This is a genomic window from Pantoea sp. USHLN256, from assembly GCF_037149875.1.
Taxonomy (GTDB): Bacteria; Pseudomonadota; Gammaproteobacteria; order Enterobacterales; family Enterobacteriaceae; genus Pantoea; species Pantoea nemavictus.
Map to the genome: position 1 here is coordinate 1 of NZ_JBBCQO010000009.1, position 57671 is coordinate 57671.

Below are 57671 nucleotides of genomic sequence, written 5' to 3' on the forward strand. Positions count from 1 at the left end.
GCTTTAGCGCGGTGGTCCCACCTGACCCCATGCCGAACTCAGAAGTGAAACGCCGTAGCGCCGATGGTAGTGTGGGGTCTCCCCATGCGAGAGTAGGGAACTGCCAGGCATCAAACACAGAAGCCCTGAACGAAAGTTCAGGGCTTTTTTGTATGCGTAAACCCTTAAGCTGCCATCCAAAAGAAGCCCTTTGCGCGTTTCAAATTAAAGATATAAAAAAGCCTCTGCGGTAAAGCAGAGGCCATTTTCAACATAACTGACTGAATATTAGTGAATAACTTGCGAAAGGAAGGCTCGCGTACGTTCTGATCTCGGATTAGCGAAGAACTCCTGCGGCGGCGCCTCTTCGACTATTTCACCGCGGTCCATAAAGATCACGCGATCCGCCACGGTGCGCGCAAAACCCATTTCATGGGTTACGCACAGCATGGTCATGCCATCTTCTGCCAGGCCAATCATCGTATCGAGCACTTCCTTTACCATCTCTGGGTCGAGCGCTGATGTCGGCTCATCAAACAGCATAATTTTCGGCTTCATACAGAGTGAACGGGCGATTGCCACGCGCTGCTGCTGGCCACCAGAAAGTTGGCCAGGAAACTTATGCGCATGTTCAGCAATCCGCACTCGCTGCAAGTAATGCATAGCTAACTCTTCCGCTTCTTTCTTCGGCATTTTACGCACCCAAATCGGCGCCAGCGTACAGTTTTGCAGTACGGTAAGATGCGGGAAAAGATTGAAATGCTGGAATACCATGCCTACTTCAGTACGAACACGCTCAATATTGCGCACATCGTGATTAAGATGAATGCCATCAACCACGATGCGCCCTTGCTGATGCTCTTCCAGATGGTTGATGCAGCGAATAGTAGTGGATTTACCGGAACCCGATGGGCCGCACAGTACGATACGCTCGCGTGGTTTCACCTTTAAATTGATGTCTTTCAGTACGTGGAATTGGCCATACCATTTATTCACGTTTTCGAGTGTAATCATCATGGCATCAGCCGCATTAGTCATAGTTTGTGTCATGTTAAACCTCAGTGCGATGCACGCCCGGTGTGAAAACGCTTCTCCAGATACTGGCTATAGCGCGACATGCTAAAACAGAAAATCCAGTAAACCATGGCAGCAAAAACATAGCCTTCTGTCGACATACCCAACCATGTTGGGTCAACGGTGGCTTGCTGCACGCTACTGAAGAGATCGAATAAGCCGATGATGATCACCAGGCTGGTATCTTTAAACAGCGCAATAATGGTGTTCACCAGGCCGGGAATGGTGAGCTTGAGCGCCTGCGGTAAAATCACTAGCGCCTGTGTTTTCCAATATCCCAATGACAGCGACTCGGCTGCTTCGTATTGACCTTTCGGCAGTGCCTGCAAACCGCCGCGCACCACTTCCGCGACATAAGCCGACTGGAATAGGATTACGCCGACCAGCGCCCGTACCAACTTGTCGATGGTGGTACCTTCTGCCATAAACAGCGGCAGCATGACTGACGACATAAACAGCACGGTAATCAGCGGCACGCCGCGCCAGAACTCAATGAAGATGACCGATAGCGTACGCACCACCGGCATCTCTGAACGGCGTCCTAACGCCAGCAGAATGCCCAGCGGCAGTGCGCCGGCAATCCCCACTGAAGCGATAATCAGCGTTAACGTCAGACCGCCCCATTGGCGAGTTTCAACACGCTCTAAACCGAAGTATCCGCCGTACATCAGGAACCAAACTACGATCGGATATACCACAGCCCAGCAGGCGATATAACGGCCGCGGCGTGGCATCGCTTTGATAAACATCGGGATAATGGAGAGTAAACCGATGATTAGCGAAAGATTGATGCGCCAGCGCAACTCATGCGGATAGAGCCCATACATAAACTGGCCAAAGCGCGCATGGATGAACACCCAACAAGCGCCTTCTTTAGTGCAGTCTGCGCGCGTGTCGCCAATCCAGTTGGCTTGAAAAACCAGCCAGTTCAATGCCGGTGGGATCACGTTCCAAATCAGCCAGATGCTGAACAACGTCAGGAGTGTGTTCAGCCAGCTGGAGAACAGATTTTTCCGTGCCCATAGCCAAGCCTTACTGAGTGGATTGGTTGGGATCGGCGGTGTTTCGTGTGTGGTAACAGACATAATGATCCCGTTCTCTTAACGCTCAACCAGCGCAATTTTGCGATTGTAGAGGTTCATCAGCAGTGAAATGATCAGACTGATAATCAGGTAGACCGCCATGGTGATCGCGATGGTTTCTATCGCCTGGCCGGTTTGATTCAGCACGGTGCCGGCAAACAGCGAGACCATGTCTGGATAACCGATAGCTGCCGCCAGGGAGGAGTTTTTCACGATATTGAGATACTGACTGGTGAGTGGTGGAATAATCACACGCATCGCCTGCGGAATAATCACCTGACGCATCGTCACTGGATTAGGTAAACCGAGCGAACGTGCAGCCTCACTTTGACCATGCGGTACTGATTGAATACCCGAGCGAATCACTTCAGCGATAAACGATGAGGTATAGACCGACAGCGCAAGCGTTAAGGCAGCGAGCTCAGGAATCATCACGAAACCACCGCGGAAGTTAAATCCACGCAGCTCCGGCACATCCCAGTGCATAGCAACACCAAACAAGGTATGGGCAATCAGCGGCAGCAAAATTACCAGCCCTACCGCAGCGGGCCAGGTGCGGCGCAGCTGGCCAGTTTTTAGCTGATGCTTGCGGTTATAACGAAATAACGCCACGCAACCGAGCACCGCAATAGCCAGTGCAATCACAAAGGGCCAGGTACCCGGCGCATATTCCGGCCAAGGGATATATAAGCCACGATTACTGACAAACGCCAGATCAAAGGCGTTCAGCGCCTGACGCGGCCCGGGCAGGTTACGCAGCACCGCAAAGTACCAAAAGAAGATTTGCAGCAGCGGCGGGATATTACGGAAGGTCTCAATATAAATAGTTGAGAGCTTACGCAGCAGCCAGTTTTCTGACAAACGCGCCAGACCGATAGCAAAGCCAAGAATTGAGGCAAACACAATACAGAGCGCAGAAACCAGCAAGGTGTTGGTTAACCCCACCATAAACACGCGCGCGTAGGTGTCTCCTTCGGTGTAATCGATCAGGTGCTGGACAATGCCGAAGCCGGCACTGCGATCAAGAAACCCGAATCCGGACGTGATGCCACGATTGGCCAGGTTGATTACGGTGTTATGGATTAAATATCCCACCACAGCAAGCACGGCAACAATCGCGACGATCTGGTAAAGCCAGGCGCGAACCGTAGGATTACCGAACGAAAAATCCCTCTTTACGGTTGGGCGTTGCGACATGTTAAAACCTCAGTGAAGATTACGCGTGGGCACCGCAGGATGCGGTGCCCGACTGGCAGGACGAAATTAACGCACTGGTGGAGCGTACTGGATGCCGCCCTGATTCCAGAGCGCATTCTGGCCGCGTTTGATTTTCAGCGCGCTATCTTTACCGACGTTACGGTCGAATACTTCCTGATAGTTACCCACTTGTTTGATGATGCTGTAAGCCCACTTGTTATCGAGCTTCAGGTCTTTACCGAAGTCACCTTCCGCGCCCAACAGATGTGCCATATCCGGTGTAGTTGGCTTCGCCACCATGTCATCGACATTTTTAGAGCTGATACCCATCTCTTCCGCGTTCAGCATGGCGTACAGTGACCATTTGACGATGGTGAACCAATCATCATCACCGCGGCGTACTACCGGGCCCAGCGGCTCTTTAGAGATCACTTCCGGCAGCACGATGAACTCATCTGGTTTGCCGAGCTTAATGCGCAGCGCATACAGCTGTGATTGGTCGGAAGCGAGGGTGTCACAACGACCGCTGTCGAGTGCCTTGGCGGATTCGTCAGAACGGTCAAAGGTCACTGGCGTGTACTGCATTTTATGGGTCTTAAAGTAGTCAGCCACGTTCAGCTCAGTATCGGTACCGGCCTGAATACACACGGTGGCGCCATCCAGCTCTTTAGCGCTTTTTAAACCGGCTTTCTGGTGAGTCAGGAAGCCGATGCCGTCGTAATAGTTCACGCCAGCAAACAGGAAGCCCATGCCGCCATCGCGCGACGACGTCCAGGTGGTGTTGCGTGACAGGATGTCCACTTCGCCCGACTGCAACGCGGTGAAGCGCTCTTTAGCGGTGAGCGGGGTGTATTTCACTTTGGTTGCGTCGCCAAATACAGCAGCAGCGGCAGCGCGGCACACATCCACGTCGATACCCGTGAATTTGCCGTTGGAGTCAGCATAAGAGAAGCCTGGCAGGCCATCGCTGATGCCGCACTGTACAAAACCTTTCTTCTTAATGGCATCCAATGTGGTGCCGGCGTGCGCTTGTTGAGCAACAGCTAACAGCGAGGCTGCAGCGACCAGAGTGGAAAGCATCATCTTTTTCATAAAGCATCCTGTGTGGCGATATCGTGTGTTGTTATGTTTGCGCGCACTTTAATGTGCACTTTTTTATGTCTGTGGTGGTTAGCCATCCACAACTCTGCAAACCTGATGCCAGGTTTGCAGAATCCTGAATTCTCTGGAAAGATCTTTTAATAAACTGAAGCACTCAGAAGATTCTGGCTAATATGGCGCACCAAAAGGCAGCATGACGAGACGACACGATCACAAATAGTGCAAAAAGTTTCACTATATGGAAGCAGTGTGAGCTAACGCTCATGAGTGGATGTATGACTTTACACGCTTACGGCTGAAGCGGTTGATGATCACAGAGATAGCGGCTTGAGGTCGGGTGGATGGATTAATATCTGAGTAACTGAAGAAAGAGAATAAGGTGCTAAGTAGGGCTAAATATCACTGATGCAATTGCAACTATCGTTACCATTATCGCGACAATTGTTTCATGCGTTGCTACCGCTACGGAACTAAAAGCATAAAAACAAAAACGCCAGCCGCAGGGCTGGCGTTATCGCAGCAACGAACGAATTAGTTCATGCCGTATTTTTTCAGCTTCTTACGCAGGGTACCGCGGTTGATACCCATCATCAGAGCTGCACGGGTCTGGTTGCCACGGGTGTACTGCATCACCATGTCCAACAGAGGCTGCTCGACTTCTGCCAATACCAGCTCATACAGGTCACTAACGTCCTGACCGTTCAGTTGAGCAAAATAGTTCTTCAGTGACTGTTTAACCGAATCACGCAGTGGCTTTTGAGTCACCTGATCCTGAGAGTTAACGGTAGAAACGGTGAGTACGTCAGAATTTACGCGTTGTTCGAACATAGTTCTTTCAGCTCTTTATTTCGTTTACGCAAGATTTTCGAAGTATGCCTCCAACGCCTCCAGCTGTTCGCTGGCATCCTCTATGGCGTTGAATGTGCGCCGAAACTGGTCATCAGGAGCACTTTCCTGCAAATACCAGGAAACGTGTTTTCGGGCAATACGGTATCCTTTGCGCTGACCGTAAAAGTCGTGCAGCTCCCGTATATGTCCAATCAGCATTTGCTTCACTTCAGCCAGCGGCTTCGGTGCCAGCAGCTCCCCTGTGTCCAGATAATGCTGGATTTCCCGGAAGATCCACGGTCTTCCCTGAGCGGCACGGCCAACCATAAGAGCATCGGCTCCGGTATAGTCGAGCACCGCTCTGGCTTTATGCGGGTCAGTAATGTCGCCATTCGCGATAATCGGAATGGAAACACTCTGCTTAACTGTCCGAATGCTATCGTATTCAGCAAACCCCTCAAACAAACAGGCGCGCGTGCGGCCATGAATGGTGAGAGCCTGAATGCCACAGCGTTCAGCCAATTGGGCAATCTCTACACAATTACGATTTTCTTTGTCCCAGCCGGTGCGAATCTTCAGCGTAACCGGTACATCAACTGCGTTAACGACCGCGGTGAGAATCGACTCCACCAGTTGCGGATGTTGCAGCAGCGCAGAACCTGCCATCTTGCGATTCACTTTTTTGGCCGGGCAGCCCATGTTGATATCGATAACCTGCGCGCCAGACGCCACATTAATGCGCGCGGCAGCAGCCATCTCATCAGGATCGCAACCGGCAATTTGCACGGCACGAATACCAGGCTCGTCACTATGCACCATACGCAAACGGGATTTGTCACTGGCCCAAACTTCCGGGTTAGATGACAGCATCTCGGAGACAGTCATACCGGCGCCGTTCTCATAACACAGGGTGCGAAATGGCTTATCGGATACTCCGGCCATAGGCGCAGCAATGAGTCGATTACGTAGCTGATGATGTCCAATGCGCATGAAAAAGAAGTGACCCTAACTGTTCGCAAGGCGGCGTATATTACGCATTTTTTAAAGAAGATGAAAGGCCAAACTTTGAACAATTCGCCGTTAAACAACACGGGAAATGGCTCAAAGGTGTGGGTGATGGATAATATTCTATATAATTCAGTTGGTTAAAAAAATATGATGAAATTGTGTACAAAAATTTTTCTCAAAACATGAGCTAAATCACAACATAAAAACCGCCACATCTGGTAATTAGCCAGAGAAATGACGGCAATATGATTATTAAATGTACTAATTGAGCTTAAACTAAAAGTCCTGATTAACTTTATCAAGCAATAATCGCGAACGAAAATTATGCCTTTTGGTTATTACCTGAAAGCGCCGAACCGGCCAACCACCGCTGGCCGGTCGGTGAGTTAGCGACGCACGCCTGTGATACGGCACCACTCTTCTTTCTCAGCTACCGGATCTAAGTCGAAACGATCTACGTAGGCTTCACACACACCTTCCGCCTGGCTCGCTAACACGCCCGATAGCCCAAGATGGCCACCGGCTTTAGGCAGCACGCTAATCAGTGGCGCCAGTTCGCGCAGCGGACCTGCAAGAATGTTGGCGACCACCACATCTGCCTGCAGGTTTTCCGGCTGCTGGTGCGGCAGATACAGCGCTAAGCGCTCGGACACGCCATTACGTTCGGCGTTATCACGGCTAGCCTGAATCGCCTGGGGATCGATATCAATACCGATGGCTTGTGCGGCACCCAATTTCAGCGCGGCGATGGCGAGAATGCCGGATCCACAGCCAAAGTCGATCACCGTTTTACCCTGCAGATCCAGCCCGTCGAGCCAGGTTAAGCACAGCGATGTGGTGGGATGGGTGCCCGTACCGAACGCGAGGCCTGGATCCAGCATCACGTTAACGGCGTGTGGATCGGGCACGTCGCGCCAGCTTGGACAGATCCATAGACGCTCGCCGAAACGCATCGGATGGAAGTTATCCATCCATTCGCGCTCCCAATCTTTATCCTCGATCTGTTCGATCTTATGGCGAAAAGCCGATCCCAGCAGAGGATGCTGGCTGAGCTCTGCTACCACGTCGCGCATCTCGGTTTCGGCGTCAAACAGGCCAATCACGTCGGTATCGCCCCATAAAAGCGTTTCACCGGGCAGCGGCTCATAAACCGGATTGTCGTGGGTATCCTGGAAAGTCACCGACACGGCACCCACATCCATCATCGCATCGCTTAGGGTCTCGGCATTGGCGCCGGTGCTATTAATTTTGATTTGAATCCAAGGCATCGCGTTTCTCTTTATTCCAGTGTCGCAGCCTGCGTTGCAGGCGTGCGACCAAACAGATTGCCTACCAGGAAGGCCAGCAGGCTTAAGGTCAATGACGGAACGATCGGGTGGAATCCCCACCATTCAATATTCAGGCTGGCCAGCAGCGTATAGCATCCGGCGCCGACCAACATGCCGCTGATTGCGCCGGTAGAATTGGCACGTTCCCAGTATAAACCCAGCACCAGCGGCCACAGGAATACGGCTTCCAGGCCACCAAAGGCCAGCAGGTTTAACCAGATAATCATGTCGGGTGGATTCCACGCGGCTAGCAGCAGCAACACGCCGAGCACGAAGGTGATGGTGCCCGACAACATGCGCAGGCGCGCCTCATTTTCACTGTGCTGCGGCGCGATACGCAGATAGAGATCTTTGATCAGCGTAGCGGAGGATTGCAGCAGCTGCGCGTTAATGGTCGACATAATGGCCGCCATGGGTGCCGCAAGAAATACGCCCGCCGCCATCGGCGGTAATACCGTGATCATCAACGTGGGAATCACACGATCGGGAATGGTCAGATCCGGCAGGATGACCCGACCCAGCGCGCCGGCCAGATGCATGCCGAACATCAGAATCACCACGACGATAGTGCCGAGCACGATACCGCGATGCATGGCTTTGCTGTCTTTATACGAAATACAGCGCACGGCGGTATGCGGCAGGCCAATCACGCCAAAACACACCAGCACCGCAAAGGAGCTCAGGAAGGTGGGGTTGATGACATTACCCACACCTTCCGGTGACGTCAGCTGCGGATCGATAGTGTGCAATTTGGTTACCGCAGACGCCAATCCGCCGGCATGGTGGATCACCGCGAACAGCAGTAAGAAAGTGCCGATCAGCATCACCAGCCCTTGCATGGCGTCGTTTAACACGCTGGCGCGGAAGCCGCCGAAAGCGGTGTAGAGCGCGATGGTGCCGCCGAAAATCAGCAGGCCGGTATCGTAAGGAATGCCCGCCGCCGTCTCAAGCAGGCGCGCGCCGCCGATGAACTGCACGGTCATGGCACCGATAAAGGCAACTAACAGACTAATGCTGGAGAGCCAGATCAGCAGCGTGCTGCCATAGCGTCCATACAACATATCGTTAAGCGTGACGGCATTGTAGCGGCGCGCCAGAATCGCGAATTTCTTCCCTAACACGCCCAGGGAGAGCCAGACGGCCGGTACCTGAATCATCGCCAGCAGCACCCATCCAAGGCCATATTTATAGGCCGCACCAGGGCCGCCAATAAACGAGCTGGCGCTGATATAGGTAGTGGTGATGGTCATGGCCAGCACAAAGCCGCCCATCGAACGGCTCCCAAGGAAGTATTCACTGAGGAAGTTGCCCTGACGCTGTTTGCGCATGGCAAACACCGACAGCGCGGCAATCAGCACCAGGTAGGCTAATAGCGGAAGTATGATTTCAGAGTCCATCGTTATCCTCCAGCGACATGTCGCGGAATAGCACGCGCACCATCAGCCAGCACAACACAATGAACAGCAGCGGCGCGAACACACACGAAAGCTCAAACCAGCGTGGTAAGCCAAACAAGCCGATCTCATTGCCGCCCAGCCAGGCAGAAAGTCCCCATACGGCGAGGTAGGCCAGCGTCAGATAAAATGACCAACGCGCCTCTTTGTTCGCTTGCAAAAAACGCCAATCCATTATGTAACCTCAAAGGCAACAAAAATGAAAAAGGCCGGAGTTAACCGGCCTCTGTTTTGCTCTGCGCTGCAATTACTTCTCTTGCAGGCCGAGTTTCTTCTCCAGATAGTGGATGTTAGTCCCACCTTGCTGGAAGTTTTCGTCGGACATGATTTTCATCTGCAGCTCAATGTTGGTCTTGATGCCATCGATGATCAGTTCCGCCAGCGCATTCTTCATGCGCGAGATTGCCACGTCACGATTTTCACCATAGGTAATCAGCTTACCAATCATGGAATCGTAGTACGGTGGCACGCTGTAACCGGCATAGATATGCGATTCCCAACGCACGCCAAAACCGCCTGGCGCGTGGAAACGGGTGATCTTGCCCGGGCTTGGCAGGAAGGTGTTAGGATCTTCGGCGTTGATACGGCATTCCACCGCATGGCCGCGAATAATCACGTCTTCCTGTTTAATTGACAGCGGCTGACCAGCAGCGATGCGCAACTGCTCTTTGATCAGATCCACGCCGGTGATCATCTCGGTTACCGGATGCTCAACCTGAATACGGGTGTTCATCTCGATGAAGTAGAACTCACCGTTTTCGTACAGGAACTCGAAGGTACCCGCACCGCGATAGCCAATGTCGATACAGGCTTTGGAGCAGCGCTCGCCGATGTAGCGACGCAGTTCCGGCGTGATGCCTGGCGCTGGTGCTTCTTCGACAACTTTCTGGTGACGTCGCTGCATAGAGCAGTCACGTTCGGCCAGATAGATGGCATTACCCTGGCCATCGGCCAGTACCTGAATCTCGATGTGGCGTGGGTTCTCGAGGTATTTCTCCATGTACACCATGTCGTTGTTGAAAGCCGCTTTGGCTTCCGCTTTCGTCATGTTGATGGATTGCTCAAGATCCTTGTCGCTGCGCACGACGCGCATACCGCGACCGCCGCCGCCGCCGGAGGCTTTAATGATCACCGGATAACCGATGCGCTTGGCGAAGGCACGGTTTTTTTCCATGTCGTCGGTCAGCGAGCCGTCAGAGCCTGGTACGGTTGGCACGCCGGCTTTCTTCATGGCGGTGATAGCTGACACTTTGTCGCCCATCAGGCGAATGGTGTCGGCTTTCGGGCCGATGAAGATAAAGCCTGAGCGCTCAACCTGCTCGGCGAAATCGGCGTTCTCAGAGAGGAAGCCGTAACCCGGGTGGATGGCAACCGCGCCGGTAATTTCGGCGGCGGAAATCAGTGCCGGGATGTTCAGATAGCTTTTGACCGAAGGTGGCGGGCCGATGCAGACAGTTTCGTCCGCCAGCAGCACGTGCTTCAGGTCACGGTCCGCGGTGGAGTGCACAGCAACAGTCTTGATACCCAGCTCTTTACAGGCACGCAGAATGCGCAGCGCGATCTCACCACGGTTAGCAATGACAATTTTATCCAGCATGCTTCGCCTCGTTATTCGATGATGACCAGCGGCTCGTCAAATTCAACCGGTTGGCCGCTTTCGACCAGGATTGCCTTCACAACGCCGGATTTGTCGGCTTCGATCTGGTTCATCATTTTCATCGCTTCAACGATGCACAGCGTGTCGCCGGCGTTCACTTTCTGGCCGACTTCAATGAAGGCTTTCGCGTCCGGGCTTGGGGTGCGATAGAAGGTGCCAACCATCGGTGAACGCACGATGTGGCCACTGATTTCTGGTTTAGCGGCTTCTGCTGCAACCGGTGCCGCAGGAGCAACGGCGGTCGCCAGCGCAGGCTGCTGCATCATTGGTGCAGCGTACGCCTGCTGCATCATCGGGTAGCCGGCATTTGCAGGTGAACGGCTGATACGAACGGACTCTTCGCCCTCGGAGATTTCCAGCTCGGAGATGCCAGACTCTTCAACCAGTTCGATCAGTTTCTTAATTTTACGAATATCCATGAGTGTGGTTCCGTACTCTGTTTAATTGGAATGTGACAGGCGTTTTACTGCCGTTTGTAAAGCCCAAGAGTATCCATCAGCGCCAAGTCCACAGATGACGCCGGCAGATACATCGGAAAGATAGGAGTGATGTCGGAACGGCTCGCGTGCATGCACATTTGAGAGATGCACCTCTATAAAAGGAATGCTAACCGCCAACAGGGCATCACGCAGTGCAACGCTGGTATGCGTGAACGCAGCAGGATTGATGATGATGTAATCCACATTGCCGCGGGCTTCGTGAATACGGTCGATCAATTGAAACTCTGCGTTCGATTGCAAATGACTCAATTTCACATGGTGCTGATCGGCCTGTTGCGTCAGATCGCCGACAATTTGTGCCAGCGTGGTGTGACCATATTTATCAGGCTCGCGCGTTCCCAGTAAATTCAGATTGGGACCGTTCAAAAGCAGTATGTGAAATTTGTGCGCCATCTTGCTGCTATCTCCTGCAATCAGTAAGGCATCGCGTAAAATACCGCGACGTCTTGCATTTGTCACCCTTGCGGATGAAAAAGAAGACGTGGCTTGCAATAAAGCCGGGCATTATATCCGTTTCGTCGCCATTCGCAGCAAAATACTGGTCTTATCTGCGAAGTTGATCGGATGTGGCCCGAAGGCCACACGTTTTAACAGATCTCGCGGGAGGAACACAACCTTGCGGGGATTATCTCTGCAGAAGTTTACGCAACTTATTGTAACGGCACGCTAACAGCCCAATCGCCAGTACTGCGTAGATCACGGGCTGCGGTGACAGCACTTTCACTGACCATAAATAGTGAATTGGCGCGAGGATCGCCACAAGATAGATGCCATTGTGCAGCGTTTGCCAGCGACGGCCCAGTTTGCGCTGCATACGCTGGAATGAGGTGATGGCGAGGGCGCAAAGAGTGATCCAGCTGATCATTCCCAGTAACAGATAAGGACGCGAAATGATCTCACTGCCCAGTAAACCGAGATGATCGTAACCTAGCTCCAGCAGATAATAGCTGGTGAGATGCAAGCTCGCCCAGGCGAAACACCACACGCCGAGCAGGCGGCGGGTACGAATCAGCAGCGGCTGTTTAAGATAGCGGGTCAGCGGAGTGACCAGCAGCGTGGCTAATAGCAACTTTAGCGCCATTCTGCCGGTAAAATGCTGGATATCTTTCGCCGGATCGGCGCTGAGCCAACCCTGGCTCGCCGCCATAAAGAGATAGACGAACGGCAGGAAAGCCGCCAGATGCAGCACGACTTTTAGGCCGGTGATGTGGCGTAAAGAGAGGCGCACTCAATAGTTCTCCCGTAAATCCAGGCCACGATACAGTGAAGCCACTTCTTTGGCGTAGCCGTTAAACAGCAGCGTAGGTTGGCGATCCACCTTAAGAATGCCGCCCGCACCGATGAAACGTTCGGTGGCTTGCGACCAACGCGGATGATTCACATGTGGGTTCACGTTGGCGTAGAAGCCGTACTCATTGGCGGCGATCTGGCTCCAGGTGGTTGGCGGGCGATCGTGCGTTAGGGTGATCTTCACAATCGATTTAATGCCTTTAAAGCCGTATTTCCACGGCACCGTCAGGCGAATGGGTGCGCCATTTTGGGGTGGCAGCGCTTTGCCATACACGCCGGTACTCAGCAGCGTCAGCGGATGCATCGCTTCATCAAGGCGCAAACCTTCAACGTAGGGATAATCCAGCCCACCGCCGATAAAGCGATCTTTCTGACCCGGCATTTGGTCTGGCGCGTACAGCGTTTCGAATGCGACATAGCGCGCATTGCTGGTGGGTTCCACCAGCTTCAGTAGCTTGTTCAGTTCAAAACCAACCCATGGAATGACCATCGACCAGGCTTCGACGCAGCGCATGCGATAAATGCGCTGTTCCATCGCAAAACGCTTGAAGATGTCATCCATATCCAGCGTCATTGGTTTGGCGACTTCACCCTCAATGCGCAACTGCCATGGATCGGTTTTCAGTGTTCCGGCGTTGGCAGCAGGATCGGCTTTATCCAGACCAAATTCATAGAAGTTGTTGTAGCCGGAAACCTTATCAAAGGGCGTAAGCGGCAAATCCGCCTGCCATTCGGCCGGTTTAGTAAAATCTAACTCTCTACCTGCAGGCGCGGGCGGGCGGTTATTGCCTTTAAACCAGCTCAGTACATCGGCCTGCGCCGTTCCCGGCAAGCTGGCTGCGGCTGCGCCTAATCCTAACGCTTTCAACACCTGGCGGCGGCGCATATTAAAGACGCTTTCTGGCGTGACGTCGGCTTCTGTCAGCAAGTGCTTCAGGTTCATGACGTGCTCCTGTAAATAGTAAATTAGCGTTAGCATGCGCAACTTCAGCTTCGGGCGCGAACCTGGCGGAAAAAATGTGAAATTTCCTGGCCAAATCCTCCTTTTGAGAATAGGACGAAAAAGCCCACGTCAAAGTCGGGCGATCATCGTTTGACGCTATACTCGCGCCGTAGCGCTTATTAAGTTTTGCAGGGTGCGATTTTGATGTCAGTCTGGCGCTGAATCACACCATGATATGTGCTATTTTGCTCAGGTTTGCGCCAATGCTAAAACTGGCGTCGACGGATTAACACCGTTCATAACCGCAGTGATGCAGGCACAGGGATGCGATTAACAACTAAATTTTCTGCGTTTATTACCTTTTTAAGCTTACTGGCAATGTTATTAATGCTGGTTGGCTGCGTTTTTAGTTTTATCTGGCTGTCGCAGCAGCGGGTGGAAACACGGATGCAAACGCTGGCAACCGAAGTGGATAAAGCGCTTGCTACACAATCGCCGCAGGAGATGACGCAGTGGCTGACGCGCATGATGCCCGTGGTCAACGCCGAACAAATGCAATTGATCAATGGCGATACGGTAGTGTTCAGTTTAGCCCGCCACGAAAATCCAATGTTAGAAGATGAGCCCAATCGCTTTGTTCAGTTCGATTTGCCGCTGACGCACTCGCCAGGGCTTGAGCTGCGCGTAGTGGTGCTCGATCCCGCTAAAACCTGGTTTCGTTCCTTTACGGGGGCTTATACGCTGATCGTGCTGCTCACCGTCGTGGCCATCATGTCTGCGCTGCTGGTGATGACCCATCGCTGGCTTAATCGCCGCTGGCAGAATATGGAACTGCTAGAAGCGCGTGCCGATCGTATTTTGGCGGGTGAACGCGTTCCGCGCAGCGACAATGCCGCTGAGTGGCCGCCAAAAGCCAGCCGCGCAATCGATACGCTGCTGGGAGATTTACGCGAAGCGGGTGAGCAGCGTTTACGCATCGATACCTTAATTCGTACCTTTGCCGCACAGGATTCACGCACCGGTCTGAATAATCGCTTGTTCTTCGATAACCAGCTCGCGACGTTGCTGGAGGATCAGGAGGATGTCGGTACGCACGGCGTAGTCATGATGGTGCGTCTACCCGATCTCGACACGCTGCACGAAACGCTCGGTCCGACGCTGGTGGAAGAGTATCTGTTTGACCTGATTAATATGTTATCGACCTTTGTGCTGCGCTATCCGGGTGCTTTGCTGGCGCGTTATTTCCGCAGTGATTTCGCTGTACTGCTACCGCACCGCACCTTAAAAGAAGCCAACAGCATAGCCGATCAGTTGATTAATGCCGTCGATTCGCTACCGCCAATGCGCATGGTTGATCGCGATGACCTGATTCACATCGGCATCAGCGCGTGGCGCAGCGGACAAAGCGTGTCGCAGGTGATGGAAAATGTCGAGATGGCAACGCGCCGCGCGGCTTTGCAGGGCGGCAATAGCTGGTCGGTTGGCGAAGGTAATACGCTCGATATGGGACGTGGCAGCGTGCGCTGGCGTACATTGCTCGAGAATACCCTGAACCGCGGTGGCCCGCGTTTGTACCAAAAACCGGCGGTGCTGCTGGATGGGAAAGTCCATCATCGTGAAATGCTGGCGCGGGTGTTCGATGGCGATAAAGAAGTGGTTTCGGCGGAATTCATGCCCTTAGTGTTACAGCTTGGCATGACGGATAACTGGGATCGCCAGCTTGTTACACGTATCGCCGCGCTGTCTGAAGTGTGGCCGGATGAAACGCTGGCACTACCGGTGAATATTGATTCCCTGCTGCAGCGGCCCTTCCAGCGTTGGCTGCAGAAACTGCTGCTGCAGTGCAGCAAATCGCAAAGAAAACGTTTTTTATTTGAACTTGCTGAGGCTGACGTTTGTCAACACCTCAACCGTTTAGAGCCGGTTTTCCATATGTTAACCACATTTGGCTGCCGCATTGCGGTGGATCAGGCGGGTTTGACGGTGGTGAGCAGCGCTTACATCAAGCAATTCCCGATTGAGGTGATCAAGCTTGCGCCGGGTTTAGTGCGAAATATTGAACGACGTACTGAAAATCAGCTGTTTGTGCAGAGTTTGCTGGAAGTATGTAAATCTTCCTCGACGCAGGTTTTTGCCGCGGGCGTGCGCACACGCGCAGAGTGGCAAACGCTGTCGGGATTGGGTGTTTCGGGCGGGCAGGGCGATTTCTTTGCGCCATCGTTGCCGGTCAATAGTAATGTGAAGAAACACTCACAACGTTATCGAATTTAAACCTTCAGCTCGAGAAAAGCAGGCTGAGGTCTGTTTTTAACTTATTTGTGCCGGAGCGCGCGATCCTGGCGGCTGGAAATGTTAGATTTTATGTCGAAATTGCCCCGTTAACGCCGGGTAAATTTAGGTTAAAACGGCGTGTTAACGCCATTTAACAGCGGCGTAAGGCGAGACTATCAGGCCAAAAAATTATTCAGCGTATTTTTTCACCGAAGCAGAACGTTTTTGCGCCTTGTAGCGGCTTCGCGTGGTTGGTAAAGTAGGCGGATTTTATTTTCCGCCCCCAGCTTGCAGGATTATCCCTTAGTATGTTTAAAAAATTTCGTGGCATGTTTTCCAATGACTTGTCCATTGACCTGGGTACCGCGAATACCCTGATTTACGTAAAAGGACAAGGCATCGTGTTGAACGAGCCTTCTGTGGTTGCCATTCGTCAGGATCGTGCCGGCTCCCCAAAGAGCGTAGCGGCTGTCGGTCATGACGCTAAGCAGATGCTTGGCCGTACGCCGGGCAACATCGCTGCTATCCGTCCTATGAAAGATGGCGTTATCGCTGACTTCTTCGTTACTGAAAAAATGCTTCAGCACTTTATCAAACAAGTGCACAGCAACAGCTTTATGCGTCCAAGCCCACGCGTGCTGGTCTGCGTACCGGTGGGTGCGACCCAGGTTGAGCGTCGTGCCATCCGTGAATCTGCGCAGGGCGCAGGCGCACGTGAAGTCTTCCTGATCGAAGAACCTATGGCCGCAGCGATTGGTGCTGGCTTGCCGGTTTCAGAAGCGACCGGTTCAATGGTGGTTGATATCGGTGGTGGTACCACTGAAGTGGCGGTGATCTCGCTGAACGGCGTGGTTTACTCCTCTTCTGTACGTATTGGTGGTGACCGCTTCGATGAAGCTATCATTAATTATGTGCGCCGCAACTACGGTTCACTGATCGGTGAAGCAACGGCTGAACGTATCAAGCATGGCATTGGCTCTGCCTACCCGGGTGACGAAGTGCACGAGATTGAAGTGCGCGGTCGTAATCTGGCTGAGGGTGTTCCGCGTGGCTTTACGCTGAACTCCAATGAGATTCTTGAAGCGCTGCAGGAACCGCTGACCGGCATCGTGAGTGCGGTGATGGTTGCGCTGGAACAGTGCCCGCCGGAACTGGCTTCTGACATCTCCGAGCGCGGTATGGTACTGACCGGTGGTGGCGCCTTGCTGCGTAACCTCGATCGTCTGCTGATGGAAGAGACCGGAATTCCGGTGGTTGTCGCAGAAGATCCGCTGACTTGCGTAGCGCGCGGTGGTGGTAAAGCGTTGGAAATGATCGACATGCATGGCGGCGATTTGTTCAGCGAGGAGTAACTCCTCACCGGCTGAGGCCCTGGTCAAATTGCGCAGGGAATAGCGCCTATACCCAAAGTCATTCAAACGCATCTGAAGTTTGAAGGACGAGGGATATATGCTGACGCTGCTGCTCCTGCGCACCACGGCGAGATGCGTCCAGCCCTGGAGGCGTTGGCGATTTAGGCTAACGCTTCTTCCCTGATGTCGAGGAACACGCAGAATTTATGAAGCCGATTTTTAGCAGGGGACCTTCCCTGCAGTTGCGCCTCTTTCTGGCAGTCATCGTAGCTATCGCGATTATTATCGCTGATAGCCGCGTGAGCTCCTTTTCCCAGATCCGCAACTACCTGGACACGTCGGTCAGTCCATTTTACTTTTTGGCCAACGGCCCAAGACAGCTGCTTGATGGCGTTTCCGAAACGCTGGCATCACGTCAGCAGCTGGAGCTGGAAAATAAAGCACTGCGCCGTGAGCTCTTCCTGAAGAACAGCGACTTGCTGATGCTGGGGCAATATAAGCAGGAAAACGCGCGTCTGCGTGAACTGCTCGGCTCGCCGCTGCGCCAGGATGAGCACAAGATGGTGACTCAGGTTATTTCAACCGGAACCGATCCTTATACCGACCAGGTGGTTATCGATAAAGGCAGCGTAAACGGTGTTTACGAAGGTCAGCCGGTGATTAGCGATAAAGGTGTGGTAGGGCAGGTCGTTGCGGTCGGTCAGGTGACCAGCCGCGTCTTGTTGATTTGCGATGCCTCGCATGCGTTGCCGATTCAGGTTCTGCGTAATGATATTCGTGTGATTGCGGCTGGCAACGGTTGTAGCGAAGATCTGCAGCTTGAGCATCTGCCGGGCAACACGGATATTCGTGTGGGCGATGTGCTGGTGACTTCCGGCCTTGGCGGACGTTTCCCGGAAGGTTATCCGGTCGGCGTGGTCTCCTCGGTTAAAGTCGATACACAGCGTGCTTACACGGTGATTCAGGCGCGTCCGGCTGCAGGTCTGCAGCGTCTGCGCTATTTGCTGTTGTTGTGGGGCGCGGATCGCAATGGCGAAACGCCGATGGCGCCAGATGAAGTACATCGCGTTGCCAATGAACGTCTGATGCAGATGATGCCGCAGGTTCTGCCGCCAGCAGGCGAAATGGGCCCGCCGGCACCGGACATGATGCAACCCGCGCAGCAAATGGGGCCGCCGCAGCCGGCTAACAGCAGTCGTTCGCAAGGGAATTCTGCGAACACACGCGGAGGCCAGCCTTGAGTCGATATCGCAGCCAGGGCCGATGGGTTATCTGGCTGTCCTTTCTGATTGCCCTCATCCTGCAAATCATGCCCTGGCCGGAACAAATCTTTATGTTCCGGCCTTCATGGCTATTGCTGATCCTCATTTACTGGGTGCTGGCGCTACCGCATCGGGTGAATGTCGGCACGGGTTTCTTCCTGGGTGCGATCATGGATCTGGTGGCAGGTTCAACGCTGGGCGTGCGTGCTCTGGCGTTTAGCATCATCGCGTATCTGGTGGCCTTTAAATTTCAGTTATTCCGAAACTTAGCGTTGTGGCAGCAGGCATTAATGGTTATGGTGCTGTCCCTTGCGGTGGATGTGATTGTTTTCTGGGCAGAATTCCTGGTGATCAACGTCTCTTTCCGGCCAGAGATCTTCTGGAGTAGCGTGGTCGACGGCATCCTTTGGCCCTGGCTATTCTTATTGATGAGAAAGATTCGCCGTCAATTCGCTGTTCAGTAAGGAATACTATGATTAGCCTGTACCTCGCGTCTGGTTCACCGCGTCGCCGTGAGCTGTTAACGCAGCTTGGTCTGCAATTTGAACGCCTGATCACCCACGTAGAAGAGCAGCGTCAGCCAGAAGAAGCGGCTGAAGCCTACGTGCGTCGTCTGGCGTCTGATAAGGCGCGCGCGGGAGTCGCGGTAGCACCACAGGATCTGCCGGTTCTCGGTGCCGATACCATTGTGGTACTAAACGGTGAAGTACTGGAAAAACCGTGCGATGCCGCCCACGCCGCCGAGATGCTGAGCAAGCTGTCTGGACAAACTCATCAGGTGATGACCGCCGTGGCACTGGCCGATACGCAGCGCGAGCTGGATTGCCTGGTGACCACCGACGTGACATTCCGCAAGATGTCGGCGCAAGAAATTTCGCACTATATCGCCAGCGGCGAGCCGATGGATAAAGCCGGCGCGTACGGAATTCAGGGCCTTGGCGGCAATTTTGTCCGCAAGATTAATGGAAGCTATCACGCTGTAGTGGGATTGCCGCTGGTTGAGACCGGCGAGCTGCTGAGTCATTTTCAGTCACTGCGCGCGTTAAGGGGACAAGATGACGGCTGAACTGCTGGTAAATGTGACACCTTCGGAAACGCGTGTTGCTTATATTGATGGCGGCATTCTGCAGGAAATCCACATTGAGCGCGAAGCACGACGCGGCATTGTGGGCAATATCTATAAAGGACGCGTCAGTCGCGTCTTGCCGGGCATGCAGGCGGCCTTTGTCGATATCGGCATGGATAAAGCCGCCTTCCTGCACGCCTCTGACATCATGCCGCACACCGAATGCGTGGCGGGTGATGAGAAGAAAAATTTTGTGGTGCGCGACATCGGTGAACTGGTGCGTCCTGGCCAGGATTTGATGGTGCAGGTGGTAAAAGATCCGTTGGGCACCAAAGGCGCGCGCCTTACCACCGACATTACTTTACCTTCGCGCTATCTGGTGTTTATGCCGGGCGCCTCGCACGTTGGCGTGTCACAGCGTATTGAGAGTGAAGCGGAGCGTGAACGCCTGAAAGCGGTGGTTGCAGCTTACTGTGACGATCTCGGTGGTTTTATTATTCGTACCGCCGCAGAAGGTATTGGTTCTGAAGAGCTGGCGCAGGATGCTGCGTTCCTCAAGCGTTTGTGGACCAAAGTCAGCGAACGTAAAAAGCGCAATCAGACGCGCTGCCTACTGTACGGTGAGCTGGCGTTAGCACAGCGCGTGCTGCGTGATTTCGCTGGCGCGGCGCTGGATCGCATTCGCGTGGACTCGCGCCTGACCTGCGATTTGCTGGTGGAATTCACCAGTGAATATATTCCGGAAATGGCCAGCAAGCTGGAACTGTACAGCGGCAAACAGCCGATTTTTGATCTGTTCGATGTTGAGAACGAAATCCAGCGCTCGCTGGAGCGTAAGGTGGAGCTGAAGTCCGGCGGCTATTTGATCATCGATCAAACCGAAGCGATGACCACGGTAGATATCAACACCGGCGCGTTTGTCGGACACCGCAACCTCGACGAAACTATTTTCAATACTAATATCGAAGCGACGCAAGCTATCGCGCGTCAGCTGCGGCTGCGCAATCTCGGCGGCATTATCATTATCGATTTCATCGACATGAGTAATGATGAACACCGTCGTCGCGTGCTGCATTCGCTGGAAAGCGCGCTGAGCAAAGATCGGGTGAAAACCGGCATTAACGGATTCTCGGCGCTGGGTTTGGTGGAAATGACGCGTAAACGTACGCGTGAAAGCATTGAGCATGTGCTGTGTGCCGATTGCCCGGTGTGCAAAGGGCGCGGCACGTTAAAAACGGTTGAAACCGTCTGTTATGAGATCATGCGTGAAATTGTGCGCGTGCATCACGCCTACGATTCCGACCGCTTCCTGGTGTACGTTTCACCTGCAGTGGGCGATGCTCTGAAGGGTGAAGAGTCACATGCGCTGGCGGAAGTGGAGATCTTCGTCGGCAAACAGGTCAAAGTTCATGTTGAACCGCTCTATACCCAAGAGCAGTTTGACGTCGTCATGATGTGATCGTGAGGTTCAGCTCCGTAAGCCAACGGACAGCAAGGAGAGGTGTGTGAGGCGGTTGCCGAGGATTTTGTTACTGCTGCTCGCCGCAATCATCGTTATTGTGGCGCTGCTGGTCAGCGGGTTGCGCCTCGTGATGCCGCACCTCAACCATTATCGCAGCGATATTCTGCAGACGATCTCGCGCGTCAGCGGCGTCAAAGTGGACGCCAGCGAGCTGCAGGGTAAATGGGAGAATTTTGGCCCCACGCTGCAGGTGCGTAACCTTAACGTTTCGATGCAGGAGGATGGTCAACTGACCATCGGCCGCGTCAATCTGGCGCTCAACGTCTGGCAATCGCTGTTGCACTGGCGCTGGCAATTCCGCGATCTCACCTTCTGGCAACTGCGCCTCGAAACCAATCACCCGTTGCTCACCAGCGACGAACAGAAAAACAGCTTCAAACCAGCACAAATCAACGATCTATTTTTGCGTCAGTTCGACCACTTCGATCTGCGTGATAGCAGCATTCGCTTTCTTACTCCGTCCGGCCAACACGCCGAACTGGCGATTCCGCGCCTCACCTGGTTAAACGAAAATACCCGTCACCGCGCCGAAGGTGAAGTGAGCCTCTCCAGCTTTACCGGGCAGCATGGCGTGGTGCAGGTACGGCTCGATCTCAACGATAACAACGGCTTGCTTAGCGATGGTCGCATCTGGATGCAGGCCGATGATGTTGATGTGCGGCCGTGGATTGGCCCATGGCTACGCGATAATACCAGCCTCGAAAGCGCGCGTTTCAGCCTCGCCGCATGGGTGAATTTGCGCGATGGCGACGTCTACGCCGGCGATCTGCTGCTGCGGAAAGGCGGGGCGCGCTGGCGCGGCGAGCAGGGCGATCATCAGCTGCAGGTCGATGGTTTAACTGCACATATGTCGCGTTTCCAGAACGGCTGGAGCCTTACCGTACCGCAAACCCGTTTGAGCACCGACGGCATCGCATGGGCGCCGGGACATTTTTCACTGCTGTGGAAACCGGAAGATAAGCAAATGCTCGGTGCCAACAGTGCGCCGGAAGTACGCGTACGTGCTACGCAACTTGATTTAGAACGTTTGGCGCCGATCCTTCCGCTGTTTGCCCCGCTTTCACCGACCTTGCTGGACAACTGGCGTTCGCTGCAACCGCGTGGCCACATCGACGCGCTGGCGCTGGATATTCCACTGCAGCAGCCAGACCAGACGCGCCTGCAGGCGAAATGGCGCGATCTCGCCTGGCAACAGTGGGAACTGCTGCCGGGCATCAGTAACCTCAGCGGTAGCGCCAGCGGCAGCTTGAACAATGGCTTGCTGGATGTGGCGATGGGCCAGGCCGAAGTGCCGTACGGTGATATGTTCCAGGCGCCGCTGCAGATTAAGCAGATCACCGGTCAGCTTAACTGGTTGCGCGATGCCAATGGCTTGACGCTGGATGGACATCAGCTTGATGTGCAGGCGCGTTCGCTGTGGGCGCACGGTGATTTCCGCTACCAGCAAAATCTTGGCAAGGCGCCGCGCCTTGATATTCTCGCCGGGATTCGCGTCACCGATGCCGGCGATGCCTGGCGCTATTTCCCACAACAGCTGATGGGGCACGATCTCACGCACTATCTTAGTGATGCGATTAAAGGCGGGCAGGTAGATAACGCCACGCTGCTGTTTGCCGGCGATCCCTCGCTGTTCCCGTTCAAGCACAATGACGGCATGTTTGAAGTCTGGGTGCCGCTGCGCAACTCCACCTTCCAGTTCCAGCCCGGCTGGCCGGCATTGGAAAACCTCGACATCAATCTCGACTTCCTCAACAACGGTTTGTGGATGAAGGCGGAGAAGACCAAACTCGGCGAAGTGGATGCACGTAACGTCAGCGCGGTAATTCCGGATTACCTGAAAGAGAAGCTGATCGTTGATGGCGATATCAGCGGTGAAGGCAAACAGATCGCTGACTATTTCGAGCAAACCCCGCTGAAACCGACACTCGGCGCAGCGCTGGAGCAGTTGCAGATAGGCGGCAATGTGCGCGGCTCGCTGAATCTCGACATCCCGCTGGATGGCGAACAGGTGCACGCCAGCGGCAATGTGGTGATGAACAACAACACTCTGCACATCAAGCCTTTAAATACCACGCTCAATAACCTCACCGGCCGGTTCCGTTACAACAACGGTAATCTGGAAAGTGAAGAGATGCAGGCGAACTGGTTCGGTCAGCCGACGGGCATTAGCTTCAGTACACAGGAAAATCCAGACGATTTCGGCGTTAACGTTAAGCTGCTGGGGGATTGGCAGCCAGGTAAACTGAAAATGTTGCCGCAAGCGATGGCTCGCCAACTGGGCGGAAGTTTGCCGTGGCAGGGGAATGTCGATATTACGCTGCCGCATAAAGGTGGCGCAAGTTACAAGGTTGAACTGAAAGGCGATGGCAAAACAGTAAGCAGTCACTTACCTGCGCCGCTGGATAAACCAGCCGGTGAAGCGATGCCGATTACCATCAACGCCAACGGTGATTTAAAAGGCTTTACCTTGAGCGGCAGCGTGCGCGACCAGCATCGTTTCAACAGTCGCTGGATTCTGGAGCCACAGCTGCGCGTTGATCGCGGTATCTGGCTGAACGATGCGAAAACGACGCCGAAACTGCCGGAAAAACGTGGCATGGAGCTGAATCTTCCTGCGCTGGATGGTGAAGCCTGGATGGGAATGCTGGCTGGTTCGGGCGGCTCACGCAACGCGCAGGGCGAACCTGAAGTGGGCGGCGCGCTGCTGCCGGGCGATTTCATTATCCGCACGCCAGCGTTGACGCTCGGCGGTCAGCAATGGCATGACGTTAATGCCACCGTTACTCAGGGCCCAAGTGGCAACACGCGTTTGCAGCTGGAGAGCCGTGAAGCACGCGGTAGTTTGCAGACGGCGCAGCATGCCCCCTGGCAGATCGACCTAAGCTATCTTTACTACAATCCTGAATGGGCCGACAAAACCGACGATAAATCCTCGCCGTTTAGCGGTGGCAGCAGCAACATCAATTTCAGCAGCTGGCCCGCATTGCAGCTTAATTGTGATGAGTGCTGGCTGCGTGGGCAGAAGTTTGGCCACATGCAGGCGAAGCTGCAGCCACAGGGAGATACGTTAGCACTTACTAACGGGTCAATCGACTCCGGCAGCTCGAAGCTCAATGTGGCGGGCGAATGGGTGAATAAACCCGGTAATCAGCGCACCTCGTTGAAGGGCAGCCTGAGCGGCGAGAATATCAATGACGCCGCCAACTGGTTCGGCATGAACACGCCGCTGCGCGATGCACCGTTTAAACTCGATTACGACCTGCATTGGCGTTCTGCACCCTGGCAGCCTTCGGAACAGACGCTGAGCGGCACGCTGAAAACCCACTTTGGCAAAGGACAGATCGCCGATGTGAATACCGGTCGCGCCGGGCAGCTGCTGCGTCTGTTTAGCTTCGATGCCTTGCTGCGTAAGCTGCGTTTCGATTTCAGCGATACCTTTAACGACGGCTTCTATTTTGATTCCATCAACGGCACCGCGTGGATTGAAAACGGCGTGATGCGCACCGATAACCTGCTGGTGGATGGTCTGGAAGCGGATATCGCCATGAAGGGCAACATTGATTTAGTGAAGCGTCAGATTGATATGGAAGCGGTGGTCGCACCGGAAATCTCCGCTTCGGTCGGTGTGGCAACCGCCTTCGTCATCAACCCGGTGGTTGGCGCCGCGGTGTTTGCCGCCAGTAAAGTATTGGGGCCGCTGTGGAACAAGATTTCACTGCTGCGTTACCACATCAGCGGGCCGCTGGATAAGCCGGAAATCAACGAAGTACTGCGCAAACCGCGCGAAGACGAGAAGAAGTGAATTTGACGCCGTCGGGTAATTGCCGCAGGCTATGACTATCCGAGCACATAATGAGTGAGAAACGATGACTCTGAATCTGGTAAGTGAGCAGTTGCTAACTGCGAACAGCATTAATCAGCAGGACCTTTATTCCCTGTTAGGGCAGCTTTCAGAACGTCGTCTGGATTATGCCGATCTCTATTTCCAGTCCAGTTTCCACGAATCCTGGGTGCTGGAAGACAAAATTATTAAAGATGGTTCTTACCACATCGATCAGGGCGTTGGCGTGCGTGCCGTGAGCGGTGAGAAAACCGGTTTCGCCTATGCCGACCAAATCTCCCTGAATGCACTGCGTCAGTCATCTGAAGCGGCGCGCAGCATCGTGCGTGAGCAAGGCAATGGCAAAGCGCATACGTTGTCGGCGGTACTGAACCGTTCGCTGTATGCGCCAGTGAATCCACTGGATAGCCTGACGCGCGAAGACAAAATCGCCCTGCTACATCGTGTTGATCAAGTGGCGCGCGCTGCCGATCCGCGCGTGCAGGAAGTGAATGCCAGCCTGAGCGGCGTTTACGAACAAGTGCTGGTGGCCGCCACTGATGGCACGCTGGCGGCGGATATCCGTCCGCTGGTGCGTCTTTCCATCAGCGTACAGGTGGAAGACCAGGGCAAGCGTGAGCGCGGCTCGAGCGGCGGCGGTGCGCGTACCGGTTATGAATTCTTCCTTGCCGATGAAAGCGGTGATGTGCGTGCCGATGCCTGGGCGCGTGAAGCGGTACGTATGGCGCTGGTGAACCTGTCTGCCGTTGCGGCGCCAGCCGGTATGTTGCCGGTGGTGTTGGGCGCGGGCTGGCCGGGCGTGCTGCTGCACGAAGCGGTTGGACATGGTCTGGAAGGTGATTTTAACCGTCGCGCGACATCGGTATTCAGCGGCAAAATGGGCCAGCTGGTGGCTTCAGAACTCTGTACCGTGGTTGATGATGGCACTATTGAAGGTCTGCGCGGTTCATTGGCGGTTGATGATGAAGGTGTACCGGGCCAGTACAACATGCTGATTGAAAATGGCGTGCTGAAAGGCTACATGCAGGACAAGTTGAATGCGCGCCTGATGGGCGTTAATCCAACCGGTAACGGTCGCCGTGAGTCCTATGCGCACCTGCCCATGCCGCGTATGACCAACACCTATATGCTGGCGGGTAAATCAACGCCGCAGGATATCATCGAAAGCGTGGAATACGGCATCTATGCGCCGAACTTCGGCGGCGGTCAGGTTGATATCACCTCCGGCAAGTTCGTGTTCTCCACCTCAGAAGCCTATCTGATCGAGAACGGTAAAGTGACCACACCGGTGAAAGGTGCAACGCTGATTGGCTCTGGCATTGAAGCGATGCAGCAGATTTCGATGGTCGGCAACGACCTGGCGCTGGATAAAGGCGTCGGCGTGTGTGGCAAAGAGGGCCAGAGCGTGCCAGTGGGCGTCGGCCAGCCAACGCTGAAGCTGGATAAAATCACCGTTGGTGGTACCGCTTAATCCGCTGTAAGGTCGCCATTTCCGGCGACCTTAATCTCTTTTCACCCTTTCCGATGCTGCTGATATTGCTGCGCCACCTGTTTGAAATACTCCGTCAGATAATCAATACACACCTGTACTTTCAGCGGCAGCTTATCCTTCTCGGTATAGAGCGCATAGACCGGGCGCGGCTCCGAGTGGTATTGCGGGAACAGAATATCGATCTCACCGGCGCCGATCTCATCAATCACCCACATCAGCGGCACATAGGCGATACCACAACCGGCTTTCAGCCAGCGAATCAGCGTTTGTGAATCGTTGGTCACAAAACGGCCCTGCGGCGTAAGACGCGTCACCAATCCTTCCGGTGCCACCAGTTCAAAGGTGTTATCTGGCCGCACGCTATATTCCAGCCAGGAAAAATTGTCGATCTCACCCGGCTTTTCCGGCGTGCCGTGCTGTGCCAGATAGCTTTTGGCCGCACACACCACCATCGGCATTGCCCCCAGACGGCGTGAGAACAGATTCGAATCCTGCAACGCACCCACACGCACCACTAAATCGAGGCCATTGGCGATCAGGTCCGGTGCCGGAATGCCGGTCACCAGATTGACGCTTAAACCCGGATATTCACGTAACATTTCGCTGGTCATCGCCGATAAAACATTCTGCGCCATCGTTGATGAGCAGCCGATGCGAAGAATACCTATCGGCGTGTTATTAAAGGCATACAGCTGCTCGTGCACCTGTGATGCCTCAGCTAACATGCGGCGGCAGCCTTGAAAATAGATTTTCCCGGCTTCAGTCAGTCCAAGGCTGCGCGTGCTGCGGTTGAGCAATTTAACCTGTAGCTCATCTTCCAGTTTGGCGACAATCTGGCTGATAGACGAAACGCTAAGCTGAAGCTGGCGTGCTGCGGCGGTAAATGAGCCCAATTCAACCACTTTGGCGAAAATGGACATGCTTTTAAGTCGATCCATTGTTTACTCTGGCTAAAAAGTGATTTAGCTCACAATATGTAGAAAACGTATAGTCAAGCGCGTTACTATACGCGCGCTGGGTCTCTTCACTGCACCTGAACACGGCTGTGTTAACCCGATGATACGCTATGATTAGCTCAACGCGGCCTGAATGTTGCCATCAGTTTATCCGTCTTCCCCTGAGCATAAACCCAACGTGCCGCTCGGCATGTGGGCAGGTATCGGTGCAATCCGGCAAGGTCGAACTAAGGATCCGAAATGAGTGTGCTTCCGGTATTTGTCGTATTCGGGCTGTCTTTTCCGCCCATCTTCGTAGAACTATTGGTTTCTCTGGCGCTTTTCTGGCTGGTGAAACGCGTGCTAACGCCTAGCGGGATCTACGATCTGGTTTGGCATCCAGCACTGTTTAACACCGCGTTGTATTGCTGTGTGTTTTACCTTGTATCCCGTTTATTCGTCTGAGGTTTTTAAGTGAAAGCGCTAATAAGAAAAATCGCGCGATACGCGATTACGCTCCTGCTGGTTGTCATCGCAATCGTGATCATCTTCCGCGCCTGGGTGTTCTACACCGAATCACCGTGGACGCGTGATGCTAAATTCTCCGCCGATGTCGTGGCGATCTCGCCAGACGTCACCGGCATCATCACTGACGTGCCAGTGCACGATAACCAGCTGGTGAAAAAAGGCGACACGCTGTTTGTGGTCGATCGTCCACGTTACCAAAAAGCGTTGGATGAAGCGCAGGCAGACGTTGAATATTACCAGGCGTTGGTAAGCGAAAAACGTCGTGAAGCCAGCCGCCGCAATCAGTTGGGCACCAGCGCCATGTCGCGTGAAGCGATTGAGCAATCCAATAATGATCTGCAAACCAGCGAACATCAGCTGGCCAAATCGGTTGCGACGCGCGATCTGGCGATAATCGACCTCGATCGTACCACCATCAAAGCGCCATCAGATGGCTGGGTCACTAACCTCAACGTGTATCAGGGCGAATTTATTACGCGTGGTTCAGTGGCGGTCGCGCTGGTACAGCAGCACTCCTTCTATGTGCTGGCCTACATGGAAGAGACCAAGCTGGATGGCGTGCGTCCCGGCTTCCGCGCGCAGATTACGCCGTTGGGTAGCAATGTGGTGCTGCGCGGTACCGTCGACAGTATTGCTGCGGGTGTCACGAACAGCAGCAGCACCAGCGACAGCAAAGGCATGGCGACCATTGACTCGAATCTGGAGTGGGTTCGTCTGGCGCAACGTGTGCCGGTACGCATTCGTCTCGACGATCAGCCAGGCAACCGCTTCCCGGCAGGTACTACCGCGACGGTGGTGATCACCGGCGCGCAGGACCGCGAAACCAAAGTCTCGCCGCTGACGCAGTTGTTCAACCGCCTGCGTGAGTTTGGTTAAGCGAGGGCGATATGATTGAGTTTTTGCGTTTCCCGGTAAAGCTAACCTTCGCGCTGGTTGCGGCGTTGATGATTGGCTTTCACTTCAATCTGGAAACGCCGCGTTGGGCGGTGATGACCGCCGGCATCGTGGCCGGTGGTACCGCTTTTGCTGCAGGGGGCGATCCCTACTCTGGCGCACTGCGCTATCGCGGCATCTTGCGCATCATTGGTACCTTTATTGGCTGTATCGCCGCGCTCACCATCATGATTGCCACGGTGCGCGCGCCGGTGGTCATGTTGCTGATCTGCTGCCTGTGGGCGGGCATGTGCGTCTGGCTCTCTTCGCTAATCAAAGTGGAAAACTCCTACGCACTTGGCCTTGCGGGTTACACCGCGCTGATCATTGTGGTGACGGCGGATGCCAGCGGCGGCTTAACTCTGGCGCCGCAATATGCGGTTGAGCGCTGCAGTGAAATCGTTATCGGTATTCTGTGTGCGATTCTCGCCGACATGCTGTTCTCGCCGCGCTCAATCAAAAAAGTGATTGAGCAGGAAGTCGATGCGCTGCTGGTGGCGCATTACAAGCTGCTGCAAATGTGCGTGGCTCATGCAGATAAAGACGAAGTGGACAAAGCCTGGAGCGCGTTAGTGCGTCGCACCACGGCACTCAACGGCATGCGTAGCCAACTGCTAATGGAGTCGTCACGCTGGAAAAATTCCAGCCGCCGTCTGCAAATGCTGAATACGTTGTCGCTGACGCTGATCACTCAGGCCGCCGAAACCTTTCTGATTCAAAATTCACGTCCGGAATACATTCCACCGCACTACCGCTTGCTGATCGAAAAAGAGGTCAACAACGTCAACGATGTGCATAAACGCATGAAGGTGATGCGTCGCTTAATTGGCGTGAGCAGTAAAACCGTGCCGGTCACGCTGGCGAGTTGGGTGGGTGCGGCAACCGAATATCTGTTGCTCATCAATGGCATAAAAAGCAACAGCCGTATCACCACGCTCGAAGAGAGCATACTGCAACGCGAAGTGGTGATTCAGGCGCGCTCGGCCGAAACGCATCACGCGATGATTAATGGCGTACGTACCTTTGTCGCTACCGCACTGGGTTCGCTGTTCTGGTTGTATACCGGCTGGACGTCGGGCAGCGGCTGCATGGTGATGCTGGCGGTGATTACCGCGCTCGCGATGCGCATGCCAAATCCGCTGATGGTGGCGAAAGATTTCCTTTACGGCATGACGGTGGCGGTACCGCTCGGTGCGCTCTACTTCATCTTTATTCTGCCCGCTACCCAGCAAAGTATCTTACTGTTATGCATCGCCATTGGTGCGCTGGGCTTTATCGGTGGCATTTTTGTACAGCGCCGTCAGTTGGGAACGCTGGGCGCGCTGATTGGCACCCTAAACGTGCTGGTACTCGATAACCCGATGAAGTTTGAGTTCAACGTGTTCCTCGATAACGTGCTGGGCCAGGTTATCGGCTGCTTCGTGGCGATGATGGTGATTCTGCTGATTCGCGATAAATCGAAAGACCGTACCGGACGTAAACTGCTCAATCGCTTTATGTATGCTGCTGTGGCTGCTCTTACCACTAATCAGGCGCGTCGGCGTGAAAACCATCTGCCGGCGCTGTATCAGCAACTGTTCTTGCTGCTCAATCTGTTTCCCGGCGATATTAATAAATATCGCATCGCGCTGACGCTGATTATCGGGCATCAACGCCTGCGAAATGCCGAAGTGCCGGTCAATGCAGATTTGTCAGCCTATCACCGCCAGTTGCGCTCTACCGCCGATCGCATCGTTTCTGCGACCAGCGATGACAAGCGGCGTTACTATTTCGAGCGCTTGCTGCAAGAGTTAGAGGTTTATCAGGAGAAGCTGCAGCACTATTCAGCGCCGGATAACGTCACCGAGCCGGTGAAACGACTGGCACTGATGTTGGATAAGTACCAGAACACGCTAATACAAATCTGAAACTGGCCGCTGCAGCATGCAGCGGCCTTTTAGATCCCACGCTGACACAAAAACCTCTGATAATGGCATCTATACTTTCCTGACAGGATGTAAACTGACAGGAGAAAACCGATGTCCACTTCCCTGCAACAACACGAATTATTCAAAACCGGCTACTTCGCCGATGGCCAATGGCAAAAAGCCAGCGCGACCTTTGATGTCACTAATCCCGCCACCGGCGAGGTATTAGCGCAGGTAGCCAAAGCCGGCACAAAGGAAACTGAACAGGCGATTGCCGCTGCGCAGCGAGCCTTTCCTGCCTGGCGCGATAAAACCGCTAAGGCGCGTGCCGAAATCCTCAATCGCTGGTATCAGCTAATCATCGAAAACAAAAGCTGGCTGGGCCAACTGATGACGGCGGAGCAGGGTAAACCGCTCAAAGAAGCCGAAGGCGAAGTGGAATATGCCGCCAGTTTTATTCAGTGGTTTGCCGAGCAGGCAAAGCGCGTCAATGGAGAAATTATCCCGCCCGCTAAACCTGGCTCGCGCATTCTGGCAACGCGCGAACCGATTGGCGTGGTTGCCGCGATCACGCCGTGGAATTTCCCAATGGCGATGCTGACGCGCAAACTCGGTCCCGCTTTGGCCGCCGGATGTACTGGCATCATTAAACCGGCCAATAACACGCCGTTAAGCGCATTTGCGCTGCTGGCTCTGGCGCAGAAAGCTGGCGTGCCGGATGGTGTGCTCAATGCGGTAGCGGGCGATACGCATGCGATCAGTGATGCGATTATGGCCAGCAAGGCGGTACGTAAAATCTCCTTCACCGGTTCAACCGCCGTGGGTAAAACGCTGATGCGTAACGCTGCGGAAACCATGAAAAAAGTCTCGATGGAGTTAGGCGGGAACGCGCCCTATATCGTGTTTGAAGACGCGGATATCGATGCCGCGGTGCAGGGTGCGATTGCCAATAAGTTCCGTAATGCCGGACAGGTGTGCGTCAGTGTTAATCGCTTCTATGTACACAACGCCGTGTATGATCGTTTCGTCAACCAGCTGGCCGAGGCGGTGGGGAAACTTAAAGTCGGTAACGGCGTAGAAGAGGGCGTCATTGTAGGCCCGCTGATTGAACAGTCCGCGTTGGAAAAGGTGGAAGAGCATGTCAAAGACGCGCTGAGCAAAGGTGGCAAACTGCTGGTCGGCGGTGAGCGTCATCCGCTCGGCGGTAATTTCTGGCAGCCGACGGTTATCGCGGAAGCGCATGAAGCGATGAAGCTAGCGCAGGAAGAGACGTTTGGGCCGGTAGCGGCTTGCTTCCGTTTTGACGATGAAGACGATGTCATTCAGCGCGCCAATAACACTGAATATGGTTTAGCGGCCTATTTCTACACGCAGAATCTTCAACGCGTATTCCGGGTTTCTTCGGCGCTGGAAGCCGGCATGATTGGCATTAACGAATGTGCGGTGTCCACCGAACTGGCGCCGTTCGGCGGCGTGAAAGAGTCCGGACTGGGACGCGAAGGTTCGGTACTGGGCATGGAAGAGTATCTGGAAGTGAAAGCGCTGCACCTCGGCGGACTAAATTAGCCGCTGCGATTAAGAGGGCGTCATGATGAGAACCGAGCGTTTCGATTTCGACGAAATTGTCGATCAAGCCCATTTCTATCGCCAGTTTAGCGATCGTTTTGCACTGGCCGATCTCACCATCAACGATCTTGATGATCTTTGGGATGCGATCGTCGGTGAGCAACTGCCGTTGCCGCTGGAGATTGAGTTTGTAAATCTGGGGAAAGGGCAGAAACGCCGGTATGGCGCATTGATTCTGCTATTTGATGAAGCAGAAGAGGAGCTGGAAGGCCAGCTCCGCTTCAATGTAAAGTAAAAAAGGGCCCCGGCGAGCGGGGCCAAAGGGTTCGTCTTAATTGACGAGGAATTACTTATACAGCTCAGCGGTGACGTGATAGCTGTCGCCGGTTTTAGCTTCAATAACTTTGTAGGCGCTGGCACCTTGCTCATCCGCTTTCTGTGAAAGCTCGGCACGGTAATCCATCGGTGAACCGCCGGTTCCGCTAATTGAAATAGTGCTGCCGGTAGGTTGCAGATTCTGCGCCTGTTGTTCGGTAACCAGTTGTGCTGCAGAAGCACCAAAGGCGAACAGGGAAAGCAGGCTAGCAGTTGCGATGGTTGTTTTGATTTTCATAATTTTCTCCTCGTTTAATCAACAACCTGCGGCAGAAAGGGGTGGGCGGGTCGTCGATCTATTGCCTGGCGCCGTCTGGGCGCCGGACGTTCAATTAATGATTATTTATACAGTTCAGCAGTCACGTGGAAGGTATCGCCACGGTTGCTCTCAATGATGCGGTAATGGCTGGCACCTTGAGCATCGGCCTTCTGCGACAGTTCCTGGCGAACGTTGGTCTGGTCGCCATCAACACCGCTTACGCTGATGGTTTGGTTCAGAGATTGCAGCTGTTCAGCTTGTTGGTTGGAAACCAGGCTTGCGGCGCTTGCGCCAAAAGAAAGAACAGAAGCCAAGCCCAGTACTGCGATAGCTAATTTGGTTTTCATGATTCACTCTCCTGAAATTTGGGTCGGCAACCTGAGAGGCAAGTGCGTCTCAAACGGGTCGCCGTTCACATTGCGTCTTGAATCTGTAACTTATTTGTACAGTTCAGCGGTCGCGTGGTAGTTGTCACCGGTATTCGCTTCGATCACTCGGTAAGCTTTTGCCCCTTGCTGATCGGCTTTGTCATTTAACTGCTGACGAATATCCATTGGAGAGCCACCCACGCCGCTGACGCTGATGGTGCCTGCGGGTTGCAGATTCGCAGCCTGTTCGGCATTGATAGAATCTGCTGCAAAAGCACCAAATGACAGGGCAGAGAGAACACTTAGCGTTGCAATAGTAGTTTTAACGTTCATGATATTTTTCCTCGTCGTCTATTTTTATCTTTTTCTTTCGTGTGATTTGCATCACGAAACTAAGTATAGATCTAATCACTCACGAAATTAATATCTAGCTAATAATGTTTGGTTGTAATTCTTTATCCTTATGGCACTTTTTTAGAACCGGAAGTTATAAAAAACGCCTGGATCTTAACCAATGACAGCTATTTCAATGTAAAAACAATGATCTACATCAAATTATCTTTTAGTGCGAAAGATCATGGTTGATCTCGCTGGCTGATACGCTGCGGGTAGGTAATGACACTTAGGACCATATGTAAAGCAGCGTAAAATAGCGCATTAGGCTAAGCAGGCGCAAAGGTCGTACCAATCTTCATGGAGGAAAAGAACCGCTGGGTATATGGATAACTTATTATTTACAAAGGAATTTGTAACAGCATGGTTACGGATGATGCGGGTGAGGAGAAATAACCGGCAGAGATTCTGCCGGCATGCAGCAGGTTTTTATAGCTCTTGTTCGAATAAAACCAGTACAGCATCGTGCAGCTGTTTCACCGAGAAGGTGCGCGCAGGGGTAATAAAGATGGTGTCATCACCAGCGATGGTACCGAGGATACCTTCGGCTTTGCCGAGCGAATCCAGCAGGCGTGCAATCAGCTGCGCCGCGCCGGGGCTGGTGTGAATTACCACCAGGGCATCGTTGTAGTCGATATCCAGTACCAGATTTTTCAGCGGGCTGGTGGTGGTGGGGACGCCGAGCTCGGCGGGCAGGCAGTAAACCATCTCCATCTTGGCATTGCGCGTGCGCACCGCGCCAAACTTGGTCAGCATACGAGAAACTTTGGACTGATTGATGTTCTCGAAGCCGTCTTCCTGCAGCGCCTGCACAATTTCGCCCTGGGAGCTGAATTTCTCTTCCTTCAATAAGGCTTTAAACGCCTTAATCAAGTCGTCTTGTTTTGATGGGTTTCGCATAAGCTACCAATAAAAGAGGGTTGCAGCAGGCAACAGGCCTACGGCAGATAAATTATTATGCATTTAGATGAATTTTTATGCAATAAGTCTGGTGAGAGAATCGCGGTTACATCCTGCGGGGGCGAGATGATACCAGAGTTTTACGCCGCGCCAAAATAGCGGGTTGGCGCGCAAAGCGAAGGTTGCAAAGTTGTTATATTATTGATGTGGTAACAACTATATCGATGATCATTGCCGTCCATTGTCTTCTGGCTGCGAATGTATCATTCAGGCGACTTCTGAAGTGGAGATGTCTCGGGAGCCGATTGCGGCGTAGTTTAAGTGCGCGACAGGTTTAGTCGCTATCGCCTGAGAAGTTGATTAAACTCGTAACCTGATGGATTTTCGGCATATCTCTGCCCCACCTTAATAAGGAGTTCAGGATGAAAGTTGCCGTTCTCGGTGCCGCTGGTGGTATTGGCCAGGCGCTCGCACTGCTGCTCAAAACGCAATTACCCGCAGGCTCAGCTCTCTCACTTTATGACATCGCGCCGGTAACGCCGGGTGTGGCGGTGGATCTCAGCCATATCCCAACGGCAGTCACCGTTGAAGGGTTCAGCGGTGAAGATGCCACGCCAGCGCTGCATGGTGCCGATGTGGTGCTGATCTCTGCGGGTGTGGCACGCAAACCGGGCATGGATCGCGCCGACCTGTTTAACGTCAACGCCGGCATCGTGCGTAACCTGATCGAACAGGTTGCCAGCACCGCGCCGAAAGCCCTGATTGGCGTCATCACCAACCCGGTGAATACCACGGTGGCCATTGCGGCCGAAGTGCTGAAGAAAGCTGGCGTGTATGACAAAAATCGCCTGTTTGGCGTTTCAACCCTCGATATTATCCGCGCCAATACTTTTGTGGCCGCGCTGAAAGGCAAGCAGCCGAACGAGATTGAAGTGCCGGTTGTTGGCGGCCATTCAGGCGTGACTATCTTGCCGCTGCTGTCGCAGGTTAAAGGCGTGAGTTTTAGCGAACAGGAAGTGGCGGATCTGACTAAACGAATTCAGAATGCCGGCACCGAAGTGGTGGAAGCCAAAGCCGGCGGCGGGTCGGCTACGCTGTCGATGGGACAAGCGGCGGCACGTTTTGGTCTGTCGCTGATTCGCGCATTGCAAGGTGAAGCTAACGTGGTGGAGTGTGCGTATGTGGAAGGCGAGGGTGAATACGCGCGCTTCTTCTCGCAGCCGCTGCTGTTGGGTAAAAATGGCATTGTCGAACGCCGCCCGCTTGGCACGTTGAGTGCGTTTGAACAGCAGGCACTGAAGGGCATGCTGGAAACGCTGAAGAAAGATATCGCGCAGGGCGAAGAGTTTGTGAAGTGATTGGCTCTGTGCTGCAGTAAATAACGCCCGGCTTCTGCCGGGCGTTTTGTTTTTATAATCCGCCGGACTTAAACGTCTGGCTGGAGGGGGTTCCGTTGCTGGCGGGGGTTTTCCTGCCCAGCGTTTCCATACGCACCTGGAACGGTGGGAACGGCATCTCAATCCCGTGCTCTTCAAAGCCGCGCAGAATCAGCTGATGCAGTTCATGGCGTAGCGGCATGCGATGTCCCATCTCCGCCGCATGCACACGCAGTTCAAACAGCTGAATACCCTGCTGCAAATCGACCAGGAATACATCCGGCGCCGGCATATCGAGCACATAAGTACAGCGATCGGCTGCCTGCTTAAGAATGTTGGTCACTTCATCACTGTTAACCCGCGCGGGAGCAGGAATGGTCAGCACCACGCGCGTGACCGAATCCGACAGCGACCAGTTAACGAATTGCTCAGTGATAAAGGCCTTATTCGGCACGATAATCTCTTTGCGGTCCCAATCGGTAATGGTGGTGGCGCGCGTGTTGATGCGGGTAATGCTGCCGGTCAAGTCGCGAATGGTAACGGTATCGCCGATACGAATCGGTTTTTCGAACAGGATAATCAAGCCGGAGATAAAGTTGGCGAAGATCTCCTGCATACCGAAGCCCAATCCCAGACCTAACGCGGCAACCAGCCACTGCAGCTTCGACCACTCAATGCCCATCATCGAGAAGCCAATCAAACCGCCAATCAGCATCAGCGCATATTTGGTCAAGGTGGTAATCGCGTAGCCGGTGCCGGGCGCCAGGCTGAGATGCTGTAACAGCGCCAGCTCCAGCAGAGCAGGCATATTGCGCACCAGCTGCGTGGTGATAATCAGCACCAGAATCGCGATCAGCACCGCGCCCAGCGTAATCGCCTGCACGCTATCAACGCCCTGAATAGTGGTGCTGGCATTCCACAGCGGAATGTTATCAAGGAAGCTAAACGCCGAATGAATTTCTGACCACAGCACAATCACCGACACCAAGGCGATCAGCGTGAGAAGTGAACGCACCAGACGCAGCGACTGCGCGCTGATCTCATCCAGATCGATGCTCGGCTCCTCTATTTCGATGGTGTCCGCATTCACCGGCGTTTGTTGCTCTTTCTCTTCTTCACTGCGCGCGCGGTTGGCCAGCATATCGGCACGACGCTGGCGCGCACGATCAAAGGCGATACGGCGACGTTGAATCAGCATCCAGCGGCGGATGATGTGATACACCACCAACAAGAAGAACCAAATACCTACCGAGGTTTCCAGGCGCGCCAGCAGCGCCTGCGCCGTAGCGAGATAACCGATGCAGGAGGCGAAGGCGGCGACCAGCGGCAGGGCGATCATTAAGTTCCACAGAATGCGGTTAACGAAATTGTCGCCGTTGCCCTCTTTATCCAGATAGAGCGGAATGCCGGCGCGTTTCAGACTAACGGTGACGATACTCAGCGCGCCACAAATCAGGATGAAGCACACGCGTCCCAGCGTGCCTGAGAATTGCGGATCGTCGAGATTCGCAAAGGCGATCAGCAACATGATTAGCGGCACAATCAGCCCAACGGACAGCGAGTAATAGCGCATCGCACGCGCCACGCGCGCCTGAGGCCAACGGAAATGCACCACAAATAAACCATCAGGGCGGGCAAACGCGGCGCTGATCATAAAGGCCCACAGCAGCGGCAGCGTAGCGGTGATGCCGTCGCCAATCGCTACGGCAAATGGATAGGGCCAGGCGTGCTGCAAACCATAACCGAGCGCGGCCCACAGCACTGGCAGCGGCACCGCCACCAGAATCGACCAAAATACCGTGCGCAGCGTCAGGCTAAAGCGATCCTGAGTCACTTTACCGACGCGGCTGGCCGAGCGCTCCATAAAAGCGTTGTAATGACGACGCGAACTGATACTGAAACCAACCAGCAAAATTGCGCCAATGATCGGCAACACGGTTTCGCGATTCGTGAACATCATCGCCAGCGCTTTGCCGAGCTGGCCGGCAGTATCCAGCGACAGCAGACGCTTAAGATCATGCGCCATCTCTACCGGGAAATTCAGGCCGATGGTGTTTACGTCGGCGGTCCAGAAGAGATAGCGATGCGTCGCATCTTTTACTTCGGCTAAGGCATCCTGCAACTGCGTATTGGAAACTTTAAGTTTGGTGATTTCCAGAATCAGCGTATCGCAGCCGGAAATCAGGGAATTCAGCAGTTCGCGCTGGGTTTTGAGTTGTGCTTCAAGGATGCGCACCTGATCGCTGCTGAATGGCGTGCCATCATCTTGCTTGGCTTTGCGCAGGTCCTGCTGGCGTTCTAGTAAGTCTTCATAATGCAGGCGCTGCACGCGCAGCTGGCCCATTTCGCTATCAATCTGTTGAGATTTCGGCATCTCCGGCAGACGCGCCACCTGAGCTCGCAGCGCTTCACCTAACAGATTGGAGGCGCCCAGCCATTGCGACTGCTCGCGCAGCGTGCTTAACGCCTGACGCACCTGCAGAGTTTGATTGGTGGCAAGGCGCTGCTGCGAAGCGACGAGATCCATGCGCTGCGCTTGCTGATTGAGGTCTGCCGACAATTCGCGGTTAACGCGGAACTGATCGCTGATGGCGCTCGGCAGATCGCCGCTGTTTTCCGCCAGTTGCTCGGTGCGCTCCAGCGCCAGTTCAGCCTCGCGCTGGCGCTGGTTATTCAGTTGATTGCGTAGCGCCTGCAGATAGTTATCCAGCTGAGTGGCTTTACGCTGGTGCACTTCGGCACGCATGCGCGCCAGCTCCTGGCGATTATTCGCCGACAGCTGCGCCAGCTCTAACTCATCAACGCGCGCTTTGTTAGCGGCATTCTCTGCCTGACGTGCGTAAATCTGCGCCTGCGCGAGCGGCGTGGTCGCCGCAGATGAGCTCTGCGCGCGGCGATCGCTTTCGGTCATCGCCCGGCGCGCATCGGTTTGCTGCTGCGGCAGTTGCGACAGTGAATCGCTGATTTCGCGAGCACGATCCTGCTCTTGCTGTGCCTGGCGGCCTTCTTCCAGCAGTTGGCTGCTCACCTGCAACAGCTCTTGATCCAGCTCGGCGCTGCTCATATTGCTGCGTACCGCCTTGCTGCTATCGGTTAGGGTGGCAATCTGCTGACGCAGTTCGCGCGCCAGTCGCGGGAAATCATCGATCACCTGTTGATACTGCTTCGCGCGCTCCAGCGACTCATCGCGCTCGTTGAGGAAGTTGATTGCCGCTTCCAGCGCCTGAACCTGTTCGGTTTGAGCAGGTGAGCTTTTCGCGGATTTAGCCGCATCCAGTTCCTGCTTAAGCTGACTGGATTGCGGAACGGTAGCGGCAAAGACAGAACTGCTGAGCACAAGGCTCAGCAGCAGAGAGAGGAGAACGCGCACGGGAGAGGTTCCGGGTTATTTGCTAAGTGAGACGCTGTCGCCGGGCTGAGGCAGGGCGATGGCCAGCGGCTGACCGAGGCGGGTTTTACTTTCGGCTTCGAGGCTTTCGGCCAGCTTCACGCGATGAGGCGCGAACAGGTTGATAACCGTTGAACCCAATTTGAAGCGGCCCATTTCCTGGCCTTTCAGCAGCACCACCGCACCGTCATGTTCGGCAGAAGGATAGCGCCAGCGTTTGATCACCCCTTCGCGCGGTGGCGTAATGGTTCCCGCCCACACGGTTTCGATGCTGCCAACAATGGTGGCACCGACCAGGATTTGCACCATCGGGCCATGATCGGTATCGAAAACGCAGATCACGCGTTCATTACGTGCGAAGAGGTTGGGAATGTTGCGCGCGGTCAGCGGGTTCACCGAATAGAGATCGCCAGGCACGTAGATCATCTCGCGCAGGATGCCGTTACAGGGCATGTGCACGCGGTGATAATCGCGCGGGGCGAGGTAAGTGGTAACGAACTCACCGTCGTTAAACTGCGCCGCCAAATCGTCGTTACCCGCCAGCAGCGCCTGCAGGCTGTAGGTGTGGCCTTTGGCCTGGAAGATCTGATCGCCGGCAATGCGGCCCAGCTGGCTAATCGCGCCATCGGCTGGCAGCGCCAATAAAGTGGCATCAGGATCGATGGGACGCGCGCCCTCTTTTAACGGACGCACAAAGAAATCGTTGAAGGTGCGGTAGCTGCCGGTATGTGGCTTGCTGGCTTCTGCCATATCCACTTTGTAGTACCAGACAAAGATGTCGATGACCGCTTTGGTGAGCCAGCCACCACGACGGCTAGCGCCCCAACCGGCGAGCTCGGTGAGCCCTTTTTTAGGCAAAATATGATTCAGGCCGAGTTTAAAACGATCAAACACCGTTGCCTCCTGGCTTAATTACGTGTCGTTAACAAAAAGGGGGGCGGATTGTAGCAGCGCCCCAGCTCGTTGGCGAATGTGCCGTTGTACTCGTTAATCTGCGTCGGAGGAAAAGTTTTTACGCGTCTTTACCTGCGCCATACTCTCCAGAATTCGGTGGTAGTTATCGAAGCGGGAGATATCAATTTTGCCTTCTTCTACCGCTTCGCGAATCGCGCAGCCGGGATCGGTATCATGCTTACAGTCGCGGAAACGACAACTGCCGAGAAACTCACGGAATTCGACAAATCCGCGCGTCACTTGTTCCGGTTCCAGGTGCCATAAACCGAACTCGCGCACGCCCGGGGAGTCGATCACGTCGCCACCTGCCGGGAAGTGATAGAGGCGTGAAGCGGTGGTGGTGTGTTGTCCAAGACCGGAAACGTTCGAGACATCGTTGGTCAGAATTTCAGCCGCCACATCCAGGCCAAGCAGGTTATTCAACAGGCTGGATTTGCCCACGCCGGATTGACCAGCAAAGATGCTGACGCGACCGGTTAAGGCGCTTTCCAGCTCAACCAGGCCATCTTTGGCGTGGCTGGACACCATCAATACGCGATAACCAATGTTGCGATAGATCTCCATCTGTTCGTCGACAAACGCGCGACCTTCGGCATCCAGCAGATCGGTTTTATTGAGAACCAGCAGTGGCTCGACGCCAAGGGTTTCGCTGGCCACCAGATAGCGATCGATGATGTTAAGCGACAGCTCAGGCAGGATCGCCGAAACAATAATGATCTGATCGATGTTAGCGGCGATCGGTTTCACGCCGTCATAGAAGTCAGGGCGGGTTAGCACCGTTTTGCGATCGTGCACCGCTTCAACGATCCCTTTGCCGCCGCCAATGGCCACGCGCCACAACACACGATCGCCGGTGACCAGCGAGCGAATGGTGCGGCGGATGTTGCAGCGATGCACAACGCCTTCGCTATCTTCCACGTCTGCGTGCATGCCGAAACGGCTGATCACCACGCCATCAGCCGCTTCTCCAAACAGGCTATCATCCGGCTCCGGCTTATCGCTCCGTTGCTGCAGACGACGCTGATGGTTGGCGCTTACGCGACGTTGTTGACCTTTCGACAGTTTGTTTTTACTCACGCATCCTCTCACGGCTTTCGCCAGGCTTCGCCCTGCTGGGCAAAACGTCTATGATACACCTGAAATGAGTTTAATGACGACTTTGGCAACAGGCGGGAAACGCATGACAGCTGGAAATGAAAACAACCTGATTTGGATCGACCTCGAAATGACCGGATTAGATCCGGAGCGCGATCGCATTATTGAGATCGCCACCATCGTCACCGATGCCAACCTCAACATCCTGGCAGAAGGTCCGGTATTCGCGGTGCATCAATCTGACGATCAGCTCGCGCTGATGGATGACTGGAACGTTCGTACCCACACCAATAGCGGTTTAGTGGCGCGCGTGAAGGCCAGCCAGCACGACGATCGCGCTGCGGAGCTGGCCACCATCGAATTCCTGAAACAGTGGGTGCCGGCCAATACCTCGCCGATTTGCGGCAATAGCATTGGTCAGGATCGCCGCTTTCTGTTCAAGTACATGCCTGAGCTGGAAGCCTATTTCCACTATCGCTATCTTGACGTCAGCACGCTGAAAGAGCTGGCTCGCCGCTGGAAACCGGATATTTTGCCAGGCTTCAAAAAATCCGGCAGCCACCAGGCGCTGGATGATATTCGTGAGTCTGTCGCAGAGTTGGCTTACTACCGCGAACACTTCTTGCAGCTTTAATCGACGGTGGGTGCGCAGGAAATCATCAGGTTGTCGATTAAAGCAGCGATCGCGCGGAAAGCGCAAAATTTTGCTTTTAGACTCTTGCGACTGAAAGGATTTCTCGTATAATGCGCACCCCGTACCGGTGAAGAATTTCATACGGAACGGAGCAGTAACGAAATACAGAATCGAGCATGTTCATTTGATGCAAGGCGGCAACTGAACGAGTCACAGCGAGCTTACTTCAGTAAGTGACCTGTGCGAGTGAAGGCAGCTAACGCAGCAGCAAATAAACAGGCGAAGATTATGCGGGAATAGCTCAGTTGGTAGAGCACGACCTTGCCAAGGTCGGGGTCGCGAGTTCGAGTCTCGTTTCCCGCTCCAATTTCGTTTAGCAGTAAACCTCTAATGCGGGAATAGCTCAGTTGGTAGAGCACGACCTTGCCAAGGTCGGGGTCGCGAGTTCGAGTCTCGTTTCCCGCTCCAGAGTTTGTAGTAAACCATCCAAATCACGGATTTAGTCGTTAGCGTGGTTGTTGTGACAAAAATACGAAGAGTCAGAATCGCGTATTTTAGTTTGCAACAAGGCAGCAACTGAACGAATCCCTGGGAGCTTACATGAGTAAGTGACCTGGGTCAGTGAAGGCAGCCAACGCAGTAGCAGACTAAAATACGAAGATTATGCGGGAATAGCTCAGTTGGTAGAGCACGACCTTGCCAAGGTCGGGGTCGCGAGTTCGAGTCTCGTTTCCCGCTCCAGATTTTCATATTCACTAATGTTATTTGCCCTTAGGCGCAATCAGAATTAAAACAGCTGCAGATCTTTATCGATCTCATGTGACATGGTTTTTTTCTGGAAGTTTTACACGCCTTGCTTGCACTCATGATGCCTGAGTCTGTCGCGGTTACCTTACAGGTTATCCACAATGTGCCTGCATCGTGCTGACGGCGTTTTCCCCGATATACAAAACTGTTTTGAACAGAGTTATCCACAGGCTCTGGAATAACCCCTGCGCGCTAAACGTGACGCAATTATTTACAGAAATCCAACAAGCCCATGATTTATAATGATTTTTGGTTATTTCAGACTGTAATTTTACTCTTTAGACGAAATTACGATCTCCGTCACTATTCAGTTGGATAATTTTATTCACAGCATGTGGAAAAGAGTTTTATCCTGTGCGACTGCTCAATCACGCATCACGTGGCAGGCCTTTTTCGACGGCGCGCACCAGCCGCTGTTTCTTCGCTGGCTGCACTTCTACGGCCTGCGCCGCGCGTTTATGCAACTGCTGTGCCATCGCCCACTCAATGTGCTCATCAAGCAGCGGATGCTCGCCACTGCGTGATGCTAATGCCGCCATATTTTCCTCTGTCCACGGCGCATTGCCTAAAGCCACGGCAATGTTTCGCAACCAGCGTAAATGCCCAATACGTCGAATCGCTGAGCCTTCGGTAATGCGCAGGAACTTGGCTTCATCCCATTTGAACAGAGCGGTCAGCGGCGGCGCGTGTAGTACGGCGCGCGGGGAGAAATCATCTTCATCGGTCAGTTGGCCGTAGCGATTCCACGGGCAAATCAGCTGGCAATCGTCGCAACCATAAATTCGATTACCAATCAGCGGACGGAACTCTTCGGGAATTGCGCCTTCCAATTCGATGGTGAGATAGGAGATGCAGCGGCGCGCATCCACTACGTAAGGCTCGACGATAGCGGCAGTAGGGCAGATGGTGATGCAGGCGACACAGCGCCCACACTGCTCTTCCTGGGGCTGATCGACCGGCAGCGGCAGATCAATTAGCAGCTCGCCAAGGAAGAACCATGAGCCGGCTTCACGATTGAGAATCAGCGAATGTTTACCGGTCCAGCCCAGTCCCGCTTTAGCGGCAATCGGGCGTTCGAGAATGGGCGCGGAATCGACGAACGGACGAAAATTGAGTTCGCCGCAGTGCGCCTGAATCATTTCTCCGAGCTTTTTCAGTCGATTGCGTAATACTTTGTGATAGTCGCGACCAAGGGCATAGCGGCTAACATAGCCAAGCTGAGGATTTTTTAACGTGCTGGCAAAAGCGGCTTTGGCAGGAAGGTAGTTCATGCGCACGCTAATCACGCGCAGCGTGCCAGGCAGCAGTTCATGCGGACGCGCGCGCATCATGCCGTGGCGCGCCATCCAATCCATCTCGCCGTGATACTGCTTATCCAGCCACGCCTGCAGTTTGGGCTCTTCGGCGCTGAGATCGGTATCGCAAATACCAACCTGTTGGAAACCGAGTTCGCGTCCCCACTGTTTAATTTGTTGAGCGAGCTGCTGAAGATCGAGAGGGTATGACATGAGAAACCAGGCAATTGAAGCAAACGCGCGCAGTTTAACACACTCTGTCTGGCCTGCGCAGGCGATGGCACAACTGGAACGTGATGCTGCCGATAGCCTGGGCTTAACGCTGTTTGAGTTGATGCAACGCGCCGGACAGGCGAGCTATGAATTAGCTCGCCACCTCTGGCCGCAGGCGCAGCACTGGTTGGTTCTATGTGGGCACGGCAATAACGGCGGCGATGGTTATGTGGTGGCGCGATTAGCGCAGGCAGCAGGCGTAAATGTGACGCTGCTGGCGTGTGAAAGCAGCAAGGCTTTGCCGGAAGAGGCGCAGCAAGCGCAAGACGCATGGCTGGAGGCGGGCGGCGTGATCCATGCAGCGGATGCGTCCTGGCCACAGCAAGTTGATGTGATAGTCGATGCGCTGCTCGGCACCGGGCTCAATCGCGCGCCAGCCGCGCCCTACGATCGCTTAATCGACATGGCTAATTCGCACGCCGCGCCGGTGCTGGCGATTGATATTCCTTCTGGTCTGGTGGCGGCAAATGGCACGGCGCCGGGCGCGACCATCATCGCCGATCACACGCTTAGCATGATTGCCCTCAAACCCGGCCAGTTAACCGGCAAGGCGCGTGATTACGTGGGCATTTTGCATAATGATGAGTTGGGCTTGTCCTCCTTCCTGTGCACTGAACAGGCACCTGTTTCACGCTATGACGCCAATGATTTAGCGCGCTGGCTTAAACCGCGCCGCGCCACCTCACATAAAGGCGATCAGGGGCGTTTGTTAGTCGTCGGCGGCGATAGCGGCACGGCGGGCGCCATTCGCATGACCGGTGAAGCGGCTCTGCGCAGTGGCGCCGGGCTTGTACGTGTGCTCACGCATGAAGATAATATTGGCCCGATTCTCACCGCGCGGCCGGAATTAATGGTTGATGCGCTCAGTGATGAGCGTCTCGAACGGGCACTGGAGTGGGCCGATGTGATTGCCGTTGGACCGGGACTCGGCCAGCGCGATTGGGCTCAGAAGGCACTGAAAAAGATTGCAGCCAGTGAAAAGCCAATGCTTTGGGATGCGGATGCGCTTAACCTGCTGGCAATCAAGCAGGATAACCGTCAGAATCGCATCATTACGCCCCATCCTGGTGAAGCTGCGCGCTTGCTGGGGATGAAAACCAGTGAAATTGAAAGTGACCGCTTACATGCAGCGCATGCCTTGGTAAAACGCTACGGCGGCGTGGTGGTATTGAAAGGCGCGGGCACAATCATCGCCAGCGCGGCGGGTGAAGTTGCCATTGCCGATGTCGGCAATGCGGGCATGGCATCCGGCGGCATGGGCGATGTATTGAGCGGAATTATTGCGGCCCTGCTGGGCCAGAAATTGACACTATTTGAGGCAGCCTGCGCAGGCTGTGTCGCGCATGGGGCAACTGCCGATGCCATTGCGCGTCAGCGTGGTACGCGCGGCATGTTAGCCACTGATTTGTTCGAACTGCTGTGGCAGTTTGTTAATCCAGAGATGATCCAACAATAAAGCATGAAGAGCTGTGTTATCCCTTTGCCCGATGAGGCGGCAACCCTGAATCTGGGTGCGCAATTGGCGCGCGTCTGCAATAGCGCGCTGGTGATCTATCTTTATGGCGATCTGGGTGCCGGAAAAACCACCTTTAGTCGTGGCTTTCTGCAGGCGCTCGGCCATCAAGGTAACGTTAAAAGTCCAACTTACACCTTGGTTGAGCCCTACGAATTGGGTTCGCGCACGCTCTACCATTTCGATCTCTATCGTCTCGCCGATCCTGAAGAGCTGGAGTTTATGGGCATTCGTGACTATTTCACCGGCGATGCGCTATGTCTGGTGGAGTGGCCGCAACAGGGCACTGGCGTATTGCCTGAACCCGATTTAGCGCTGACGCTGCGCTACGTTGACGCGGCACGTGAAGCCGAAATAAGTGCAGTTTCCGCTATTGGCGAAGCGCTGTTACACCAATTCCAGCAAGGCAGGGATCAGGCATGATGTCACGGATGAAAATCATTGTACTGGGCTTGCTGTGCCTGTTTTCTGCCTCGGCGCTCTCTGCCACTTTGTCAGATATCAAAGTCGAGAATGGCGATAGCCAGGCTACCGTCACGCTGAGCTTTAATGGCCAGCCGGTGTATGGTTTTTTCCCGCTGCATAATCCCAATCGCGTGGTGCTGGATATTCGTCAAAGCGGCGCCATCAAAGGTTTGCCGTTGAATTTCAGCGGTGAAAACATTGTGCAGCGCATTCGTCACAGCCAGCCGAAGGATAAGCAGAGCCTACGTCTGGTGTTCGAACTGACGCAGGCCGCACAAACTCGCGCCAGCACGCAGCGTGATGGCAATAATTATCGCGTGGTGTTCACTATTCGCGGCACGCAGCCAGCGAAACGTACCACCGCCGCGGCGCCGGTCACAACGGCGCGTGAAAGCCAGAATCAGAGCCGCAGCCAGAGCAATCCCTTTAACGCCAATCAGGTTACCGCCGTCACCAGCAGCGATACCACCGTTCGTCCCGGCGGAGCGTTAAGCCGCAACGATGTGGTAATTGTGGCGATTGATGCCGGACACGGCGGCCAGGATCCGGGTGCATCCGGCCAGCACGGTTTGCACGAGAAAAACGTCACCATCTCAATTGCGCGGAAATTGAAGGCGCTAATGGATCGGGATCCGATGTTCAAGCCGGTTCTGACGCGTAATGGCGACTACTTCATCTCGGTAATGGGCCGTTCCGAGGTTGCGCGTAAAGAGAACGCCAACCTGTTGGTTTCGATTCACGCGGACGCCGCGCCAAACCACTCGGCCACGGGCGCATCGGTTTGGGTGCTGTCAAATCGTCGCGCCAATAACGAAATGGCTAACTGGCTGGAGCAAAAAGAGAAACAATCTGAGCTGCTGGGTGGCGCAGGCGATTTGCTGGCGAACAGCCAGGCCGATCCCTATCTCAGCCAGGCAGTGTTGGATCTGCAGTTTGGTCATTCACAGCGTGTAGGCTATGACGTTGCCGTCAAAGTCTTGCAGCAACTGCGCGGTATTACGCCGCTGCATAAACGTCTGCCGGAACATGCCAGCCTTGGCGTATTACGTTCCCCGGATATTCCTTCTTTACTGGTCGAAACCGGCTTTATCAGTAACGCCGCGGAGGAGCGGCTGCTTGGCAGCAGCGCGTATCAGGAGAAAATTGCTCAGTCGATTTATAAAGGCTTGCGCAATTATTTCCTCACGCATCCGCTGCAATCGATCCCAAAGGAGGAAAACCGGCCGCTGGACAGCGCACCAGCGGTTAGCGTCGCCAGCAACCCGGCGACCGGCACGGTGCAATATACCGGCGCGACGCAGCGTCATACCGTCACGCGTGGCGAAACGCTGTCAGGTATTGCGGCAAAATATGGCGTGAGCATGGCGACGTTACGTGAGATGAATAGTCTGAAGCGCGATGTGGTTTGGGTTGGTCAGCGCCTGAAGGTGCCAGCGAAATCTAGCGTCAGCGTTGCGGCCACGAGCCGTCCAACGCGCCATAAAGTGGTGCGCGGCGATTCGCTAACGGCCATTGCCGCACACTATGGCGTGAGCTCGAAAGCCATCATGCAGGCGAATAACATGAAGTCGAGCAATGTGATGCTGGGGCAAAACTTAAAAATTCCGCAATCCTGATTATTGGCTCCCTGTGAGCCAATCCGCAGAAGGATCACCACCATGCCAATACAGATTTTACCGCCGCAGCTGGCGAACCAAATTGCCGCAGGCGAAGTGGTTGAGCGCCCGGCGTCGGTCGTAAAAGAGCTGGTGGAAAACAGCCTCGACGCCGGTGCCACGCGCATTGATGTCGATATCGAGAAAGGCGGCGCTAAGCTTATCCGCATTCGCGATAACGGCTGTGGCATCGCTAAAGCTGAACTGGCGATGGCGCTGGCGCGGCATGCGACCAGTAAAATTGCATCACTTGACGACCTTGAAGCGATAATGAGCCTCGGTTTCCGTGGCGAAGCGCTCGCCAGTATCAGCTCCGTTTCGCGCTTAACCCTGACTTCGCGCACGGCCGATCAAACTGAAGCGTGGCAAGCCTATGCCGAAGGGCGCGATATGGATGTGACGGTGAAACCGGCTGCGCATCCGGTGGGCACCTCGCTGGAAGTGCTCGACCTGTTCTACAACACGCCCGCACGCCGCAAATTCATGCGCACCGAAAAGACCGAATTTACCCATATCGACGAGGTGATCCGTCGCATTGCGTTGGCCCGCTTTGATGTGGCGATTTCGCTGAGCCACAACGGCAAGCTGATGCGCCAGTATCGCGCGGTGAGTGAAGATGCGCAGCGGGAGCGGCGGCTAGGTGCGATTTGTGGCACCACATTTATGCAGCATGCGTTGCGTATTGAGTGGCAGCATGACGATTTAGCGCTGCGCGGTTGGGTCGCCGATCCAAACGGTTCGCGTCAGGTCACCGATCTGCAATATTGCTACGTCAACGGACGCATGATGCGTGACAAGCTGATCAATCACGCGATTCGCCAGGCGTATCAAACACAGCTTGGCGACGATCAGCAGCCGGCATATGTGCTCTATCTGGAGATCGATCCACATCAGGTGGATGTTAATGTGCACCCGGCTAAGCATGAGGTGCGTTTCCACCAGTCACGTTTGGTACACGACTTCATCTGGCAAGGCGTGATGAGTGCACTGCAAGCCAGCCGCGCCGCGGAATTACCCATTTCACATGCTGAAGAACCTGCACCCAAGTGGCAGCCAGAAAATCGTCAGGCGGCGGGAGCTAATCACTTTGCCCAGCCGGGCAACACGCCGCGCAGCGGTGGAGGTCCTGCTGCTGGCGCCAGTGCGAGTTGGCAAAGTAAGGAACCCAGTTACAGTGCGCGTGAAGGGGCGGCCTACAAGCAGTTGATCAAAACGCCAGTCGCCGAGATCGCGCGTGCTGCGCCCGTTCCTGCGCCGATACCCGCCAGGCAGCCTGAAGCGCGTGAAGCCCCGTTGGCTGCTCACGCACAAAGTTTCGGTCGCGTGTTAAGTGTGTTGCAGGAACGCTACGCGCTGCTGGAACGCGGTAATCAACTGCAACTATTATCGTTGGCGGTTGCCAGTCGCTGGCTAAAACAGGCCCAGCTGCAACCAGGGGAAGAGGGATTAAAACCGCAGCCGTTGCTGATCCCGGTTCGCCTGAAAATTGCTGCGCCGGAGCTGGCTGTTATTGATGCGCAAGCGACGCTGCTACGCTTAATGGGCATTGATTTACAACGAGAAGGGCAGCATGTGACGCTACGCGCGGTTCCTTTACCGTTACGAACACAAAATTTACAAATCTTGATTCCAGAACTGTTAGGCTACCTGGCCCGGCAGCAAGAGATTTCTGTATCCGCGTTGGCTCAATGGCTGGCGCGTCGAGATGATGCAGAAGACGCTCACTGGAATCACTCGCAGGCGATTGCACTGCTGGCAGAGCTGGAAAGGCTCTGTCCGCAACTGCTGAAGTCGCCGCCTTCAGGTCTGTTACAGACTATTGAGATTGAGAGCGCGATTAACGCGTTGAAGCATGAGTGAACTAAACCAGGCTAGCCGGCCAAAGGCAATTTTTTTGATGGGGCCTACCGCCTCCGGTAAGACGGCATTAGCGATTTCGCTGCGTCAGGAGCTTCCGGTGGAACTTATTAGCGTTGACTCTGCCTTAATCTATCGCGGGATGGATATTGGCACGGCGAAACCGTCGGCAGAAGAGTTAGCACTGGCGCCCCATCGTTTGCTGGACATTCGCGATCCTGCGGAAGCGTATTCCGCCGCAGAGTTTCGTCGCGATGCGTTGGCAGAAATGGCGGAAATCACCCGGAAGGGAAAGATTCCGTTGCTTGTTGGTGGAACCATGCTCTATTTCAAGGCTTTGCTTGAAGGATTGTCGCCGTTGCCCTCGGCCGATCCCGAGGTGCGTCAGCGGATAGAGCAAATGGCGGCGGAGAAAGGTTGGGAAGCCTTGCACCGCCAGCTGTGTGAAATCGATCCGGTCGCCGGTAGTCGTATTCATCCGAATGATCCGCAGAGACTTTCGCGAGCACTGGAAGTTTTTTTTATTTCGGGTAAAACTTTAACGGAACTGACAAAAACTTCCGGCGAAGCGTTACCCTACGACGTGTACCAGTTTGCTATCGCTCCTGCGAGTCGTGAGCTGATACATCAACGCATTGCGTTGCGTTACGACCAGATGCTAGCGTCAGGATTTGAAGCGGAGGCTCGTGCACTGTTTGCGCGAGGTGATTTGCATACGGACATGCCTTCCATTCGTTGTGTGGGTTATCGCCAGATGTGGTCTTATCTATCAGGTGAAATCGATTACGACGAAATGGTTTATCGGGGAATTTGCGCCACTCGGCAGCTCGCTAAACGCCAGATGACCTGGTTACGTGGCTGGCCTGAAGTACACTGGTTAAACAGTGATGAGCCAGAGTTAGCGCGTAATGCGGTGCTTAAGGTAGTTAGTGCGTAGCAGGGATGATTGTGTACAATTGGTTCGTTATCGTGCGCAAATTTTTACGCAGTTTTTCTGAACCACGGTTCTTAAAGCAACAAACAACAAGCATATAAGGAAAAGATAGAATGGCTAAGGGGCAATCTTTACAAGACCCGTTTTTGAACGCATTGCGTCGTGAACGTGTACCGGTTTCGATCTATTTGGTGAATGGTATTAAGCTGCAAGGGCAAATTGAATCCTTTGATCAGTTCGTCATTCTGTTAAAAAACACGGTTAGCCAGATGGTGTATAAGCACGCCATCTCTACAGTGGTTCCTTCTCGTCCAGTGTCGCACCATAGCAATAACGCGGGCGGCAGCGGTGGTAGCAGCAACTATCATCACAGCGGAAGCAGCCAAGGCGCTCAGTCGCAGCCACAACAAGACGGCGATAACGCAGAATAATTTTGCGCTGCCGTAAAGCCAGGGCTGGAGAACGAGAGCGTTTTCCTGTCCTGGTTATTTTATTTTAGCGAGGTTATAGCTTGTTTGACCGTTATGATGCCGGTGAGCAGGCCGTACTGGTACACATCTGGTTCTCCCAAGACAAAGAGCTGGAAGATTTGCAGGAGTTTGAAACTCTTGTCTCTTCTGCGGGCGTCGAAGCGCTGCAAGTCATTACGGGCAGCCGTAAAGCGCCACATCCCAAATATTTTGTCGGTGAAGGAAAGGCAGTTGAAATTGCCGATGCGGTAAAAGCGAGTGGAGCATCGGTCGTTTTATTCGATCATGCCTTAACTCCTGCTCAGGAACGTAATCTTGAACGGCTGTGCGAATGTCGCGTAATCGATCGCACCGGCTTAATTCTCGATATTTTCGCCCAGCGCGCCCGCACCCATGAGGGGAAATTGCAGGTCGAGCTGGCACAACTACGCCATTTAGCAACCCGTTTGGTTCGCGGATGGACACACCTTGAACGCCAGAAAGGCGGTATCGGTTTGCGTGGTCCAGGTGAAACTCAGCTGGAAACGGACCGCCGCTTGCTGCGTGGTCGTATTAGTCAGATTCTCTCCCGTCTTGAACGCGTCGAAAAACAGCGCGATCAGGGTAGGCAAGCGCGCGCCAAAGCTGACGTGCCAACAGTTTCGCTGGTGGGATACACCAACGCCGGCAAATCCACTCTGTTTAACGCGATTACCTCTGCGGATGTCTACGTAGCGGACCAACTGTTCGCGACACTGGATCCGACTCTGCGCCGCCTTAACGTGGCGGATGTGGGTGAAGTGGTGTTAGCCGATACGGTAGGTTTTATTCGTCACTTGCCGCATGATTTAGTGGCGGCATTTAAAGCCACCCTGCAGGAAACGCGGCAGGCGACACTGCTGTTGCACGTGATTGACGCTGCCGATTTACGCGTGAATGATAACATTGATGCCGTTAACGAAGTTCTGGAAGAGATTGAAGCCGATGAAATTCCGGCTCTGTTGATCATGAACAAAATCGATATGCTGGAGGATTTTGTGCCGCGTATCGATCGTAACGAAGAGAACCAGCCGATACGTGTTTGGTTATCTGCACAGAGCGGCGTAGGCCTACCGCTGTTGTGGCAGGCGCTCTCAGAGCGTTTAGCCGGTGAAATTGCGCAGTACGATTTGCGTCTGCCGCCGGAAGCAGGCCGTTTACGCAGTCGTTTTTACCAGCTACACGCAATAGAAAAAGAATGGAATGAAGATGATGGCTGTGTAAGTTTGCACGTGCGTATGCCGATTGTTGACTGGCGTCGTCTGTGTAAGCAAGAGCCGTCGCTAGCCAGTTATATTGTTTGATATTGCCCAATCGCACTTACCCAAAAAAGATTTCAGGTTGTAGTAATTATCGTTGCAGGCCGAAATATTATGGTTTTACGCGAATATTTCGGATTGCGGCAAGGCGGCAACTGAGCAAATCCCCAGGAGCTTACATCGGTAAGTGACTGGGGTGCGTGAAGGCAGCCAACGCAGCTGCAATCCGAAAGATGAAGGGTAAAACCGTAAATACAATAAATGGAGTAGAGACATGGCGTGGAATCAGCCCGGAAATAACGGACAGGACCGCGACCCGTGGGGAAGCAGCAATAATCAAGGCGGCAACTCTGGGGGAAATAAAGGAGGTCGCGATCAGGGACCACCTGATCTGGATGATATCTTCCGTAAGCTGAGTAAAAAACTCGGCGGACTGGGCGGTGGCAAACAGAATGATAACGGTCAGCGCAGCGGCGGTAGCGGTGGCAAAGTTGTTGGCATCGTTGCCGTAGCGGCAGTGGTTATCTGGGCGGCTAGCGGTTTCTACACTATCAAAGAAGCGGAACGTGGCGTCGTCACCCGCTTTGGCAAATTCAGCCATCTGGTTGAGCCAGGCCTTAACTGGAAACCGACCTTTATCGATCAGGTTCGTGCGGTGAACGTTGAAGCCGTACGTGAACTGGCGGCGTCTGGCGTGATGCTGACCTCGGACGAGAACGTGGTGCGCGTTGAGATGAACGTGCAGTACCGCGTAACCGATCCAGAACGTTATCTGTATGCGGTAACCAGCGCCGACGACAGTCTGCGTCAGGCCACTGACAGCGCCTTACGTGGCGTGATTGGGCGCTCGACCATGGACCGCATCCTGACGGAAGGTCGTACCGTGGTGCGTAGCGAAACGCAGCGTGAGCTCGACGAGACCATCCGTCCGTACAACATGGGTATTACCCTGCTGGACGTAAACTTCCAGGCGGCGCGTCCACCGGAAGAAGTGAAAGCATCGTTTGATGATGCGATTGCCGCGCGTGAAAACCGTGAGCAGTATGTGCGTGAAGCCGAAGCGTATTCGAATGAAGTCCAGCCGCGTGCCAATGGTCAGGCGCAGCGTATCCTTGAAGAAGGTCGCGCCTACAAAGAACGTACGGTGCTAGAAGCGCAGGGTGAGGTTGCCCGTTTCGCTCGCTTGCTGCCGGAATACAAAGCCGCACCGGAAATCACCAAAGAGCGTCTCTACATTGAAACCATGGAACGCGTGTTGAGCCATACCCGCAAAGTATTGATCAGCGATCGTGGCAGCAATTTGACGGTTCTGCCATTGGATCAGTTGATGCGCGGTGGTCAATCTGGCCAGGGCGGTCAAAAAATGACTAATTTAATGAAGTCACCTTCGTCTTCTGATAGCAATGCAAGCCGTAGTGATACCTCATCATACAGTCCAGACAGCATCATGGATCAGCGTCGCGCCAATGCGCTGCGCAACGATACCCAGCGCCAAGGGAGGGAGTAATCGATGCGTAAGCCAATCATCGCCGTAATTATTGTAGTGCTGGTGGTGCTTTACGCGTCACTGTTCGTGGTGCAGGAAGGCCAACGTGGCATCGTGCTGCGCTTTGGTAAGGTTCTGCGTGATGACGAAAACAAACCGCTGGTGTATGCACCGGGTCTGCATTTCAAGATTCCGTTTATTGAAACCATGAAGTCATTGGATGCGCGCATTCAGACCATGGACAATCAGGCCGACCGTTTTGTCACCAAAGAGAAGAAAGACCTGATCGTTGATTCCTACATCAAATGGCGCATCAGCGATTTCAGCCGTTACTACCTGGCAACCGGCGGTGGCGACGTTTCTCAGGCCGAAGTGTTGCTGAAACGTAAGTTCAGTGACCGTCTGCGCTCTGAAATGGGCCGTCTGGATGTGAAAGACATCGTGACCGATTCGCGTGGTCGATTGACCACCGACGTGCGTGATGCGCTGAACACCGGCAGCGCCGGCAATGATGATGACGTTCAGACGCCAGCTGCGGATGATGCGATTGCTAATGCGGCGGCACGTGTAGAGCGTGAAACCAACAGCAGTGAACCAGCACCTAATCCGAACAGCATGGCGGCGTTGGGTATCCAGGTCGTCGACGTGCGTATTAAGCAGATCAACCTGCCAACGGAAGTGTCTGACGCGATCTACAACCGTATGCGCGCCGAGCGTGAAGCGGTAGCGCGTAGTCAGCGTTCACAAGGCCAGGAAGAGGCAGAAAAACTGCGTGCGCAGGCTGATTATCAGGTGACGCGTACGCTGGCAGAAGCTCAGCGTGAAGCGCTGATTTCAAGGGGTGAAGGTGATGGTGAAGCGGCAAAACTGTTTGCTGATGCCTTTAGCAAGGATCCGGATTTCTATGCCTTTATCCGCAGTCTGCGTGCCTATGAGAATAGTTTCTCAGACAATCAGGATGTGTTGGTATTGAGCCCGGATAGCGATTTCTTCCGCTATATGAAAGCGCCCTCTAACGCCACGCGTTAAGAACTGATATAAAGTCCAGGCCGACAATGTTGTCGGCCTTTTTTTTGGGAAAAAATCATGAACACAACCATCTGGATGGCGCTGGCTTTAGTTTTGGTGCTGGAAGGACTTGGGCCGATGTTTATGCCACGAGCCTGGCGGCGCATGATACTGGCAATGACACAGTTACCCGATCGCCTTTTGCATCGTTTTGGCGGTGGTTTAGTCGTTGCTGGCGTGGTGATTTACGCGATGATCAGCATGCATACGCAATCGTAAATGAAAAATTATGTGAGGTCGCAGGGGTTCAATTGTGTCTGATGGCCGTTGTGTACCCAACATGTTGTGAGCTGAGCAAAACTCAGGCAAAAAACAGCGCAATCGTATGCTAAAAGTGCTGAAAGAGTAAAAGTCAGGTGGTAGAATCCATTTTTAAGCAATCGGTGATTTTGAAAAAATGGGTAAGAACGTCGTCGTACTGGGCACCCAATGGGGTGACGAAGGTAAAGGTAAGATCGTAGACCTTCTGACAGAGCGCGCGAATTACGTCGTGCGTTACCAAGGTGGCCACAATGCAGGCCATACACTTGTCATCAACGGTGAAAAAACCGTCCTTCACTTAATTCCATCTGGCATCTTGCGTGAAAACGTCACCAGCATCATTGGTAACGGCGTTGTGCTGTCGCCTGAAGCGCTGATGAAAGAGATGAAAGGCCTTGAAGAACGCGGTGTGCCGGTACGTGAACGTCTGCTGATCTCTGAAGCCTGCCCATTGATTCTGCAATACCACGTAGCAATGGATGTAGCACGTGAAAAAGCGCGCGGCGCCAAAGCTATCGGCACCACCGGTCGTGGTATCGGTCCAGCTTATGAAGACAAAGTGGCACGTCGCGGTCTGCGCGTGAGCGATCTCTTCAACAAAGAAACCTTCGCGGTGAAGCTGAAAGAGATCGTCGATTTCTACAACTTCCAGCTGGTTAACTATTACAAAACTGATGCAGTTGACTACGAAAAAGTGCTGAGTGATACGCTGGCAGTTGCCGATATCATTACCAGCATGGTCGTTGATGTGTCTGATCTGCTGGATGGCGCGCGCAAGCGTGGCGATCTGATCATGTTCGAAGGTGCGCAGGGTACGCTGCTGGATATCGATCACGGTACCTATCCGTACGTGACCTCTTCTAACACCACCGCAGGTGGCGTGGCGACCGGTTCAGGCATTGGTCCACGTTACGTTGATTACGTGCTGGGTATCGTGAAGGCGTATTCAACGCGTGTTGGCGCTGGTCCATTCCCGACCGAACTGTTCGACGAAACCGGCGAATTCCTGTGCGCGCAGGGCCACGAGTTTGGCGCGACTACCGGTCGTCGTCGTCGCACCGGCTGGCTGGATGCGGTGGCAGTTCGCCGTGCAGTGCAGATCAACTCGCTGTCAGGTTTCTGCATGACCAAGCTGGACGTGCTGGATGGCTTGAAAGAAGTAAAAATCTGCGTGGCTTATCGCATGCCAGATGGCCGCGAAATGACCACCACGCCGCTGGCTGCGGAAGGCTGGGAAGGCATTGAGCCGATCTACGAAACCATGCCAGGCTGGAGCGAGACCACGTTTGGCGTTAAGACGCTGGAAGGTTTGCCTCAAGCTGCACGCGACTACATCAAGCGTGTAGAAGAAGTGACCGGTGTGCCGATTGATATTATTTCTACCGGCCCAGACCGCAGTGAGACCATGATTCTGCGCGATCCGTTCGACGCATAATCTTTTGAGGCCGGGCATCGCCCGGCCTCAATATAACCTAAATACTTCAAGCTGCAGGCGCGTTGGCTGCGCGTGCTCACCCCAGTCACTTACGTGAGTAAGCGCTTGGGGATTCACCCACTTGCCGCCTTCCTCCAGCTCGAATTATTTAGGCTATAGACAATATTTGACTCCACTCACTCTATTTTTTCTTGCAAATATCGATACTTGCAGGAAAAAAACGCACCGGCCACCACGCTCTGGTTTATCATCATATTTAAACATCACGCCGACCGGCGCATAACCATAACGTCCGATGATTCACTGAGGTCTATGTGCAGCTAACAAGTTTTACCGATTATGGTCTGCGTGCCCTGATTTACATGGCGACGTTGCCGGAAGGTAAGCAGACTAACATTACCGAAGTCACCGATACCTACGGGGTGTCGCGTAACCATATGGTTAAAATCATCAACCAACTTAGCCGGGCTGGCTTTGTCGCCGCAACACGCGGTAAAAACGGCGGAATTCGTTTAGGCATGGACCCGGAAAAAATCGTGATTGGCGATGTGGTGAGAAAAATGGAGCCCTTGCAGCTCGTGAACTGCGAAGAGTGTTCCATCACACCAGCCTGTCGTTTGCGTAAAGCGCTACACGATGCGGTCCAGCTATTCCTCAAGGAACTGGACAGGTACACGCTGGCCGATTTGGTCAGAAACAACGATGCGTTGTACCAACTTTTATTGTCCGAACCGCCGGTGGCAATCCAAATTAAATGACATCGGAGGAACCGTAATGTCAAAAGATCCTTTTCAGGATAGAGAAGCTGAAAAATACGAAAACCCTATTCCGAGCCGTGAGTTCATTCTGGCTCTGCTTGAGAAACGGGAAAAACCAACTAACCGCGACGACATCGCGCAGGAACTGAATATCACCAGCGAAGAGCAGCTGGAAGCGCTGCGCCGCCGTCTACGCGCCATGGAGCGTGATGGTCAGTTGGTGTTTACTCGCCGTCAATGTTACGCCTTACCAGAACGT

51 protein-coding genes, 3 tRNA genes and 1 rRNA gene (1 of these 55 running past the window's edge) are annotated in these 57671 nt (G+C 54.0%); 32 read left to right on the top strand and 23 right to left on the bottom strand.

The genetic code is table 11. The features are described 5' to 3' along the window. Positions 1 to 109: ribosomal RNA gene (rrf, locus tag WFL93_RS18805) — 5S ribosomal RNA — on the top strand; the annotation flags it as partial. Between the two features lie 158 nt (positions 110 to 267). Here the strand turns inward: rrf and WFL93_RS18810 are convergent. The 14 genes from WFL93_RS18810 to msrP all read right to left on the bottom strand — a co-directional run bounded on the left by WFL93_RS18810 (position 268) and on the right by msrP (position 13441). Further along, positions 268 to 1029: an amino acid ABC transporter ATP-binding protein gene (locus WFL93_RS18810; RefSeq protein ID WP_007891947.1), complete on the bottom strand. Its 762-nt coding sequence runs from the start codon at positions 1027 to 1029 to the stop codon at positions 268 to 270. 8 nt (positions 1030 to 1037) lie between these two features. After that, positions 1038 to 2138, bottom strand: coding sequence for an amino acid ABC transporter permease (locus WFL93_RS18815; RefSeq protein WP_180822591.1), 1101 nt, complete (start codon positions 2136 to 2138; stop codon positions 1038 to 1040). 15 nt (positions 2139 to 2153) lie between these two features. Beyond that, positions 2154 to 3332, bottom strand: a complete 1179-nt coding sequence (locus WFL93_RS18820; RefSeq protein WP_336778785.1) for an amino acid ABC transporter permease — start codon at positions 3330 to 3332, stop codon at positions 2154 to 2156. Positions 3333 to 3398: 66 nt separating this feature from the next. Then, the gene (locus WFL93_RS18825; protein ID WP_336778786.1) at positions 3399 to 4424 is read right to left on the bottom strand and encodes an amino acid ABC transporter substrate-binding protein; all 1026 of its coding nucleotides are present in this window, start codon (positions 4422 to 4424) and stop codon (positions 3399 to 3401) included. Positions 4425 to 4964: 540 nt separating this feature from the next. Then, complete coding sequence (gene fis / locus WFL93_RS18830) at positions 4965 to 5261, bottom strand: DNA-binding transcriptional regulator Fis (RefSeq protein ID WP_007891954.1); 297 nt, start codon at positions 5259 to 5261, stop codon at positions 4965 to 4967. Between the two features lie 24 nt (positions 5262 to 5285). After that, positions 5286 to 6251, bottom strand: a complete 966-nt coding sequence (gene dusB / locus WFL93_RS18835) for a tRNA dihydrouridine synthase DusB (protein ID WP_007891958.1) — start codon at positions 6249 to 6251, stop codon at positions 5286 to 5288. A gap of 404 nt (positions 6252 to 6655) precedes the next feature. Continuing rightward, the gene (prmA, locus tag WFL93_RS18840) at positions 6656 to 7537 is read right to left on the bottom strand and encodes a 50S ribosomal protein L11 methyltransferase (RefSeq protein WP_336778787.1); all 882 of its coding nucleotides are present in this window, start codon (positions 7535 to 7537) and stop codon (positions 6656 to 6658) included. 11 nt (positions 7538 to 7548) lie between these two features. Next, on the bottom strand, positions 7549 to 8994 hold the full coding sequence (panF, locus tag WFL93_RS18845) for a sodium/pantothenate symporter (RefSeq protein ID WP_336778788.1): 1446 nt from the start codon (positions 8992 to 8994) through the stop codon (positions 7549 to 7551). Beyond that, positions 8984 to 9226 (bottom strand): YhdT family protein, encoded by a 243-nt coding sequence (locus tag WFL93_RS18850; protein WP_007891964.1) that lies wholly within the window; start codon positions 9224 to 9226, stop codon positions 8984 to 8986. The genes panF and WFL93_RS18850 overlap by 11 nt, the downstream gene beginning before the upstream one ends. Before the next feature lie 72 nt (positions 9227 to 9298). Further along, complete coding sequence (gene accC, locus WFL93_RS18855) at positions 9299 to 10648, bottom strand: acetyl-CoA carboxylase biotin carboxylase subunit (protein ID WP_007891966.1); 1350 nt, start codon at positions 10646 to 10648, stop codon at positions 9299 to 9301. A gap of 11 nt (positions 10649 to 10659) precedes the next feature. Then, positions 10660 to 11127 (bottom strand): acetyl-CoA carboxylase biotin carboxyl carrier protein, encoded by a 468-nt coding sequence (accB, locus tag WFL93_RS18860; RefSeq protein WP_007891968.1) that lies wholly within the window; start codon positions 11125 to 11127, stop codon positions 10660 to 10662. A 21-nt stretch (positions 11128 to 11148) separates the two neighbouring features. Beyond that, complete coding sequence (aroQ, locus tag WFL93_RS18865) at positions 11149 to 11601, bottom strand: type II 3-dehydroquinate dehydratase (RefSeq protein ID WP_007891972.1); 453 nt, start codon at positions 11599 to 11601, stop codon at positions 11149 to 11151. Between the two features lie 232 nt (positions 11602 to 11833). Next, entirely contained in the window at positions 11834 to 12436 is a 603-nt protein-coding gene (gene msrQ, locus WFL93_RS18870) for a protein-methionine-sulfoxide reductase heme-binding subunit MsrQ (protein ID WP_336778789.1), read from the bottom strand. Continuing rightward, a complete protein-coding gene (gene msrP / locus WFL93_RS18875) occupies positions 12437 to 13441 on the bottom strand; it encodes a protein-methionine-sulfoxide reductase catalytic subunit MsrP (RefSeq protein WP_007891974.1) in 1005 nt (334 codons plus the stop codon). Between the two features lie 324 nt (positions 13442 to 13765). Between msrP and csrD the strand changes: the two genes are divergently transcribed. The 8 genes from csrD (at position 13766) to tldD (ending at position 26226) form a co-directional block, all read left to right on the top strand. Next, on the top strand, positions 13766 to 15712 hold the full coding sequence (gene csrD, locus WFL93_RS18880) for an RNase E specificity factor CsrD (RefSeq protein ID WP_336778790.1): 1947 nt from the start codon (positions 13766 to 13768) through the stop codon (positions 15710 to 15712). Positions 15713 to 16020: 308 nt separating this feature from the next. Continuing rightward, entirely contained in the window at positions 16021 to 17064 is a 1044-nt protein-coding gene (gene mreB, locus WFL93_RS18885) for a rod shape-determining protein MreB (protein WP_007891976.1), read from the top strand. 206 nt (positions 17065 to 17270) lie between these two features. Further along, entirely contained in the window at positions 17271 to 18305 is a 1035-nt protein-coding gene (gene mreC, locus WFL93_RS18890; RefSeq protein ID WP_007891977.1) for a rod shape-determining protein MreC, read from the top strand. After that, positions 18302 to 18790: a rod shape-determining protein MreD gene (gene mreD, locus WFL93_RS18895; RefSeq protein ID WP_007891978.1), complete on the top strand. Its 489-nt coding sequence runs from the start codon at positions 18302 to 18304 to the stop codon at positions 18788 to 18790. The genes mreC and mreD overlap by 4 nt, the downstream gene beginning before the upstream one ends. 8 nt (positions 18791 to 18798) lie before the next feature. Continuing rightward, the gene (locus WFL93_RS18900; protein ID WP_007891979.1) at positions 18799 to 19392 is read left to right on the top strand and encodes a Maf family protein; all 594 of its coding nucleotides are present in this window, start codon (positions 18799 to 18801) and stop codon (positions 19390 to 19392) included. Beyond that, the gene (gene rng, locus WFL93_RS18905) at positions 19382 to 20851 is read left to right on the top strand and encodes a ribonuclease G (RefSeq protein WP_007891980.1); all 1470 of its coding nucleotides are present in this window, start codon (positions 19382 to 19384) and stop codon (positions 20849 to 20851) included. Before WFL93_RS18900 ends, rng begins: the two co-directional genes overlap by 11 nt. A 46-nt stretch (positions 20852 to 20897) precedes the next feature. Then, complete coding sequence (gene yhdP, locus WFL93_RS18910; protein WP_336778791.1) at positions 20898 to 24716, top strand: AsmA2 domain-containing protein YhdP; 3819 nt, start codon at positions 20898 to 20900, stop codon at positions 24714 to 24716. Positions 24717 to 24780: 64 nt separating this feature from the next. Then, positions 24781 to 26226, top strand: a complete 1446-nt coding sequence (gene tldD / locus WFL93_RS18915) for a metalloprotease TldD (protein WP_049851234.1) — start codon at positions 24781 to 24783, stop codon at positions 26224 to 26226. Between the two features lie 41 nt (positions 26227 to 26267). Here the strand turns inward: tldD and aaeR are convergent, their stop codons facing one another. Beyond that, positions 26268 to 27185 carry an HTH-type transcriptional activator AaeR gene (aaeR, locus tag WFL93_RS18920; RefSeq protein ID WP_036621938.1) on the bottom strand — a complete coding sequence of 306 codons (918 nt, stop codon included), beginning with the start codon at positions 27183 to 27185 and terminating at the stop codon, positions 26268 to 26270. Between the two features lie 258 nt (positions 27186 to 27443). On the opposite strand from aaeR, the gene aaeX reads away from it, so the two are divergent. From aaeX to WFL93_RS18945, 5 genes are all read left to right on the top strand, one after another. Next, a complete protein-coding gene (gene aaeX, locus WFL93_RS18925) occupies positions 27444 to 27647 on the top strand; it encodes a p-hydroxybenzoic acid efflux pump operon protein AaeX (RefSeq protein WP_007891984.1) in 204 nt (67 codons plus the stop codon). A 9-nt stretch (positions 27648 to 27656) separates the two neighbouring features. Continuing rightward, complete coding sequence (gene aaeA / locus WFL93_RS18930; protein ID WP_180822582.1) at positions 27657 to 28586, top strand: p-hydroxybenzoic acid efflux pump subunit AaeA; 930 nt, start codon at positions 27657 to 27659, stop codon at positions 28584 to 28586. Positions 28587 to 28597: 11 nt separating this feature from the next. Next, entirely contained in the window at positions 28598 to 30550 is a 1953-nt protein-coding gene (aaeB, locus tag WFL93_RS18935) for a p-hydroxybenzoic acid efflux pump subunit AaeB (RefSeq protein WP_180822581.1), read from the top strand. 111 nt (positions 30551 to 30661) lie between these two features. After that, a complete protein-coding gene (locus WFL93_RS18940) occupies positions 30662 to 32116 on the top strand; it encodes an NAD-dependent succinate-semialdehyde dehydrogenase (protein ID WP_336778792.1) in 1455 nt (484 codons plus the stop codon). A 25-nt stretch (positions 32117 to 32141) separates the two neighbouring features. Beyond that, entirely contained in the window at positions 32142 to 32411 is a 270-nt protein-coding gene (locus tag WFL93_RS18945) for a barstar family protein (RefSeq protein ID WP_036621939.1), read from the top strand. A 51-nt stretch (positions 32412 to 32462) separates the two neighbouring features. Here WFL93_RS18945 and yhcN (WFL93_RS18950) read toward each other — a convergent pair whose 3' ends face one another. From yhcN (WFL93_RS18950) to argR, 4 genes are all read right to left on the bottom strand, one after another. Beyond that, a complete protein-coding gene (gene yhcN, locus WFL93_RS18950) occupies positions 32463 to 32729 on the bottom strand; it encodes a peroxide/acid stress response protein YhcN (RefSeq protein ID WP_049851236.1) in 267 nt (88 codons plus the stop codon). Positions 32730 to 32830: 101 nt separating this feature from the next. Beyond that, the gene (locus tag WFL93_RS18955; RefSeq protein WP_007891990.1) at positions 32831 to 33097 is read right to left on the bottom strand and encodes a YdgH/BhsA/McbA-like domain containing protein; all 267 of its coding nucleotides are present in this window, start codon (positions 33095 to 33097) and stop codon (positions 32831 to 32833) included. 90 nt (positions 33098 to 33187) lie between these two features. Then, entirely contained in the window at positions 33188 to 33451 is a 264-nt protein-coding gene (gene yhcN, locus WFL93_RS18960) for a peroxide/acid stress response protein YhcN (RefSeq protein ID WP_007891991.1), read from the bottom strand. 489 nt (positions 33452 to 33940) lie between these two features. Beyond that, positions 33941 to 34411, bottom strand: coding sequence for a transcriptional regulator ArgR (gene argR, locus WFL93_RS18965; protein WP_007891992.1), 471 nt, complete (start codon positions 34409 to 34411; stop codon positions 33941 to 33943). Between the two features lie 422 nt (positions 34412 to 34833). Between argR and mdh the strand changes: the two genes are divergently transcribed. Beyond that, positions 34834 to 35769: a malate dehydrogenase gene (mdh, locus tag WFL93_RS18970; RefSeq protein ID WP_049851238.1), complete on the top strand. Its 936-nt coding sequence runs from the start codon at positions 34834 to 34836 to the stop codon at positions 35767 to 35769. Positions 35770 to 35821: 52 nt separating this feature from the next. On the opposite strand, the gene mscM is transcribed toward mdh, so the two are convergent. The 3 genes from mscM to rsgA all read right to left on the bottom strand — a co-directional run bounded on the left by mscM (position 35822) and on the right by rsgA (position 41206). Further along, a complete protein-coding gene (mscM, locus tag WFL93_RS18975) occupies positions 35822 to 39157 on the bottom strand; it encodes a miniconductance mechanosensitive channel MscM (protein WP_007891994.1) in 3336 nt (1111 codons plus the stop codon). A gap of 15 nt (positions 39158 to 39172) precedes the next feature. Continuing rightward, positions 39173 to 40069, bottom strand: coding sequence for an archaetidylserine decarboxylase (asd, locus tag WFL93_RS18980; RefSeq protein WP_007891996.1), 897 nt, complete (start codon positions 40067 to 40069; stop codon positions 39173 to 39175). Between the two features lie 93 nt (positions 40070 to 40162). Beyond that, on the bottom strand, positions 40163 to 41206 hold the full coding sequence (gene rsgA, locus WFL93_RS18985; RefSeq protein ID WP_007891997.1) for a small ribosomal subunit biogenesis GTPase RsgA: 1044 nt from the start codon (positions 41204 to 41206) through the stop codon (positions 40163 to 40165). Between the two features lie 103 nt (positions 41207 to 41309). Here rsgA and orn point away from each other — a divergent pair, with 103 nt between their 5' ends. From orn to WFL93_RS19005, 4 genes are all read left to right on the top strand, one after another. Continuing rightward, positions 41310 to 41858 carry an oligoribonuclease gene (gene orn / locus WFL93_RS18990; RefSeq protein ID WP_049851240.1) on the top strand — a complete coding sequence of 183 codons (549 nt, stop codon included), beginning with the start codon at positions 41310 to 41312 and terminating at the stop codon, positions 41856 to 41858. Positions 41859 to 42148: 290 nt separating this feature from the next. Beyond that, positions 42149 to 42224, top strand: a tRNA-Gly gene (locus WFL93_RS18995). A gap of 26 nt (positions 42225 to 42250) precedes the next feature. Further along, a tRNA-Gly gene (locus tag WFL93_RS19000) sits at positions 42251 to 42326 on the top strand. A gap of 197 nt (positions 42327 to 42523) precedes the next feature. After that, positions 42524 to 42599: transfer RNA gene (locus WFL93_RS19005), tRNA-Gly, on the top strand. Positions 42600 to 43033: 434 nt separating this feature from the next. Here WFL93_RS19005 and queG read toward each other — a convergent pair. Beyond that, on the bottom strand, positions 43034 to 44173 hold the full coding sequence (gene queG, locus WFL93_RS19010; RefSeq protein ID WP_336778793.1) for a tRNA epoxyqueuosine(34) reductase QueG: 1140 nt from the start codon (positions 44171 to 44173) through the stop codon (positions 43034 to 43036). Between queG and nnr the strand changes: the two genes are divergently transcribed. The 13 genes from nnr to rnr form a co-directional block, all read left to right on the top strand. Further along, a complete protein-coding gene (gene nnr, locus WFL93_RS19015) occupies positions 44172 to 45689 on the top strand; it encodes a bifunctional ADP-dependent NAD(P)H-hydrate dehydratase/NAD(P)H-hydrate epimerase (protein ID WP_336778794.1) in 1518 nt (505 codons plus the stop codon). The two genes, queG and nnr, sit on opposite strands and share 2 nt — an antisense overlap. A gap of 3 nt (positions 45690 to 45692) precedes the next feature. Continuing rightward, positions 45693 to 46169: a tRNA (adenosine(37)-N6)-threonylcarbamoyltransferase complex ATPase subunit type 1 TsaE gene (gene tsaE / locus WFL93_RS19020; RefSeq protein ID WP_007892003.1), complete on the top strand. Its 477-nt coding sequence runs from the start codon at positions 45693 to 45695 to the stop codon at positions 46167 to 46169. After that, complete coding sequence (amiB, locus tag WFL93_RS19025; protein ID WP_336778795.1) at positions 46166 to 47827, top strand: N-acetylmuramoyl-L-alanine amidase AmiB; 1662 nt, start codon at positions 46166 to 46168, stop codon at positions 47825 to 47827. The genes tsaE and amiB overlap by 4 nt, the downstream gene beginning before the upstream one ends. Before the next feature lie 42 nt (positions 47828 to 47869). Further along, positions 47870 to 49726, top strand: a complete 1857-nt coding sequence (gene mutL, locus WFL93_RS19030) for a DNA mismatch repair endonuclease MutL (RefSeq protein WP_336778796.1) — start codon at positions 47870 to 47872, stop codon at positions 49724 to 49726. After that, positions 49719 to 50660, top strand: a complete 942-nt coding sequence (miaA, locus tag WFL93_RS19035; RefSeq protein ID WP_036621940.1) for a tRNA (adenosine(37)-N6)-dimethylallyltransferase MiaA — start codon at positions 49719 to 49721, stop codon at positions 50658 to 50660. The genes mutL and miaA overlap by 8 nt, the downstream gene beginning before the upstream one ends. Before the next feature lie 110 nt (positions 50661 to 50770). Next, positions 50771 to 51088, top strand: a complete 318-nt coding sequence (hfq, locus tag WFL93_RS19040; protein WP_007892010.1) for an RNA chaperone Hfq — start codon at positions 50771 to 50773, stop codon at positions 51086 to 51088. Between the two features lie 80 nt (positions 51089 to 51168). After that, positions 51169 to 52449, top strand: coding sequence for a ribosome rescue GTPase HflX (hflX, locus tag WFL93_RS19045; RefSeq protein ID WP_007892011.1), 1281 nt, complete (start codon positions 51169 to 51171; stop codon positions 52447 to 52449). A gap of 229 nt (positions 52450 to 52678) precedes the next feature. Then, positions 52679 to 53911 carry an FtsH protease activity modulator HflK gene (gene hflK, locus WFL93_RS19050; RefSeq protein WP_007892012.1) on the top strand — a complete coding sequence of 411 codons (1233 nt, stop codon included), beginning with the start codon at positions 52679 to 52681 and terminating at the stop codon, positions 53909 to 53911. Positions 53912 to 53914: 3 nt separating this feature from the next. Beyond that, a complete protein-coding gene (gene hflC, locus WFL93_RS19055) occupies positions 53915 to 54919 on the top strand; it encodes a protease modulator HflC (protein ID WP_007892013.1) in 1005 nt (334 codons plus the stop codon). A gap of 57 nt (positions 54920 to 54976) precedes the next feature. Then, complete coding sequence (locus WFL93_RS19060; protein WP_336778797.1) at positions 54977 to 55177, top strand: DUF2065 domain-containing protein; 201 nt, start codon at positions 54977 to 54979, stop codon at positions 55175 to 55177. Between the two features lie 178 nt (positions 55178 to 55355). After that, a complete protein-coding gene (locus WFL93_RS19065) occupies positions 55356 to 56654 on the top strand; it encodes an adenylosuccinate synthase (protein ID WP_007892015.1) in 1299 nt (432 codons plus the stop codon). A 314-nt stretch (positions 56655 to 56968) separates the two neighbouring features. Then, positions 56969 to 57412: a nitric oxide-sensing transcriptional repressor NsrR gene (gene nsrR, locus WFL93_RS19070; RefSeq protein ID WP_007892016.1), complete on the top strand. Its 444-nt coding sequence runs from the start codon at positions 56969 to 56971 to the stop codon at positions 57410 to 57412. 16 nt (positions 57413 to 57428) lie between these two features. Beyond that, on the top strand, positions 57429 to 57671 hold the start of the coding sequence (gene rnr, locus WFL93_RS19075; protein WP_007892017.1) for a ribonuclease R. The gene runs 2208 nt beyond the window's last position; the window shows 243 of its 2451 coding nt (coding positions 1-243); the start codon lies at positions 57429 to 57431; its stop codon lies off the right edge, out of view.

What these genes read in the sequence shown, in the direction of transcription:
- mdh (WP_049851238.1), top strand. Translation starts at nt 34,834, where the DNA reads ATGAAAGTTGCCGTTCTCGGTGCCGCTGGTGGTATTGGCCAGGCGCTC.
- csrD (WP_336778790.1), top strand. Translation starts at nt 13,766, where the DNA reads ATGCGATTAACAACTAAATTTTCTGCGTTTATTACCTTTTTAAGCTTA.
- tldD (WP_049851234.1), top strand. Translation starts at nt 24,781, where the DNA reads ATGACTCTGAATCTGGTAAGTGAGCAGTTGCTAACTGCGAACAGCATT.
- aaeR (WP_036621938.1), bottom strand. Translation starts at nt 27,185, where the DNA reads ATGGATCGACTTAAAAGCATGTCCATTTTCGCCAAAGTGGTTGAATTG.
- prmA (WP_336778787.1), bottom strand. Translation starts at nt 7,537, where the DNA reads ATGCCTTGGATTCAAATCAAAATTAATAGCACCGGCGCCAATGCCGAG.
- aroQ (WP_007891972.1), bottom strand. Translation starts at nt 11,601, where the DNA reads ATGGCGCACAAATTTCACATACTGCTTTTGAACGGTCCCAATCTGAAT.
- WFL93_RS18900 (WP_007891979.1), top strand. Translation starts at nt 18,799, where the DNA reads ATGATTAGCCTGTACCTCGCGTCTGGTTCACCGCGTCGCCGTGAGCTG.
- aaeX (WP_007891984.1), top strand. Translation starts at nt 27,444, where the DNA reads ATGAGTGTGCTTCCGGTATTTGTCGTATTCGGGCTGTCTTTTCCGCCC.
- hfq (WP_007892010.1), top strand. Translation starts at nt 50,771, where the DNA reads ATGGCTAAGGGGCAATCTTTACAAGACCCGTTTTTGAACGCATTGCGT.
- amiB (WP_336778795.1), top strand. Translation starts at nt 46,166, where the DNA reads ATGATGTCACGGATGAAAATCATTGTACTGGGCTTGCTGTGCCTGTTT.
- fis (WP_007891954.1), bottom strand. Translation starts at nt 5,261, where the DNA reads ATGTTCGAACAACGCGTAAATTCTGACGTACTCACCGTTTCTACCGTT.
- WFL93_RS18815 (WP_180822591.1), bottom strand. Translation starts at nt 2,138, where the DNA reads ATGTCTGTTACCACACACGAAACACCGCCGATCCCAACCAATCCACTC.
- hflK (WP_007892012.1), top strand. Translation starts at nt 52,679, where the DNA reads ATGGCGTGGAATCAGCCCGGAAATAACGGACAGGACCGCGACCCGTGG.
- WFL93_RS18945 (WP_036621939.1), top strand. Translation starts at nt 32,142, where the DNA reads ATGAGAACCGAGCGTTTCGATTTCGACGAAATTGTCGATCAAGCCCAT.
- WFL93_RS18820 (WP_336778785.1), bottom strand. Translation starts at nt 3,332, where the DNA reads ATGTCGCAACGCCCAACCGTAAAGAGGGATTTTTCGTTCGGTAATCCT.
- accB (WP_007891968.1), bottom strand. Translation starts at nt 11,127, where the DNA reads ATGGATATTCGTAAAATTAAGAAACTGATCGAACTGGTTGAAGAGTCT.
- orn (WP_049851240.1), top strand. Translation starts at nt 41,310, where the DNA reads ATGACAGCTGGAAATGAAAACAACCTGATTTGGATCGACCTCGAAATG.
- aaeB (WP_180822581.1), top strand. Translation starts at nt 28,598, where the DNA reads ATGATTGAGTTTTTGCGTTTCCCGGTAAAGCTAACCTTCGCGCTGGTT.
- WFL93_RS18850 (WP_007891964.1), bottom strand. Translation starts at nt 9,226, where the DNA reads ATGGATTGGCGTTTTTTGCAAGCGAACAAAGAGGCGCGTTGGTCATTT.
- WFL93_RS18810 (WP_007891947.1), bottom strand. Translation starts at nt 1,029, where the DNA reads ATGACACAAACTATGACTAATGCGGCTGATGCCATGATGATTACACTC.
- mreC (WP_007891977.1), top strand. Translation starts at nt 17,271, where the DNA reads ATGAAGCCGATTTTTAGCAGGGGACCTTCCCTGCAGTTGCGCCTCTTT.
- argR (WP_007891992.1), bottom strand. Translation starts at nt 34,411, where the DNA reads ATGCGAAACCCATCAAAACAAGACGACTTGATTAAGGCGTTTAAAGCC.
- dusB (WP_007891958.1), bottom strand. Translation starts at nt 6,251, where the DNA reads ATGCGCATTGGACATCATCAGCTACGTAATCGACTCATTGCTGCGCCT.
- WFL93_RS18825 (WP_336778786.1), bottom strand. Translation starts at nt 4,424, where the DNA reads ATGAAAAAGATGATGCTTTCCACTCTGGTCGCTGCAGCCTCGCTGTTA.
- panF (WP_336778788.1), bottom strand. Translation starts at nt 8,994, where the DNA reads ATGGACTCTGAAATCATACTTCCGCTATTAGCCTACCTGGTGCTGATT.
- yhcN (WP_049851236.1), bottom strand. Translation starts at nt 32,729, where the DNA reads ATGAAAATCAAAACAACCATCGCAACTGCTAGCCTGCTTTCCCTGTTC.
- WFL93_RS18940 (WP_336778792.1), top strand. Translation starts at nt 30,662, where the DNA reads ATGTCCACTTCCCTGCAACAACACGAATTATTCAAAACCGGCTACTTC.
- mreB (WP_007891976.1), top strand. Translation starts at nt 16,021, where the DNA reads ATGTTTAAAAAATTTCGTGGCATGTTTTCCAATGACTTGTCCATTGAC.
- tsaE (WP_007892003.1), top strand. Translation starts at nt 45,693, where the DNA reads ATGAAGAGCTGTGTTATCCCTTTGCCCGATGAGGCGGCAACCCTGAAT.
- mutL (WP_336778796.1), top strand. Translation starts at nt 47,870, where the DNA reads ATGCCAATACAGATTTTACCGCCGCAGCTGGCGAACCAAATTGCCGCA.
- accC (WP_007891966.1), bottom strand. Translation starts at nt 10,648, where the DNA reads ATGCTGGATAAAATTGTCATTGCTAACCGTGGTGAGATCGCGCTGCGC.
- WFL93_RS19065 (WP_007892015.1), top strand. Translation starts at nt 55,356, where the DNA reads ATGGGTAAGAACGTCGTCGTACTGGGCACCCAATGGGGTGACGAAGGT.
- rng (WP_007891980.1), top strand. Translation starts at nt 19,382, where the DNA reads ATGACGGCTGAACTGCTGGTAAATGTGACACCTTCGGAAACGCGTGTT.
- yhcN (WP_007891991.1), bottom strand. Translation starts at nt 33,451, where the DNA reads ATGAACGTTAAAACTACTATTGCAACGCTAAGTGTTCTCTCTGCCCTG.
- hflC (WP_007892013.1), top strand. Translation starts at nt 53,915, where the DNA reads ATGCGTAAGCCAATCATCGCCGTAATTATTGTAGTGCTGGTGGTGCTT.
- msrP (WP_007891974.1), bottom strand. Translation starts at nt 13,441, where the DNA reads ATGAACCTGAAGCACTTGCTGACAGAAGCCGACGTCACGCCAGAAAGC.
- nnr (WP_336778794.1), top strand. Translation starts at nt 44,172, where the DNA reads ATGAGAAACCAGGCAATTGAAGCAAACGCGCGCAGTTTAACACACTCT.
- WFL93_RS18955 (WP_007891990.1), bottom strand. Translation starts at nt 33,097, where the DNA reads ATGAAAACCAAATTAGCTATCGCAGTACTGGGCTTGGCTTCTGTTCTT.
- miaA (WP_036621940.1), top strand. Translation starts at nt 49,719, where the DNA reads ATGAGTGAACTAAACCAGGCTAGCCGGCCAAAGGCAATTTTTTTGATG.
- WFL93_RS19060 (WP_336778797.1), top strand. Translation starts at nt 54,977, where the DNA reads ATGAACACAACCATCTGGATGGCGCTGGCTTTAGTTTTGGTGCTGGAA.
- queG (WP_336778793.1), bottom strand. Translation starts at nt 44,173, where the DNA reads ATGTCATACCCTCTCGATCTTCAGCAGCTCGCTCAACAAATTAAACAG.